General features: G+C 42.5%; 64 protein-coding genes, 1 other RNA gene and 4 pseudogenes (2 of these 69 only partly in view). 18 read left to right on the top strand and 51 right to left on the bottom strand.

What is annotated here, in order from left to right:
• The 5 genes from ACINLD_RS05080 to ACINLD_RS05060 all read right to left on the bottom strand — a co-directional run.
• Positions 1–826 carry the 5' portion of a sulfite exporter TauE/SafE family protein gene (locus tag ACINLD_RS05080; protein WP_026587197.1) on the bottom strand. 62 nt of this gene lie to the left of the window's left edge, so only the first 826 of its 888 coding nucleotides appear in the window; its start codon is at positions 824–826; its stop codon lies off the left edge, out of view.
• 414 nt (positions 827–1,240) lie between these two features.
• A complete protein-coding gene (locus tag ACINLD_RS05075) occupies positions 1,241–1,636 on the bottom strand; it encodes a DUF956 family protein (RefSeq protein ID WP_026587196.1) in 396 nt (131 codons plus the stop codon).
• A 165-nt stretch (positions 1,637–1,801) separates the two neighbouring features.
• A complete protein-coding gene (locus ACINLD_RS05070) occupies positions 1,802–2,713 on the bottom strand; it encodes a PTS system mannose/fructose/sorbose family transporter subunit IID (protein WP_410206937.1) in 912 nt (303 codons plus the stop codon).
• 22 nt (positions 2,714–2,735) lie between these two features.
• On the bottom strand, positions 2,736–3,536 hold the full coding sequence (locus ACINLD_RS05065; RefSeq protein WP_026587194.1) for a PTS mannose/fructose/sorbose transporter subunit IIC: 801 nt from the start codon (positions 3,534–3,536) through the stop codon (positions 2,736–2,738).
• 37 nt (positions 3,537–3,573) lie between these two features.
• The gene (locus ACINLD_RS05060; RefSeq protein ID WP_026587193.1) at positions 3,574–4,560 is read right to left on the bottom strand and encodes a mannose/fructose/sorbose PTS transporter subunit IIA; all 987 of its coding nucleotides are present in this window, start codon (positions 4,558–4,560) and stop codon (positions 3,574–3,576) included.
• Between the two features lie 889 nt (positions 4,561–5,449).
• On the opposite strand from ACINLD_RS05060, the pseudogene ACINLD_RS05055 reads away from it, so the two are divergent.
• A pseudogene (locus ACINLD_RS05055) lies at positions 5,450–5,755 on the top strand (alcohol dehydrogenase catalytic domain-containing protein); the annotation flags it as partial.
• 243 nt (positions 5,756–5,998) lie between these two features.
• Here the strand turns inward: ACINLD_RS05055 and ACINLD_RS05050 are convergent.
• From ACINLD_RS05050 to ACINLD_RS05040, 3 genes are all read right to left on the bottom strand, one after another.
• On the bottom strand, positions 5,999–6,337 hold the full coding sequence (locus ACINLD_RS05050) for a hypothetical protein (RefSeq protein ID WP_410206936.1): 339 nt from the start codon (positions 6,335–6,337) through the stop codon (positions 5,999–6,001).
• A gap of 155 nt (positions 6,338–6,492) precedes the next feature.
• Positions 6,493–6,765: a DUF3986 family protein gene (locus ACINLD_RS05045; RefSeq protein WP_026587190.1), complete on the bottom strand. Its 273-nt coding sequence runs from the start codon at positions 6,763–6,765 to the stop codon at positions 6,493–6,495.
• 15 nt (positions 6,766–6,780) lie between these two features.
• Positions 6,781–7,398 (bottom strand): hypothetical protein, encoded by a 618-nt coding sequence (locus ACINLD_RS05040; protein ID WP_256860397.1) that lies wholly within the window; start codon positions 7,396–7,398, stop codon positions 6,781–6,783.
• 166 nt (positions 7,399–7,564) lie between these two features.
• Between ACINLD_RS05040 and ACINLD_RS05035 the strand changes: the two genes are divergently transcribed.
• A complete protein-coding gene (locus ACINLD_RS05035) occupies positions 7,565–8,197 on the top strand; it encodes an immunity protein (RefSeq protein WP_077736747.1) in 633 nt (210 codons plus the stop codon).
• A gap of 9 nt (positions 8,198–8,206) precedes the next feature.
• Here the strand turns inward: ACINLD_RS05035 and ACINLD_RS05030 are convergent, their stop codons facing one another.
• A complete protein-coding gene (locus ACINLD_RS05030; protein WP_077736748.1) occupies positions 8,207–8,368 on the bottom strand; it encodes a helix-turn-helix domain-containing protein in 162 nt (53 codons plus the stop codon).
• Between the two features lie 461 nt (positions 8,369–8,829).
• Between ACINLD_RS05030 and ACINLD_RS05025 the strand changes: the two genes are divergently transcribed.
• The gene (locus ACINLD_RS05025) at positions 8,830–9,420 is read left to right on the top strand and encodes a hypothetical protein (RefSeq protein WP_277692808.1); all 591 of its coding nucleotides are present in this window, start codon (positions 8,830–8,832) and stop codon (positions 9,418–9,420) included.
• 101 nt (positions 9,421–9,521) lie between these two features.
• Complete coding sequence (locus tag ACINLD_RS05020; RefSeq protein WP_277692807.1) at positions 9,522–9,890, top strand: YolD-like family protein; 369 nt, start codon at positions 9,522–9,524, stop codon at positions 9,888–9,890.
• 371 nt (positions 9,891–10,261) lie between these two features.
• Here ACINLD_RS05020 and ACINLD_RS05015 read toward each other — a convergent pair whose 3' ends face one another.
• Positions 10,262–10,807, bottom strand: a complete 546-nt coding sequence (locus tag ACINLD_RS05015; RefSeq protein WP_277692806.1) for a hypothetical protein — start codon at positions 10,805–10,807, stop codon at positions 10,262–10,264.
• Between the two features lie 391 nt (positions 10,808–11,198).
• On the opposite strand from ACINLD_RS05015, the pseudogene ACINLD_RS05010 reads away from it, so the two are divergent.
• Together ACINLD_RS05010 and ACINLD_RS05005 are read left to right on the top strand one after the other, a co-directional pair.
• Positions 11,199–11,435: pseudogene (locus ACINLD_RS05010) on the top strand (T7SS effector LXG polymorphic toxin); the annotation flags it as partial.
• Between the two features lie 51 nt (positions 11,436–11,486).
• Positions 11,487–11,768, top strand: a complete 282-nt coding sequence (locus ACINLD_RS05005) for a hypothetical protein (protein ID WP_277692805.1) — start codon at positions 11,487–11,489, stop codon at positions 11,766–11,768.
• Between the two features lie 37 nt (positions 11,769–11,805).
• Here the strand turns inward: ACINLD_RS05005 and ACINLD_RS05000 are convergent.
• From ACINLD_RS05000 to ACINLD_RS04930, 15 genes and pseudogenes are all read right to left on the bottom strand, one after another.
• Positions 11,806–12,502: pseudogene (locus ACINLD_RS05000) on the bottom strand (peptidoglycan-binding protein); the annotation flags it as partial.
• A gap of 226 nt (positions 12,503–12,728) precedes the next feature.
• Positions 12,729–14,063, bottom strand: coding sequence for a type I glutamate--ammonia ligase (gene glnA / locus ACINLD_RS04995; RefSeq protein WP_026587139.1), 1,335 nt, complete (start codon positions 14,061–14,063; stop codon positions 12,729–12,731).
• Positions 14,064–14,119: 56 nt separating this feature from the next.
• Positions 14,120–14,527 (bottom strand): MerR family transcriptional regulator, encoded by a 408-nt coding sequence (locus ACINLD_RS04990; RefSeq protein ID WP_026587138.1) that lies wholly within the window; start codon positions 14,525–14,527, stop codon positions 14,120–14,122.
• 101 nt (positions 14,528–14,628) lie between these two features.
• Complete coding sequence (locus ACINLD_RS04985) at positions 14,629–15,894, bottom strand: aminotransferase class I/II-fold pyridoxal phosphate-dependent enzyme (protein WP_026587137.1); 1,266 nt, start codon at positions 15,892–15,894, stop codon at positions 14,629–14,631.
• Between the two features lie 18 nt (positions 15,895–15,912).
• Entirely contained in the window at positions 15,913–17,175 is a 1,263-nt protein-coding gene (gene hflX / locus ACINLD_RS04980; protein ID WP_077736778.1) for a GTPase HflX, read from the bottom strand.
• 103 nt (positions 17,176–17,278) lie between these two features.
• Positions 17,279–18,244 (bottom strand): stage V sporulation protein K, encoded by a 966-nt coding sequence (gene spoVK / locus ACINLD_RS04975; protein ID WP_035428089.1) that lies wholly within the window; start codon positions 18,242–18,244, stop codon positions 17,279–17,281.
• Between the two features lie 800 nt (positions 18,245–19,044).
• Positions 19,045–19,650: a PadR family transcriptional regulator gene (locus ACINLD_RS04970; protein WP_077736779.1), complete on the bottom strand. Its 606-nt coding sequence runs from the start codon at positions 19,648–19,650 to the stop codon at positions 19,045–19,047.
• Between the two features lie 35 nt (positions 19,651–19,685).
• The gene (locus ACINLD_RS04965; protein WP_026587133.1) at positions 19,686–20,372 is read right to left on the bottom strand and encodes a sulfite exporter TauE/SafE family protein; all 687 of its coding nucleotides are present in this window, start codon (positions 20,370–20,372) and stop codon (positions 19,686–19,688) included.
• Positions 20,373–20,429: 57 nt separating this feature from the next.
• Positions 20,430–21,254 carry an urease accessory protein UreD gene (locus ACINLD_RS04960; protein WP_026587132.1) on the bottom strand — a complete coding sequence of 275 codons (825 nt, stop codon included), beginning with the start codon at positions 21,252–21,254 and terminating at the stop codon, positions 20,430–20,432.
• A 1-nt stretch (position 21,255) separates the two neighbouring features.
• Positions 21,256–21,867, bottom strand: coding sequence for an urease accessory protein UreG (gene ureG / locus ACINLD_RS04955; RefSeq protein WP_026587131.1), 612 nt, complete (start codon positions 21,865–21,867; stop codon positions 21,256–21,258).
• 21 nt (positions 21,868–21,888) lie between these two features.
• Positions 21,889–22,572 (bottom strand): urease accessory protein UreF, encoded by a 684-nt coding sequence (locus ACINLD_RS04950; protein ID WP_077736780.1) that lies wholly within the window; start codon positions 22,570–22,572, stop codon positions 21,889–21,891.
• Positions 22,565–23,020, bottom strand: a complete 456-nt coding sequence (gene ureE / locus ACINLD_RS04945; RefSeq protein ID WP_026587129.1) for an urease accessory protein UreE — start codon at positions 23,018–23,020, stop codon at positions 22,565–22,567. Before ureE ends, ACINLD_RS04950 begins: the two co-directional genes overlap by 8 nt.
• 10 nt (positions 23,021–23,030) lie before the next feature.
• Positions 23,031–24,743, bottom strand: coding sequence for an urease subunit alpha (gene ureC / locus ACINLD_RS04940; protein WP_077736781.1), 1,713 nt, complete (start codon positions 24,741–24,743; stop codon positions 23,031–23,033).
• Positions 24,740–25,066 carry an urease subunit beta gene (gene ureB / locus ACINLD_RS04935; RefSeq protein WP_026587127.1) on the bottom strand — a complete coding sequence of 109 codons (327 nt, stop codon included), beginning with the start codon at positions 25,064–25,066 and terminating at the stop codon, positions 24,740–24,742. The genes ureC and ureB overlap by 4 nt, the downstream gene beginning before the upstream one ends.
• A 21-nt stretch (positions 25,067–25,087) precedes the next feature.
• Positions 25,088–25,390 carry an urease subunit gamma gene (locus ACINLD_RS04930; protein ID WP_026587126.1) on the bottom strand — a complete coding sequence of 101 codons (303 nt, stop codon included), beginning with the start codon at positions 25,388–25,390 and terminating at the stop codon, positions 25,088–25,090.
• A gap of 371 nt (positions 25,391–25,761) precedes the next feature.
• Between ACINLD_RS04930 and ACINLD_RS04925 the strand changes: the two genes are divergently transcribed.
• Complete coding sequence (locus ACINLD_RS04925; protein ID WP_051290369.1) at positions 25,762–26,709, top strand: urea transporter; 948 nt, start codon at positions 25,762–25,764, stop codon at positions 26,707–26,709.
• A 572-nt stretch (positions 26,710–27,281) separates the two neighbouring features.
• Here ACINLD_RS04925 and ACINLD_RS04920 read toward each other — a convergent pair.
• The 6 genes from ACINLD_RS04920 to ssrS all read right to left on the bottom strand — a co-directional run bounded on the left by ACINLD_RS04920 (position 27,282) and on the right by ssrS (position 32,228).
• Positions 27,282–27,521: a hypothetical protein gene (locus ACINLD_RS04920; protein ID WP_077736782.1), complete on the bottom strand. Its 240-nt coding sequence runs from the start codon at positions 27,519–27,521 to the stop codon at positions 27,282–27,284.
• 424 nt (positions 27,522–27,945) lie between these two features.
• A complete protein-coding gene (locus tag ACINLD_RS04915; RefSeq protein ID WP_077736783.1) occupies positions 27,946–28,365 on the bottom strand; it encodes an SMI1/KNR4 family protein in 420 nt (139 codons plus the stop codon).
• Positions 28,366–28,379: 14 nt separating this feature from the next.
• Positions 28,380–30,284: a T7SS effector LXG polymorphic toxin gene (locus ACINLD_RS04910; protein WP_077736784.1), complete on the bottom strand. Its 1,905-nt coding sequence runs from the start codon at positions 30,282–30,284 to the stop codon at positions 28,380–28,382.
• Between the two features lie 507 nt (positions 30,285–30,791).
• Positions 30,792–31,226 carry an SMI1/KNR4 family protein gene (locus tag ACINLD_RS04905; protein ID WP_142246154.1) on the bottom strand — a complete coding sequence of 145 codons (435 nt, stop codon included), beginning with the start codon at positions 31,224–31,226 and terminating at the stop codon, positions 30,792–30,794.
• 249 nt (positions 31,227–31,475) lie between these two features.
• Positions 31,476–31,895: an HIT domain-containing protein gene (locus ACINLD_RS04900; protein ID WP_026587113.1), complete on the bottom strand. Its 420-nt coding sequence runs from the start codon at positions 31,893–31,895 to the stop codon at positions 31,476–31,478.
• Positions 31,896–32,044: 149 nt separating this feature from the next.
• Positions 32,045–32,228, bottom strand: a non-coding RNA gene (gene ssrS, locus ACINLD_RS04895) — 6S RNA.
• Positions 32,229–32,378: 150 nt separating this feature from the next.
• Between ssrS and ACINLD_RS04890 the strand changes: the two genes are divergently transcribed.
• On the top strand, positions 32,379–33,140 hold the full coding sequence (locus tag ACINLD_RS04890; protein ID WP_026587112.1) for an N-acetylmuramoyl-L-alanine amidase: 762 nt from the start codon (positions 32,379–32,381) through the stop codon (positions 33,138–33,140).
• Between the two features lie 35 nt (positions 33,141–33,175).
• Here the strand turns inward: ACINLD_RS04890 and ACINLD_RS04885 are convergent, their stop codons facing one another.
• The 10 genes from ACINLD_RS04885 to ACINLD_RS04840 all read right to left on the bottom strand — a co-directional run bounded on the left by ACINLD_RS04885 (position 33,176) and on the right by ACINLD_RS04840 (position 41,545).
• Positions 33,176–34,144, bottom strand: a complete 969-nt coding sequence (locus tag ACINLD_RS04885) for a multidrug resistance efflux transporter family protein (protein ID WP_077736785.1) — start codon at positions 34,142–34,144, stop codon at positions 33,176–33,178.
• A gap of 5 nt (positions 34,145–34,149) precedes the next feature.
• Positions 34,150–34,815: a GntR family transcriptional regulator gene (locus ACINLD_RS04880; RefSeq protein WP_410206935.1), complete on the bottom strand. Its 666-nt coding sequence runs from the start codon at positions 34,813–34,815 to the stop codon at positions 34,150–34,152.
• 75 nt (positions 34,816–34,890) lie between these two features.
• A complete protein-coding gene (locus tag ACINLD_RS04875) occupies positions 34,891–35,508 on the bottom strand; it encodes a hypothetical protein (RefSeq protein ID WP_077736787.1) in 618 nt (205 codons plus the stop codon).
• A 120-nt stretch (positions 35,509–35,628) separates the two neighbouring features.
• Positions 35,629–36,606: a class 1b ribonucleoside-diphosphate reductase subunit beta gene (gene nrdF / locus ACINLD_RS04870; RefSeq protein ID WP_026587108.1), complete on the bottom strand. Its 978-nt coding sequence runs from the start codon at positions 36,604–36,606 to the stop codon at positions 35,629–35,631.
• Positions 36,607–36,626: 20 nt separating this feature from the next.
• A complete protein-coding gene (gene nrdE, locus ACINLD_RS04865; RefSeq protein ID WP_026587107.1) occupies positions 36,627–38,729 on the bottom strand; it encodes a class 1b ribonucleoside-diphosphate reductase subunit alpha in 2,103 nt (700 codons plus the stop codon).
• Positions 38,686–39,081, bottom strand: coding sequence for a class Ib ribonucleoside-diphosphate reductase assembly flavoprotein NrdI (gene nrdI, locus ACINLD_RS04860; protein ID WP_026587106.1), 396 nt, complete (start codon positions 39,079–39,081; stop codon positions 38,686–38,688). The genes nrdE and nrdI overlap by 44 nt, the downstream gene beginning before the upstream one ends.
• 251 nt (positions 39,082–39,332) lie before the next feature.
• On the bottom strand, positions 39,333–39,545 hold the full coding sequence (locus ACINLD_RS04855) for a hypothetical protein (RefSeq protein ID WP_026587105.1): 213 nt from the start codon (positions 39,543–39,545) through the stop codon (positions 39,333–39,335).
• Between the two features lie 285 nt (positions 39,546–39,830).
• Positions 39,831–40,052, bottom strand: a complete 222-nt coding sequence (hfq, locus tag ACINLD_RS04850; protein WP_003182047.1) for an RNA chaperone Hfq — start codon at positions 40,050–40,052, stop codon at positions 39,831–39,833.
• Between the two features lie 41 nt (positions 40,053–40,093).
• The gene (gene miaA, locus ACINLD_RS04845) at positions 40,094–41,038 is read right to left on the bottom strand and encodes a tRNA (adenosine(37)-N6)-dimethylallyltransferase MiaA (RefSeq protein WP_026587104.1); all 945 of its coding nucleotides are present in this window, start codon (positions 41,036–41,038) and stop codon (positions 40,094–40,096) included.
• 105 nt (positions 41,039–41,143) lie between these two features.
• Positions 41,144–41,545, bottom strand: a complete 402-nt coding sequence (locus ACINLD_RS04840) for a YmaF family protein (protein ID WP_026587103.1) — start codon at positions 41,543–41,545, stop codon at positions 41,144–41,146.
• A 102-nt stretch (positions 41,546–41,647) separates the two neighbouring features.
• Between ACINLD_RS04840 and ACINLD_RS04835 the strand changes: the two genes are divergently transcribed.
• From ACINLD_RS04835 to ACINLD_RS04820, 4 genes are all read left to right on the top strand, one after another.
• Positions 41,648–41,869 (top strand): hypothetical protein, encoded by a 222-nt coding sequence (locus ACINLD_RS04835; RefSeq protein WP_026587102.1) that lies wholly within the window; start codon positions 41,648–41,650, stop codon positions 41,867–41,869.
• 269 nt (positions 41,870–42,138) lie between these two features.
• On the top strand, positions 42,139–42,330 hold the full coding sequence (locus tag ACINLD_RS04830; protein ID WP_077736789.1) for a hypothetical protein: 192 nt from the start codon (positions 42,139–42,141) through the stop codon (positions 42,328–42,330).
• 57 nt (positions 42,331–42,387) lie between these two features.
• On the top strand, positions 42,388–42,705 hold the full coding sequence (locus tag ACINLD_RS04825; RefSeq protein ID WP_077736791.1) for a DMT family transporter: 318 nt from the start codon (positions 42,388–42,390) through the stop codon (positions 42,703–42,705).
• A gap of 13 nt (positions 42,706–42,718) precedes the next feature.
• Positions 42,719–43,093 (top strand): DMT family transporter, encoded by a 375-nt coding sequence (locus tag ACINLD_RS04820; RefSeq protein WP_026587099.1) that lies wholly within the window; start codon positions 42,719–42,721, stop codon positions 43,091–43,093.
• Positions 43,094–43,106: 13 nt separating this feature from the next.
• On the opposite strand, the gene ACINLD_RS04815 is transcribed toward ACINLD_RS04820, so the two are convergent.
• Positions 43,107–43,562, bottom strand: coding sequence for an OsmC family protein (locus tag ACINLD_RS04815; protein ID WP_077736793.1), 456 nt, complete (start codon positions 43,560–43,562; stop codon positions 43,107–43,109).
• 158 nt (positions 43,563–43,720) lie between these two features.
• On the opposite strand from ACINLD_RS04815, the gene ACINLD_RS04810 reads away from it, so the two are divergent.
• Positions 43,721–44,029, top strand: a complete 309-nt coding sequence (locus ACINLD_RS04810) for a hypothetical protein (RefSeq protein WP_077736794.1) — start codon at positions 43,721–43,723, stop codon at positions 44,027–44,029.
• A gap of 302 nt (positions 44,030–44,331) precedes the next feature.
• On the opposite strand, the pseudogene ACINLD_RS04805 reads toward ACINLD_RS04810, so the two are convergent.
• Positions 44,332–44,868 (bottom strand): annotated as a pseudogene (locus ACINLD_RS04805) (TetR family transcriptional regulator C-terminal domain-containing protein).
• Between the two features lie 150 nt (positions 44,869–45,018).
• Here ACINLD_RS04805 and ACINLD_RS04800 point away from each other — a divergent pair.
• The 3 genes from ACINLD_RS04800 (at position 45,019) to ACINLD_RS04790 (ending at position 46,868) form a co-directional block, all read left to right on the top strand.
• Complete coding sequence (locus ACINLD_RS04800) at positions 45,019–46,278, top strand: glycosyl hydrolase family 18 protein (RefSeq protein WP_077736796.1); 1,260 nt, start codon at positions 45,019–45,021, stop codon at positions 46,276–46,278.
• A 93-nt stretch (positions 46,279–46,371) separates the two neighbouring features.
• The gene (locus tag ACINLD_RS04795; protein ID WP_077737230.1) at positions 46,372–46,572 is read left to right on the top strand and encodes a hypothetical protein; all 201 of its coding nucleotides are present in this window, start codon (positions 46,372–46,374) and stop codon (positions 46,570–46,572) included.
• Complete coding sequence (locus ACINLD_RS04790) at positions 46,569–46,868, top strand: spore coat protein (protein WP_026587094.1); 300 nt, start codon at positions 46,569–46,571, stop codon at positions 46,866–46,868. Before ACINLD_RS04795 ends, ACINLD_RS04790 begins: the two co-directional genes overlap by 4 nt.
• A gap of 46 nt (positions 46,869–46,914) precedes the next feature.
• Here ACINLD_RS04790 and ACINLD_RS04785 read toward each other — a convergent pair whose 3' ends face one another.
• Entirely contained in the window at positions 46,915–48,495 is a 1,581-nt protein-coding gene (locus ACINLD_RS04785) for an APC family permease (RefSeq protein ID WP_077736798.1), read from the bottom strand.
• Between the two features lie 124 nt (positions 48,496–48,619).
• Complete coding sequence (locus tag ACINLD_RS04780) at positions 48,620–49,810, bottom strand: macrolide family glycosyltransferase (RefSeq protein ID WP_077736801.1); 1,191 nt, start codon at positions 49,808–49,810, stop codon at positions 48,620–48,622.
• A 458-nt stretch (positions 49,811–50,268) separates the two neighbouring features.
• On the opposite strand from ACINLD_RS04780, the gene ACINLD_RS04775 reads away from it, so the two are divergent.
• Both ACINLD_RS04775 and ACINLD_RS04770 read left to right on the top strand, forming a co-directional pair.
• Positions 50,269–51,282, top strand: a complete 1,014-nt coding sequence (locus ACINLD_RS04775) for a serine hydrolase domain-containing protein (RefSeq protein ID WP_236251123.1) — start codon at positions 50,269–50,271, stop codon at positions 51,280–51,282.
• Between the two features lie 37 nt (positions 51,283–51,319).
• Positions 51,320–51,949 carry a TVP38/TMEM64 family protein gene (locus ACINLD_RS04770; RefSeq protein WP_035428079.1) on the top strand — a complete coding sequence of 210 codons (630 nt, stop codon included), beginning with the start codon at positions 51,320–51,322 and terminating at the stop codon, positions 51,947–51,949.
• 52 nt (positions 51,950–52,001) lie between these two features.
• On the opposite strand, the gene ACINLD_RS04765 is transcribed toward ACINLD_RS04770, so the two are convergent.
• From ACINLD_RS04765 to ACINLD_RS04740, 6 genes are all read right to left on the bottom strand, one after another.
• Positions 52,002–52,313 carry a YbjQ family protein gene (locus ACINLD_RS04765; RefSeq protein ID WP_026587089.1) on the bottom strand — a complete coding sequence of 104 codons (312 nt, stop codon included), beginning with the start codon at positions 52,311–52,313 and terminating at the stop codon, positions 52,002–52,004.
• Positions 52,314–52,602: 289 nt separating this feature from the next.
• The gene (locus ACINLD_RS04760) at positions 52,603–52,935 is read right to left on the bottom strand and encodes a hypothetical protein (RefSeq protein WP_179115729.1); all 333 of its coding nucleotides are present in this window, start codon (positions 52,933–52,935) and stop codon (positions 52,603–52,605) included.
• 179 nt (positions 52,936–53,114) lie between these two features.
• A complete protein-coding gene (locus ACINLD_RS04755; protein WP_026587088.1) occupies positions 53,115–53,969 on the bottom strand; it encodes an alpha/beta fold hydrolase in 855 nt (284 codons plus the stop codon).
• A gap of 199 nt (positions 53,970–54,168) precedes the next feature.
• Complete coding sequence (locus ACINLD_RS04750; RefSeq protein WP_026587087.1) at positions 54,169–55,638, bottom strand: potassium/proton antiporter; 1,470 nt, start codon at positions 55,636–55,638, stop codon at positions 54,169–54,171.
• A 121-nt stretch (positions 55,639–55,759) separates the two neighbouring features.
• Positions 55,760–56,458, bottom strand: coding sequence for a YoaK family protein (locus ACINLD_RS04745; protein ID WP_026587086.1), 699 nt, complete (start codon positions 56,456–56,458; stop codon positions 55,760–55,762).
• Positions 56,459–56,818: 360 nt separating this feature from the next.
• Positions 56,819–56,982 carry the 3' portion of a CotD family spore coat protein gene (locus ACINLD_RS04740; protein ID WP_026587084.1) on the bottom strand. The gene runs 97 nt beyond the window's last position, so 164 of the gene's 261 nt are visible here — the last part of the coding sequence; its start codon lies beyond the right edge, outside the window; it ends in the stop codon at positions 56,819–56,821.

The following is a 56,982-nucleotide window of genomic DNA, read 5'->3' as shown; positions in this document are numbered from 1 at the left end:
TAGCTGATATCCAAACTGCAATGATTCCAACATAAACCATCGGATATAATGCTGTTTGATCGAACCACGAATTGATCAGCGTTCTTGCGTTGACGAGGATGATCAACCCGCCGACCAGAACGCCCATTAATCGGGTGTGAACCTTTTGTACCAGCCAGGCGGCAATCGGAGCCGCAATGATTCCGCCAATCATCAACGCGCCGACCCACAGCCAATTCACTTCTTCCCAGCCGAGGGAAATGAAAAATCCTAACGTTGCCGAAACGGCAATGGCAAACTCGCTTGTATCAACAGTTCCCACCACTTTTCGGGCACTGGCTCCTTTTTTGGATAACAGGACCGGGGTGGCAATCGGTCCCCAGCCTCCCCCTCCGGTCGCATCGGCAAAACCGGCAATTAGCCCTAAAGGAACGGCTTTCCCTCTCGAAAGACTGACACCGCTTTTTTGCTCTCCCATTTTAAACATGAACAGAAAGCGAATGAGCACATACACACCAAGGACGAGCAAAAACATTGAAATATAAGGTTTTGCAAGTTCTCCGGGGATGTTACTTAAAAATGCAGCGCCGAGAAATGCCCCGATTGATCCAGGGATGACAAGGCGTTTGAGCGTTTGTTTATCGACGTTTCCAAACTTAATATGCGACACACCTGACGCAGCGGTTGTGACGACTTCCGCCAGGTGGACGGATGCTGAGGCAACCGCCGGTGCGATTCCAAAAGCAAGCAGCAGCGAGGATGAAGTCACCCCGTACGCCATTCCTAAGGCACCGTCTATCAGCTGTGCAAATAATCCAATAAAGACAAACACAATTAACTTTTTCATTTTTCCCCCTCAGTTCGTTGGCTTATTTTATTGTTAAATATCATAATTCATATTATTCCCACCTGTAAAGTGTGAATTTAAAAAATAAAAAATCTTCACTCATTTTAAATGGAAAATCCTCAGATCATCTGTTGGTAAAATGTGATCATCCCGTTGAGAGAAAGTGAGCAAATGGAGATGTTAAGGACGGACGCCGCTTTGAATTACTACAGGAAAAGTGTCAAGGGGAAGCGAAAGAACGGGCAAGGACAAAACTACACGAAATGTAAAGCTTGTTCAAGAAGAAGCAACGGTGCGTGTTCTAGGGTCGATATGTACCATGATCTCCACATACTCCTTAGTATTTGTTTTCATGTTTAATTCCTCTAATTAAATCTAAAACATGAATAACCTTAGTATACTTAAAATGAAAAATCACCTTCTTCTTTTCATTCCATTATTCTTCTTACCTATCGACTTAAAAGCTCGTTTAATAACATCAAAGAAACTTAAGGACCGTACCATGTGATCGGGATTTACATATTCTCGTATGACCCGAAGAACTTTCTTAGGTTCCTTAGAAGAAAAAATGAAGGTCCCATTTTTCTTCGTTTCAATCGCATAACGCGGAATCCATTTCCCCTTAAACATCACAGAGGCTATCACATAGTCTACTTCCTCCCATGGAATTTGAATAAATTTACGAGGATCACGGGAGTTATAAAATTCAAACCCTTGATCACCAATCATAATTTTCCCATAGTCCGTCAATCCCGTAAAAGCGGTGGCATCCATTACTAAATCGACCTTTGTATTAATTGATTGAACCATGATATCCACTCCATTTCATTTATCTGATTTATTCATTTCAACCCAATACAAAAAATGGCTCAGACAATCATTTTCCAGCCACTTTTTGTATGCGAACTATTATCGATTCACAGACGACAGAAGTGTGCTACTACACTATACTTCAATCAATAATCCTCACTTTAATTATAAAAGCCCAATAACGTGACCAACTACCCCAAATACGAATAAGCCAAGAATAATGACAATTGGGCTGACTTTTTTCTTAAGCAACCACATACATAAGAATGTCAGAAGCAATGCAGCCAAACCAGGAATTAATTGATCCAAGTTATCTTGTAAGGTTGTTACTTTCGTAGATGAAAGTGCCAGTCCCGAGTTTACTTGTTCAAAAGCTTGACGAATCCCTTCTCCGCCTCCAGGAAGTTTGTCCCATTCAATATACGCGCTTTTATCTAACTTAACTTCAGAAACGACTGGCAAGAATTTAATCGATACCCACCGTTGCACTAAGGCAGCAAGAACAAACATACCAAGGATTGATGCACCTTTTGTAACATCTTGCAATAATCCGCCTGAAAGATTATCGGTGATTTTAGAACCGGCTTTATATCCAAATTCTTGTGTATACCACATAAATCCCCAACGAATCAGGTTCCAAGCCAAGAAGAAAAGGATTGGCCCAAGGATGCTTCCACCCATTGCTAATGATGCCCCTAAAGCACCTAACATCGGACGTAATGTAAACCAAAATACTGGATCACCAACACCGGCTAAAGGACCCATCATCCCAACTTTAACTCCTTGAATGGCCACATCATCAACTTTTGAACCATTAGCACGTTCTTCTTCAAGTGCTAGTGTAACTCCCAGAATCGGTGAAGCTATATAAGGATGCGTATTAAAAAATTCCAAGTGACGTTTTAACGCTGCTACACGTTCTTCTTTTGATTGATATAATTTTTTGATTGCCGGAATCATTGAGAAGGCCCAGCCGCCATTCTGCATGCGTTCATAGTTCCAAGAACCCTGAATAAATGTAGAACGCCATGCAACGGTTAAGCGATCCCTTTTTGTTAGTTTTATTTTTTCTGCCATTTCTCTTCTCCTCCTTTTAGAATTAATAATCGTTTAAGATATCACCAAGCGGGTCGCCGGAATTGCCTCCGCCGCCATTTGAAGAACCGCCCATTTTAGAAAGATTCAAGTAAATAAGAGCTAACGCTACACCCAATGCACCAAGTGCAATAAGTGTTAATTCAGAAATTGCAGCTATTACGAAACCAATAATGAAGAACGGCCATACTTCTTTTGTTGCCATCATATTAATAACTAGTGCATACCCAACAGCGACCACCATTCCACCACCAATAGCCATTCCGTCTGTTAGCCATGCAGGCATTGACTCCAAGAATGATTGAACGCTTTCTGCCGGGATGAATAAAAGTGCTCCTGCAGGAATCGCAATTCTGATACCTTGTAAACACACCGCAACGATATGCAAAATTTCGATCCTTCTGAAATTTCCTTCTTCAGCTGCGGCATCCATCATATGTACGATAGGAACAGCAATTGTACGAACGATCATTGTTAAGAAAAGACCCGCTACTGCAAGTGGAACCGCTACTGCGATTGCCGATGCGACACCGTCAACACCTTGTCCGCCCAATACTAAAATAATTGCTGATGCAACTGACGCAAATGCAGCATCCGGCGCTACGGCTGCTCCGATATTCGCCCATCCAAGTGCAATCATCTGAAGTGTACCGCCAAGAACAATACCGGCCTCCAAGTTACCTGTTACTAAACCGATTAATGTACATGCCACTAGTGGTTGATGGAATTGAAATTCATCTAATATCCCTTCCATACCAGCTAGAAAAGCAATTAAAATGATGAAAACAATTGCTATAATAGACATCATATGCCCTCCTTTTTATATAAATTTTGTTATATCGCTATGCTAATTCATCCTTCGCTTTGTTTAGAATGTCATCCATGTCTACACGAGAATCACTGGGTACTTTCCGTACATCAAACTGGATGCCTTTTTCTTTCATTTTCTCGAAAGCCTCAACATCTTCTCGTCCCATAGAAAGTACATTGCTAACGGCCACTTTACCGGTTGAATGAGCCATAGATCCAACGTTCACTTCTTTAATATCCACGCCCTCCTCAATAACTCTTAGGACATCTAATGGGTTTTCAAATAATAACAGTGCTTTTGTGTCACCAAAACGGGGATCTTTTGCAACTTCCAGTATTTTGCTGATTGGAACAACATTTGCCTTAACCCCTGGCGGTGCGGCCTGCTCGATCAATTTCTTTCGAAGGTCATCTCTAGACACTGCATCTGAAACTACGATAATACGATTTGGTTTTGTAGCCTTTGTCCATGCAGTCGCCACCTGACCATGCAATAAACGAGAATCCACGCGGACTAAAACGAACTGAATCTTCCCGTCACCAACTACTTTACCAGGAGGAAGCACACCTTTTGCTTGTCCACCTTCAGCAACTTGAGCCACAGTATTGTCTTTAGGTTCTAGCTCTACAGGCTTCATTCTAACCCCTTCTTTTGCTGTTTTGATGATGTGTGCTGCGATTTCTTGAGCAGACGTCATTGAAAAACGGGATGCATAAGCTTCAATCAACATTGGCAAACTCATACCAGCAACGATTGCCCATTTGTCTTTGTGTTCTTCATACAAGCGGTTAGCTTGATTGAATGGTGTACCTCCCCATAGATCGACTAGGAATAATACTTCATCTTGATTATCAAAAGATGCAATTGCTGCTTCCATTTTTGCTCTCAAATCGTCTGGACCTTCGCTTGGCATTAAGGTGACAGCCTTAACGTTTTCTTGTTCTCCCAAAATCATTGTGCCAGATTGTAAGATGCCTTCAGCAAATCCTCCATGGCTTGCCAGGATAATCCCTACCATCTCTCTGCCTCCTAATATTCCATCCTTCTTTTTTTGAATAGACACAACCAACACAACTATTTATACTTCAGTTTCGTCAGTCTTTGTCATTTAAAAGGATTTTTCTCCTCTTAAGACCCTCTCATTCTGTATCACCATTTCTATAAACCGCTTTCATTTTACTGTTTTTAAGCCTCGTTGATTCTTAATCGTCACTTATAAATACATTAAAAAACTACCAGTTTATTTATTTATACTATACTGATCGCTTCATCTCCCTATCGGATTATTTGTTCAATTATTACAATAACACAGGAAAAAGGTTGCAGATCGACTCCTCTATGACATTTTTATGAAAAATCAAGACGATAAAATAAGTCGTTTAATTGTAAATATTGTGATAGATCACAATATTTTTATCATTCTCATCGAATAGCTTGCGAACTCTGCAAGTACAAGTCGCAAAACGAAAAGAGTCTGCACAACTCAGTCATTTTATCGTCAGGATCAAAGTTGACTATGTATACTTATACTTCCCAATCATCCCTAATTGCAAAGAAAAAATAGGGCCGAAATATAAATGTCAATGCCGATTTGAAGCATACAGAGATAGAGTCAGATATGACCTGTGGTTGATGGTCACCTGTCACCAGACTAAGATGCTAAATGGAACTGACAACGTTTAACAGCTTCCAATTTTACGGATACAACTTGGAAAGTTTCACTCTATACTCTGTTGCTTTGAGCAAGACGCTGGTAAAGCTGTCGAGAGAATTCGACTGCTCTGCGTTCATAGTCTGCCATTTATCTAAAAAATTCATATTTATGTTGATTTTCCAAGAAGAATATTGTGCTAAATTACCAGTGTAGGTTTTATGCCCTAACATAAATTGGAAATGGTGTTACTTAGATGAAAGCAGTAGTAGCAACGAAAGACAAAAATGTAGAAATAGTAAAAAAAGAATTGCGTCCTATAAAACATGGTGAAGCTAAAGTGAAGATGGAATACTGTGATATATGTCATACTGACTTACATGTGAAGAATGCTGATTTTGGTGATGTTGCAGGTGTCACTTTAGGTCATGAAGGAAAAGGCATTGTAACCGAGATTGGTGAAGGCGTAATCGGCTTAAAAGAGGGAGACCGCGTCTCTATTGCATGGATGTTTGAAAGTTGTGGCCGCTGCGAGTACTGCTTAACAGGTCGAGAAACACTTCGTTAGTATGCGATTCATCCATTTTGAAAATCAGGATTCTCTTCTTGCAGATTGGTATACAATTATAAAGGGTTTGATTATTTAACCTTGAATTAAACATATTTCCGCAAAGGCTAAATCCAGACATCATTTTCGGCAAAAGGCATCCCAATGAATGTCTCTTTTATTTTGAAACTGAAGGAGAAAATTGACACCGGAAAAAATCAGCCGAGATGGAACGAAAAGAGCAGGTCGACCACCTGCTTAATCTGTCTTAGCTTTCTTCCATCTACTCTTAATAATCACCATGAACAAAATGTGAATCAATACAACGATGATATTATACTTAGGATCAATTTTTAAAAAGACAGTATTAAAAGTCATCACTAGAACCATGAGAATTGTTGCAATCCACCATATAAACTCATATTTTTTATCACCCTGCTCTTGGCTCCTCTTACCTTTAACTAGGTCAAAAACAAAACAAGCAGCCACAAGAACCACTAAAACAGTTGTTGTGACAGCAGACGAAAAAATTTCTTGAATAGTATTCATTATTATTCCAATCAGAGCGGCAGCCAAAAAAAACCAAAAAATTCTCATGAAATATCATACCCTTCTAAAAACATATCCGGAGCTTTACAAAAAAGGCCTTGATTAGTCTCTTTCCTTCTCTTCTGCTCAAGATACATATTGCTATGCTGTGTTTATTCTTTCTCAGCTTACTATAAAGCTCCCTCATAACGAGGGAGCTTAAATTAGAGAGCTTTATTTAACTCATGTTTAATCCAAAGTTCGAAGTATTGAGTCGCCTCATCTTCACTTAAATCTTTACTTGTTATTGAAAATATCTTACAACCGAATGGATCGATTTTTGAAAACCTCATAGTTGGTTCATTTATGTTATGATCCTGAAAGTTAAAATAAACGTCCCAAACATCAACATCTAGTCGCTTTAATCCTACTGCTTCAAGATCTAATCCCTTTTTATTGTAACTAAAATGTAGATGTTGTGTTTCATCATAATTCATTTGGAAACCCTCCCTTTAGAAAATGATATGATGTTTTTTCATGTTAGGCGGCACATGGTAATGAAGTTTATAGGGGCCTCCTGTTTTAACTGGATAGTAATCTAATCTGAAAATTGGTTTTCCGGTAGATTTTAAACGAACCTGAATAATTCTGCCACCACCACCGGGGCCATCGATCTTGTATTTGCTCGGCGCTTTTAAAGCTTTTTGGACATGCGGCCTCGCAATCGCCCAACCTTTTTTCATTCCAGATCTGCCAACTTTGCTCATTAAGACCCTTAAAGCAGCAGCAACTACTGGTATCCACATCTGCTTTATTTCAGCGTCCTTAACTTCTTGTTTGGCTAGCACCTGTTCTAACAGCTGAAATATTGGGTCTTCTATTAAAAAATCAAATTCTTTTTCAAACTCTTCATTATTAAAACTTTGAATATCTTTTTTATTGAGGGATGAAATTGAAGATGTTCCATCAATGTTTTTTGGAAAAATATCATATGTATTGAGAGTTGAGTTGAAATCAATGCTTTCATCCTCTTTTCCCTCTTCAATTGCTTGAGATAATGGACTCAGAACATTCATAACCAACACAAAGACCAAAAGTGAGACAATAGTTTTAATAAACTTTTTCGCCACATTTGACCTCCTAGTTAATTATTTACATTCCAAATATATCAATATAAGGTATGGGAATCAACAGTTAATTCAGTCAATTTCACTTTAATCAGTCAAATATTGCGTTGATGGTGTTTCCCTTCTGCTCAAGATAAACATTCCTGAGAAAGAAAATTGTGGCATACTGGTGAATAATAAGGTTTTATTTTATATTTTATATGGAGTATTGACAGTCTTCTTCTATTTTATGGACGGGTGGAAAGTTTTTGCTGTGATACTCTCCGTATTAGGAATATTACTTTTGGTAACCGAGCCGTATAGAATACGAAATAAACAATTAGCCAAAAAGATTAGAAATAATGTTGAAATGCTTAAAGAATTCGATTCAGACTTTAAAACTGATGGTTCTTTTACTAATTACAATAAAAAAATTTCTTTCAACGAGTCCAAGAAGATTTTTAAAATTTACAAACGAAATGAACACAATGAAATAGTGTCCACAGCTTCTAGAGGTAAGCAGACTTCTGGTGCAGCAATCGGTGGGGTTTTTGCAGGAGGTGTAGGAGCAATAATTGGCGGACTTTCTTCTGGCTCAAAGCAGGTTACGATAATTAAGTTAATTACCATGAAAATAACGGTGGATGATTTTAAAAACCCTGTTCACTATATTGATTTCCTACCTATCCATGATTCTCCTGGTTATAATCCTGTTGGCTATAAGAAAGACAGTGACATAATTAAAACTGCTCTTAAGAAAGCTGATTATTGGCAAGGAGTTATGGACTTAGCCATAAGAAAAGCAAATCAAGTCGCTCATTAATTGGACTACTTATTTATTTGCATCTGCAGTTTCATCTTCAACAAACTCTACTACTTCTTCAATATTGCACTCTAAGTATTCGCAGATTTTCAGAATGACTGCCAATGACCTTTTAGACATTTTAACTAAGGTTGATGATGATATCCCTAAGCCCTTTTTTAAATCAAACATTTCTATGTATCGGAGAATCTGAAAACAAATCAGTGGACAGTTATGAAAGTTATTTCAACTCAATCATGAGGTAATTTTTTTATAAAATTTGGTGGTCAAAAAGTGGTCAAACCTATCAATTAAGGTCTTACCATTCATTTTGACCACCATCTTATTTTACTAATACTCTTTTAAATCAATGATTTACCCATTAATACTGAGACATATACTGCTCGCGCTCCCAAGGGTGGACTTGTGTGCGGATTATAACCTATATTACCTTTATATATCATATTGGGTCATGAACGTTGATATATAAGGGTTTCATTTTTTTATGTAGGATAAAATATCAAGAAATATTTTTTGATTGTGGGTGTTTTGTGGGTGCATTTGTGGGTGTTCACTTAACTGTTAACACATTGGATAATCCCCTCTTTTGTTTTAAAATGAAAATGTTCGTTTTACACAAGAGGGGGATCATTATGAAAAAGATATTACTGGTTTTATTTTTGGTGTTGGCAGGATGCAGCAGTGCACCAGAAAATAAAGCGGACAACCAGACAGCTACAGCTGAAGAAAAGACAGAAGTTGCTGAAACAAAGAGCACATTCAATTTTACCCTAGATGAATTTATTGATGAATATAATAAATACATTGATAATGGTATCTATGACGGTAAGGAAAAAATCCCTTCCCACCTTCAAAAAGATGAGGACTTTTTCAAGATTGATGGTGGGAGCTATGTTCACATTTTAGCCAAAGAAGCTGATAATGATGAAAAGCATAAAGGTTATATCTTATCAAGCATACATAATAAAGATAAAGAGCTTGCAGGTATTGACCTTCGCGTATACACCACTGTTGATAAAGACAAAGTTATGAATTGGTCAAGTACGGGAACTCTCGCAGTGTATAGATTACTGGATACTTTAAATTTTGAAGAAGAGACTTTAGAGGCTGCTCTCAAGGAGGCTAATCCAAATTACACAACCTCCAATAAAATTTGTAAACTTACACTTAAAATCCAGCTTAATAAAAATTCTATTTTGATTGAAATTCGCCCACCAAAATAAAAAGCCTTCTTTTTAAAGAGGGCTTTACTTTGGATGGGTTATTTTTCTTGTTGAGAACAGAACAAACGTTCCCTTATAATCATCTCAAGGAGATGAACACCATGAAAGATGACAACTTGAAAGATCGGGGATCAATCAAATGGACGGCCATGATGCTGCCCGAGCATGTCAGCCTGCTTCGCGAGTTAGAAAGCAACCAGGACAAAGTAAAAAGGCCGGTTCTTGACATGTCTCAGATCGAGGATATGGAAATGGCCATAAGTGAAGCAATGGAGTTTAATCATCCAGTTCAGTTTTCTGTATTTAAGCCGCTGCCAATGCTTAACGGACCCGAAACCGGGGAGATCGTTCAAATAGAGGGCCATATCCATTACATAAATCAACTTCGCAAGCTGTTCCATGTTGTGGATTCAAAAGGAGACACCAATCTCATTAAATTTGAGGATGTCGTCGGTGTAGAAATTAAATAGTCTTTTAAAAAGGAAGGTTAGACTGCCAGATTTTCCTTGGCAGCCTTTTGGGTTGTTTCAATCTCTTTTAATCACTCTCTTTTACTTCTTTTTTCAAAAGAAAAACAAAAATTATACTGGTAAATATATAGTACAATCCAATAATAGATGTACAGTTTGAAAGAACATCCCATAAATATTTAGTTTTAATCAGATACATCCAGATAAAATAAATTAACATAAAAGTTAACGGAAAAAAAATAAAATATCCAAGGAAGTACAACTTTAATTTGTTGGTCATACAAAATACTCCTTAATTCAGACGTTTATTCACAGATGCAGTAATTGATAATCAGTTTTTTAATTAACAATTAGGAATTACTTTTTTATTATTATTTGGCCCAAGGCCCCCGTCCTTCTAAACATTTAGCAGAATACCAAGTAAGAAACGCTACCAGACCAATAACATTCCCTCCTATTCCGATTTTTAACAAAAGTTTAGCGGCCTCTTTATAAGCTTTTTGTTCTAAATAAGTCCATAAACCTCCAGTTAAAGCAACTTCTATTAACGCAACACCAAAGTGATCCTTTAATGCATCTATCATACAGTCTCCCCAAGTACCCTTGGCAGCTAGTACTTGAAATTCACTAGTTTCCTTAGGTTCACAAGTGCCTTCTTTTATTTCTTTTTCAAGTATCTGTAATTCTTCAATTTCACCAAACCTTTCTGTCAATTTATCAAAATTAAATCCCACTAATTTGTTGTTTGAATCATAGATACTAGCTTCTTCCATTAGAAATTCTAAATCTTCAGCCAACGATTCTATCTCTTGGTCATTTGAATTTGATTTTGCGCTCGAAACCGGTGATCCAACTACTGAAAAAATTAAAAGAAAAGCTAAGAAAGAAATCAATATCTTTTTGTACACATTTTTCATTTTGCAATCTCCTTTAAAGTGAATTTTTTGCTAAGACAAGATTTTTTAATCAATTTCCAGCATTTGATTTTGGAGTTAATGTTACAATACCAGATCCCCTCCTGACTGCTAGCTAAAGAATGCGGGAAAAGGAAAGCTCCCCCCAATACCCGCTTAACTTTTACATAAATTAGCATATATTATATTTATTGTAAGTTCAATGATAACTATGAAATTTAAGCTTTTTTTTACTAACTTGTATATTATATGAATACCTTCACACTATAACATTATTTAAAAATTCAGTGAATGAGATAAAAGGAGTATTCCTGTATTTTTTCCTTAAGACTCATTCAAAGGAAAGTGGTAAACTCTATACTGATTGTAACCATTAGTATTAGAGGAGAATGCCATGAAGACCTTAGATGTTCAGGCGTTGCACAATGCAATTGACCAAACGCTCGAACAATTAAAAAGGCAATCAGAAGAAATCGCCAACGTCAAAAAAAGCATGGATGGAATCACGTCTCTTGACGATGCTTTAAAAGGAAAAGGCGGTGACGCGATTCGTTCTTTTTATGAGGAATGTCATACCCCATTCTTGAAGTTCTATGAATCCTTTATTCTTAAAAAAGATAGTTCAATGGAGAATGGATATAATTGTGACAGGTTTTCCTGTTGTAAAGTCAGGTGAGAAGGTTTGAGCAAAGAATTCACATTAGAAAAATTCAAATATTTTTTGGAATGTTATTTTAATCCTAGTATGGATTTCTCTGATATTAGAGATTTAGCAGAGGATTACAGAAAGGATGAAAGTGATAATAATATAAAGATGTTCCTTTATGAACTTCATGAGATAAAAAATAATGAGCAATGGAATGCAGCCAATAATTTTATAAGAGAACATGGAATGAGAAATCTAAATCAAAAGCAAATAAAGCAAATGGTTGATACGCTAATTAAAGTTCTAAACAGAGATTAATAAGGATCTATCCCCCCTTTTAGGGGGGATTTTTTACTTACTTCAATAGTGCTTCAAGTTTTGCCTTTGTCTTCGGCCCGTAAATGCCATCAGCAGACAGCCCGTGCATCAGCTGGAACCGTTTGACCGCGTTTGCCGTTTTCGGGCCGTAATAGCCGTCAATGCCGTTATTCTTGGCACCCTTGTCAGGGTAATAATAAAGAGCAGACAGCGCCTCCTGAATCTGCCGGACAGCTGTTCCTTTCATCATCGGGCTTTTCACTTTATAGATGCCGGACGGCAGCTTGTAAGATGATTTTTTTCCGCTTGAAGATGACTTTTTCTTTTCAATGGCAGACAGTGCTTTTTCTGTTGCTGGTCCGTAAATGCAATCTACTGATTCCCGCCTTCTTTTGAAGGGATTTTACAGCTTGCACAGTTTCATTACCGTAAGAACCATCAGCCCCATACTTCGGCAGCGAAAAACCTGCAGCAATCAAACGCTTTTGTAAGGCCTTGACTTTGGAGCCTGATGATCCTTTTTTCAAGATCGTTCCAGTGGATTTGCTCGGCTTGCTTGTGGGTGCAGTCGTTTTAGATACAGTTTTATTTCCGAGCAGGCTGTCGACTATTTTGCGAAATGCCGCCAGCTGACTTGCATCACTGCCCCAAGGTGCTGGGCAATTTTTGTTTGATGCATCGTAATGGCGAACGATTTTGTCAATTGAAAGACCATATCGTTTGCACAGATCGGTTAATGATCTGCATGAGGGAAAGAACACGTCAAAATGACGATAAGCTCGTTCTTCAAAACAGAATCAAAGATTACGAGGATTATGTCTCAGCGATTATGGAGTTAGATTAATAACTTCATATTTTTTTGGTCATATTTTGGCCAAAGACCAAAAAGAAGACCCCTTACATTCTTTTGACCAAAATTCAAAAACCCCCTGACACCAACGGTGCCAAGGGGTTTCAAAATTAATACTGAGACATATACTGCTCGCGCTCCCAAGGATGAACTTGTGTGCGGAACATATCCCATTCGATTTCTTTTGCTTCGACGAAGTGTTCGAAAAGGTGGTCGCCGAGGGCTTTGACCATGACTTCGTTTGATTTGAATTCTTCCAAGGCGTCTGAAAGAGTTGCCGGAAGGTCGACGATTCCGTTTTCGAGGCGCTCTTCTTTCGTCATCACATAGATGTTGCGGTCGATCGGAGCCGGCGCGTCCAGTTTGTTTTTGATGCCGTCAAGGCCTGCTGCTAGCAGTACGCTGAGTGCAAGGTACGGGTTTGCAGAAGGATCAACGCTTCTTACTTCTACACGCGTGCTGATGCCGCGGGAAGCCGGGATGCGGATAAGCGGGCTTCTGTTTTGCGCGCTCCATGCGACATAGCAAGGTGCTTCATAGCCTGGAACAAGACGTTTGTAAGAGTTGACCGTCGGGTTCGTCACGGCAGTAAAGCTTGTAGCGTGTTTCACGATGCCTGCGATAAATTGTTTCGCTGTTTCACTCAATTGAAGATCGGCGTCTTGGTCAAAGAACGCGTTGGCGCCGTTTTTGAAGAGTGATAGATTGCAGTGCATCCCTGATCCGTTCACACCGAATAATGGTTTTGGCATAAATGTTGCGTGCAGGCCGTGTTTACGCGCGATTGTTTTGACAACGAGTTTAAACGTTTGAATGTCGTCACAAGCGCGGATCGCTCCGGCGTATTTAAAATCGATTTCGTGCTGTCCAGGTGCAACTTCGTGGTGAGACGCTTCGATTTCAAAGCCCATTTCTTCAAGTTCAAGAACGATGTCGCGGCGGCAGTTTTCGCCAAGATCGGTCGGCGCAAGGTCAAAGTATCCGCCTTTGTCGTTCAGCTCAAGCGTCGGCTCGCCTTTTTCGTCAAGCTTGAACAGGAAGAATTCCGGTTCAGGTCCAAGATTGAAATCAGAGAAGCCCATGTCTTCCATTTCTTTCAAGATGCGTTTCAAGTTGTTGCGCGGGTCACCTTCGAACGGTGTGCCGTCCGGATTGTAGATGTCGCAGATGAAACGGGCTACTTTACCTTTTTCGGCTGTCCATGGGAAAATGACAAATGTATCTAAGTCAGGGTATAGGTACATATCTGATTCTTCAATGCGGACGAAGCCTTCGATTGAAGAGCCGTCAAACATGACTTTATTATCAAGTGCTTTTTCCAGCTGGCTCACAGGAATTTCAACGTTTTTAATCGTTCCAAGAATGTCTGTAAACTGAAGGCGGATGTATTTGACATTCTCCTCGTTTACTAGTTTAACAATGTCGTCTCTTGTATACTTTGCCATTCGTAAAACTCCTCCTCTAAAAGGTAAATGTATATAGCAATGCAGTTGCTAACCAATTAATGAAAAAACCTGGACATGTCTCCCTGGCGGAATGTTGTCCCTCTTTGGAAACGGCCTGCTTGAATGAGCTCGTTTTTCAGCAGCTTTCTCAGCTCTTCATCTGACAGGTTGTGTTTCTCGGCCTTTTTCGGTTTGTCTTGTTTCTCTTCTTTTTGTTCTTGTTCTGACTTCGCGAAAATTTGTTTAATTCCCGCCATGTTTACACCTTGTTCAATCAAGTCTTTAATCTCAAGCAGCTTATCGACATCATGGAACGAAAACAGCCGTCTGTTCCCCTCGCTTCTCGCAGGAAATACCAGTCCATTTTCCTCATAATAGCGAATTTGCCTTGCTGACAATTCGGTCAGCTGCATGACGATTCCTATTGGAAATAAGGGCATTGAGCGGCGAATTTTATCACTCATCTCAATTTCCTCCTTTTCTTATATAAATTTATTATATGTTATGTTATAAAATGTGTCAACATGATGTGAGGATTCTTTACATCATTTTTTAATTTCTTTTTCTAAATTAATTGCCGTTCCATCAATGCATCGGCCGCGCTGATGATCGCATTTTTCACATGGGCATAGGTTAATCCGCCTTGTACATAAGCTACATAAGGCGGTCTTATAGGGCCATCAGCTGATAATTCAATGCTCGCCCCTTGGACGAATGTACCGGCAGCCATAATGACGTCGTCTTCATAGCCCGGCATATAGCTTGGGTAAGGCGTCACATGGGAATTGACCGGAGAAGCGTACTGGATCGCCTGGCAAAAAGCGATCATCTGCTCGGAGCCGGAGAACTCGACAGACTGAATCAAATCGGTGCGTCTGCTGTCCCATGAAGGGTTCGGACGAAAGCCCAGCTTCTCTAGAAACCGCGCCGTGAAAACAGCCCCTTTTAATGCCTGTGCTACGACATGCGGCGCCAGGAAGAAACCTTGATACATCTCCTGAAGGGAATAAAGGGATGCGCCTGCTTCCCTGCCGATGCCCGGTGATGTCATCCGGTAGGAGCAAGCTTTCACCCATTCTTCTTTTCCGACGATATAGCCTCCAGTTTTCGCCAGTCCGCCGCCAGGATTTTTAATGAGTGATCCAGCCATCAGGTCGGCGCCGACATGGCAGGGCTCGCGTTCTTCAACAAACTCTCCGTAGCAGTTGTCTACGAAAACGATGATGTTTTCATTGATTTCCTTAACAAACCGAATCATGTTTTCAATCTCATCTATTGTAAAAGAAGGACGGTTGGCATACCCTTTGGAACGCTGGATGCCGACCACCTTTGTCCGCGGAGTGATGGAAGACGCAACCCGTTCGAAATCAACTGTTCCTTCTTCAGTCAAGGCGACATCGCTGTAGTGAATGTTAAAATCCTTTAAAGAACCTGCGTTTTCTTCACCTCTGACACCGATGATTTCTTCAAGTGTATCGTACGGTTTCCCTGTGATATAGAGAAGTTCGTCACCCGGCCGGAGAACGCCGAATAATGAGATTGAAATCGCGTGTGTTCCCGAGATGATCTGCGGCCTGACTAGACCGGCTTCACCGCCGAAGACATCTGCGTAAATCGCCTCAAGCGTATCCCGGCCGATATCATCATAGCCATACCCTGTCGAAGGTGTGAAATGAGTGTCTGAAACTTTATGCTTGCGGTAGCTTTCAAGCACCTTCCATTCATTTCGTTCACTGACTTCATCAATTTTTCTATGAATGTCTCGGATGTCGTGTTCTGTTTCAAATGCCGTTTTTTTTAATAAATCTCCATGCTTTAATGTCTCAAACATTCTTACAAGTATCCTTTCCTACATAAACTTCTTCAGTTCTCCCAATATGTTCTGTTCGGGCATGATGTACCCTTTCACCTCATATGCTTCCCGATCTTCATTAAACACACTGCTTTTCGTCATGGCTTCGGATTTGACTCTTGATAAAAGCCTTCCATCTGAAGCGGGAATTTCCACCTCGAATGGTACAAGCAGCTCGTGTTTGATATATTCTTCGACTGCCTGCTTAAATAAAAGCAGGTCTCCGTCTATTTTGGCGCTTGTCATGATATGCTCCCTTCCTGCTGATGGGATGAAATCGGCCCTCTTTTGATCCCGTTTGTTGTAGACTGTCAACACGGGAATATCATCGGCCTCCAGCTCTTCGAGAAGGCGCTTGACAGTGGCTTCGTGCCCCGCATAATCTTCATGTGAGGAATCGATCATGTGCAGGATCAAATCAGCCTCCTTCACTTCCTCCAAAGTCGATCTGAATGCCGCAATTAAAGTCGTCGGCAGATCCTGGATAAATCCGACCGTATCGGATAACAGCACACTGTAGCCGCTCGGCAGCGTCATTTTGCGGGTCATCGGATCAAGCGTGGCAAACAGAAGATTTTCTTCATAGCTGTCCGCGTCTGTCAGGCGGTTGAACCATGTGGATTTTCCCGCATTCGTATAGCCGACAAGGGCAATTTGCAAGACGCCGTTTTTCTTTCTTCTTTCTCTGTATCTGTTTCGATGGCGAATAACGGCCGAAAGCTGTACATTGATTTCATGTATCCGGTTTCTAATGTGGCGCCGGTCGCTTTCAAGCTTTGTTTCCCCGGGGCCTCTCGTTCCGATTCCGCCTCCTTGTCTCGACAGGTTAATCCCTTGTCCGCTTAAGCGCGGGAGTGCATATTGCAGCTGGGCCAGCTCGACTTGCAGCTTCCCTTCCCGCGTCCGCGCCCGTTTCGCGAAAATGTCGAGGATCAATTGCGTCCGGTCAATGATTTTCACGTCAAGATAAGTAACAAGCGCTTTCAGCTGACTCGGCGATAGCTCGTCGTTGAAAATCAGCACATCAGGCGTTAACTCTTCGCAAAGCACCGCCAGTTCATCTACTTTTCCTTTTCCGATATATGTAGCGCTGTCCGCACGGTTCCGCTTCTGTGTCACAGTGGAAACAACCGTTCCGTCAGCGGTTTTCGTCAAAGCGGCGAGCTCTTCCATCGAATATGAAAAACGCTCGTCGGTTACATGCGGCAGCTGGCATCCAACCAATATCACTTTTTCTTTTATGACTTCCTGTTTATTCAAATGATCATGTTCCTTTCTAAACAATAGTCAGGCAAGCAGTACTATCATAACAAACGGAGGGAGCACTTGCCAGAAATCCTTGAAAATAAAAAAAGACGCCCCATCATACGTGTGGCGCGTCTTCTTTCACATCAAGATCCTGGCTTTTGATGGTCATCAAATCATTCTTCAAGTAGCAGTCTCCCATCAAGAGTCTCATCGCCTGCGAACGAATCGATTTTTCGATTAAGTTGCGGACGTAGCGGCCGTTGCTGAACTTGGCCGGGCTGACCGTGCTTTTGACGGCCATCAAATGGTCTTTCAGCTTCCATTCGGCTTCAGGGCTGAACTGGTATTCCCTTTCCGCCATCATCCGTTTCGCAATATCCATCAGCTGGCTAACGGAGTAGTCGGGAAAATCGATGCTGATCGGAAATCTGGACTGCAGGCCGGGATTTAACGAAAGAAAATGATCCATTTCCCGTGAATAGCCGGCGAGGATTAAAATAAATTCATTGCGCTTATCCTCCATATGTTTGACTAATGTATCGATTGCCTCCTTGCCGAAGTCTTTTTCTCCGCCTCTGGCAAGGGAATAGGCTTCATCGATGAACAGGATTCCGCCCATCGCTTTTTTGATTAAATCCCTCGTTTTTTGCGCCGTATGGCCGATGTACTCACCGACGAGATCGGCGCGCTCCGCCTCGATCAGATGGCCTTTTGAGAGAACATTCATTTCGTAAAAAAGCCTGCCGATCAGCCTGGCGACGGTCGTTTTTCCGGTTCCCGGATTTCCTTTGAACATCATGTGAAGCGCCTGTTTTCCGGCCTTAAGGCCTTGTTCTTCGCGCTTTTTATTGACGAAAATCCAGGCGTAGATTTCTTTGATATTGCGCTTCATTTCCTCCATTCCGACCAGCGTGTTCATTTCCCTTTCAATTTCCTTCAGAATGCTGTGCTTGGCTTCATTTTTTTGCAGTGCCGCCTGATATTCGGCTTCAGCCTCTGAATTGGCCAAAACCTGCTTTTGACCGTTCAGTATGATATTGATTTGTCCGTTGTTTTTATAAGTAACAGCCCTTTCCAACACACTCACCTCACCATTCTCTCTTTATATCCTATTCATGGCGCGCTTAAGCCGTGACAGACGCCCAAATGACTGCACAATCCGATGCTTTTTGACAAGAACGGGTCAGGTCTTGTTGAAACCTGCGCTTTCCCGAGAAATACTTTATTTCTTATTGTATTCAGGTAAGCTGTGCGGACAAACCAATTTTTTATTTCTGTTTGCCTTTTCGGTAATTGCTTAACGGGGGTGACATGGTAAATCAGAAGAAAATGATGATTGATGAGGTCCTTAGGGGAATGGAACAGTCAGTCTGAAGATGTGCTGCGGCCGCTGCTCAGCTCTCCCCTGTTTCACAGCGGGATCTTCACAAAATCTGTGCTTTTTGATTTGAATAAAAAGAAATTCACTTTTGTTTTCTCAAATAATCATTGGTTTGTTTCATTAGCACGAACAGCTTTTTAAATTTGCTTTCATCGTGTATTGTTTTCCAACAGGCTGACCTTTGTCTGAATCTGCGTCTTATTCTTGATTTTCAATTCGTGCACGATCTCTTTCATAGGCATGCTTGCTAATCTCATTTTTACAGCCTTCTGTTTTCTACGGATAACCCACTCTTGATCCCATAGAAAAAACACCCCCAAGCCTATCCGATTTCAAACTTGAAGGTGTTTTTTATTTGTCTTATCTTATGGGGCAGTTCCCTCGTTTGTTTAACAATAATGACATGTTTCGTTTTTGAACGCATAGTGCTAATATGCGGTTTTCTCCCTGTGTTATATTTGTGGCTCCTTATCTTATGTACGTGACATTCGTTTTTCTGTCTAGATAAGTATAGACGCTCCCTTTATTCCTTCTACACTGACATAACACAGAAAGGGAAAATTGAATTTCTTATCTTTTATTAGATTTAAAACCTTTTGACACCATGTTTTTTCCTCTTTGGCCAGTCTGAATTTGCGATCAATCAAGATATAACGGCCAAAGTTTTTTGACATGCTTTCTGCTTCCTTGCTTTTTTCCAGCTCCGCCATTTTTTTTAATTGGGTATCCATTGTTTTTTCTAAATTTCCGATTCGATCCTGAATCAATTTTAGAGAATCTTCCTCTTCCAACAACCAAATCGAATATACTTTAATCAGAAATTCGTCCCTATTTATGGGATCTGAAGGAGATACGGCGATCCAACCTTCCAACGCTTCTTTCCCTTTTTCTGTAATTGAATATATTTTTTTATCAGGTTTCCCTATTTGTTCTACATGCTCATATTCAAGAAGTTCCTCTTGCTCCATTTTATTTAGCATAGGATATATTTGACTATGTTTTGCTGGCCACACTGCCTCCAGGTACTGAACTAACTCATATCCGGAACAAGGTTTTCTGCCGAGAACACTCAGAATGGCATATCCTAAAGTAGTTATATCATTCACCTCAATCTTTAAATGGCGGTTACTTTATACTATTTTTAAATCCAAAGGTTAAATAAACCCTCATTAATACCCAAGTTATACATGTAGTATACACCAAAAACAGCACTTATTACACCTGTCGTCATCCCTAGTGTTCCACTGATTGCTCCCCGCTTCTTACTCAGCACAAAAGGAATTCCAATGATTGTTGTAAAAAAAAGCATACCAATAACTGTTCCTGCACCGAATATAAGAATATATAGGGCTGCTTCCTCCACATTCTTTACAGTACTCATCGTTAATAAGACCATAGCTCCACTTCCTGCAAGACCATGAACTAAACCGATGAATGTCGATCTTAAGTATGTGACCTTTTTATGGCGGTGCTTATGGTCACCGCCGCTTTGATGGGAGTGGAGATGTTGATGCGTATGTACATGGTTATTCTTGAAAGAAAGAATCGTTTTAACCCCTAAATAAACAAGCATAATTCCTACTAAAAATTCTAAGGACATCGACCACTCTTCTGATATTTGACCCTTCATTACAATAACAATGATTCCAACTATAAATAATGTTGCCGTATGACCTATCCCCCAAAATATGCCTGCTAAAGAAGCTTGCCATAACTTTTTACTTTGACTTGCAATTGTCGATACCGCAATAACATGGTCAGGTTCAATTGCATGCTTGATTCCAAAAATTAAAGCCAACATTAAAACTGAAAATAATGTACCTTCCATAAAAATGCAGCTCCTTTTTATCTTGAATTCTTGAATGTGTTGCTGTTTTTTTAACCGTTAATATTTTCTTAAAAAACTCGGGGTTTTGTTAAACCATTCTTGGTTGAGGATATAATGAATTTCGGAAAATAGACTTTCGATGACCTGTGTTTGATTTGCTAATACCCGTACGGAAAACCCGGGGATAGGCAATAAAGATAAGCCTATTTTGTATGCTTTTGTCTGAGTATCAACGGCCTGATATAACCGATCAAGAAGGTCGTGATCTACCTTTTCGTTGATCACAATCATGGAACCTAAATGAGAATAGCCTTCCATTAAACCGAGACGATCGATATTTTGTTTAGCCGGGCATAGTTTGATATGGTCATAGACTGCCAGCTCATTTTCCAAATAGATTTCATTAATGAATTGAAGCATATCATAGGTGAATTTTTCTCCGCTGGGAGACCATCCAGGAGTCACAATATCTGAATAAAGGAGTGTACATCCTTTTTCAATATACACCACATTTTTTTGTTTATACCGTGCATCTTGATAGCCGATAAGCGGATCGGGAATGTACTCCAGATAACTGCCTTCCCTCAGGTTAAATTCGGTTTCCTGATATGCATGTGTATGAGGTGTCTTATATATTTTAGTTGCCGATTGGGTTGTTAATGTTAATCTTGCTTGTTTCTCCAGTGAAATCTTCATTTGATAGCGATCACCGTCTAGATAACCGCCGCCAGGATTTAAAATGTAATAACAGGCTTGTCCTGATTCATCATGATAAATAGGACGCATGACTTTATACGCCCCCTGAAAATACACATTTTTCGCAATGGTCTTTCCATTTTTTTCTTCAGCGCCCAAACGCAAAACGCCTGTCCAGTCCCCCATCTTACTCCAGTCCTTTTAACAGTGCATTTTTCTTAATCCAGTCAATGACTTGATCAAGACCTTCATTCGTTTTTAAATTTGTAAAAGCGAATGGCTTGTCTCCGCGGAAAACCTTCGTATCAGATGCCATAACATCCAGGTTTGCACCAACGAAAGGCGCCAAATCTGTTTTATTGATGATAAATAAATCGGATTTAATCATTCCTTGCCCGCCTTTACGCGGTATTTTCTCCCCTTGGGCAACATCAATAATATAGATTGAAAAGTCAACAAGTTCAGGGCTGAAGGTAGCTGCCAGATTATCCCCGCCGCTTTCAACGAAAATGAGTTCAACGTCTGGATTCTTCTTGACCAGCTCATCAATGGCCGCAAAGTTCATTGAAGCGTCTTCGCGAATTGCCGTATGAGGGCAGCCGCCTGTTTCCACACCTATAATGCGATCTGCGGGAAGCACCCCGTTGTTCATTAAAAACTTGGCATCTTCTTTTGTATAAATGTCGTTTGTCACAACTGCCATACTCATTTCAGCTTGTAAATGTCGGGTTAATTTTTCGACTAACATTGTTTTCCCTGCTCCTACAGGTCCTCCTACACCGATCTTAACTGGATTCATAACGAACACTTCCTTTTTTTATTAAGACATGAAAATACGAATATTTACACGTTCGTGCATCATCTGAGATAATTCTAAACCGGGGGAAACAATCCCAAATTCCTCTTCATTTAAATTTTCAATTTTTTCTGTTGCTTCGATTAAGACAGTCTGAAATTCTTGAATTGTCTTTTGACCTGCCACTTGCCCCAGAGGGACAGCCCGTACCGCATTTTGCACAAGATTTGAAACTGCAGAATACAAATAGTACAAAGTAGTCGTTGATGAAGGGACACCAAGATGATGACCTACAATCGTAAATACAATGGAAGGATGTCCAAACGATTGCTTTTGATCTATACGCTCCCGATATGTTAAAAGAATTGGTATATCATATAGGGATTCAATAAGATTTAACATCCGTTCACCCATCCTTTGGGTTCCTTCTCTTGTTTCACGCGGCAAATTTTGAACAGTCAACATACGATCTAATTTCCATACTGTTTGTAAATCTTCCTTCTCTAACGCTTCATATACAAGGCGAGAAGCAATCCCATCTGAATAGATGAGCTGCTCGTTTACATACGTATGAAGCCATTGTACGAACGTTGCCTGATCATGGACTTTATCTTCTTGGATATAGGTCTCAAGACCATACGAATGACTGAAAGCCCCTATAGGAAAATTTGAATCGCATAGTTGGAGTAAAGATAGAATATTATTCATGGCTATGGCCGATATGGCGAAAGGCCTGTTTTACTTTTCGGTCTTCACGTTTATAAGGAATCTGCAGGTCTTGAAGTAATTCTTCTACAAGATAATCATATTGAACAAGCATTTCGTCCTCTTCAAACTGGGCCGGCAGGTGGCGGTTTCCTAATTGATGAGCGATTGTTCCCATTTCATTCAAGGTGCGCGGTTTGATGACTAATAAATCATCGGATAGTACATCGATAACGATCATATTTTTATCATTCATATACAAAACATCACCAGCGACAAGGTCACGCGGTTCTTTTAAACGTATTCCAATTTCATTGCCATGATCTGTTTTCACCCGTTGGATTCGTTTTACTAAATTAGCACTTTCGAGGTACACTTTTTCAATATGGCGTTTTTCAATTTCCTCCTTTTCCATGTTTTCAATATTTGTTACGATTTGTTCAATTATCATGACTCTCACCTCAGAATAGGAAATATCGTTGACCCATTGGCACCTCATCAACAGGGTCACATGTAATGAATTGGCCATTTACTTTTACTTCATATGTTTGTGGATCGACCGTTATTTCAGGAGTTTCGCAATTCAGCTTCATATCTTTTTTCGTTAAATTGCGAATGCCCCGAACCGGAAGAATGATTTTTTGCAATCCAAGCTTCTCATGCACTTTGTCATCGAAAGCTGCCTGAGAAATAAACGTAATGGAAGTGCTGGACAGCGCGCTGCCAAATTGCCCATACATCGGACGGTAAATAACCGGCTGCGGTGTCGGGATAGAGGCGTTAGCATCTCCCATTAAGCTCTCGGCAACAAAGCCGCTTTTCATCACCATTTCAGGCTTCACACCGAAAAATGCTGGCTTCCAAACAACGAGATCGGCCATTTTCCCTATCTCGATTGAACCGACATATTCGGAAATACCATGAGTAATGGCAGGATTAATGGTATATTTGGCAATATAACGTTTCACGCGGTTGTTATCCGAAAGCTCGCTGTCGCCCGCGATTGTTCCTCTTTGTTTTTTCATCTTATCGGCTACTTGCCAAGTACGTAAAATGACTTCTCCAATCCGTCCCATCGCTTGGGCATCCGAACTAGTCATACTGAATACACCCATATCCTGGAGAATATCCTCAGCCGCAATCGTTTCACGTCTGATACGTGAGTCAGCAAACGCCAAATCTTCTGGAATAGATGGATTCAAGTGGTGACAGACCATTAACATATCTAAATGCTCGTCTACTGTATTGACTGTATAAGGGAGTGTCGGGTTCGTAGATGACGGCAGAACATTGTTAAAGCTGGCCGATTTAATTAAATCAGGGGCATGTCCTCCCCCTGCACCCTCTGTATGATACATGTGAATGACGCGATTTTTAATAGCTGCCATTGTATTTTCCATAAATCCGCCTTCATTTAATGTATCCGCATGAAGGGCAACCTGTACATCATATTTGTCAGCCACACTTAGGGCATGGTCGATAGCTGAAGCTGTAGCGCCCCAGTCCTCATGAACTTTCAGTCCGATGGCACCAGCGCGTATTTGCTCTCCAAGCGGTTCTTCTGAAGCAGCTTGTCCTTTTCCTGTAAACCCGACATTAACCGGCATGCCTTCTGCTGCTTCAAGCATGCGGTGCATATGCCACTCACCCGGTGTAACTGTAGTAGCCTTTGATCCTGCAGCAGGTCCTGTTCCTCCTCCAATTAAGGTGGTAAGACCTGAAGCTAATGCTGTTCTGATTTGCTCCGGATTTATAAAATGAACGTGAGCATCAATTCCACCTGGAGTGACGATCATACCTTCAGCAGCAATAATTTCTGTACCGGCGCCAATCACAATATCCACATTGTCCATGATTAGCGGATTACCCGCTTTTCCGATTCCAGCAATTTTGCCATCACGAATTCCAATGTCTGCTTTATAAATACCAGTGTAATCTAAGATAACAGCATTCGTCATGACAACATCTGCTATTCCCTCCCCACGTGTAGCTAGAGGGTGTTGTCCCATTCCATCACGAATAACTTTACCGCCGCCGAATACAACTTCATCGCCATATGTTGTATAGTCTTTCTCAATTTGAATGAGCAAATCTGTATCTGCCAGACGAATAGAATCCCCTGTCGTCGGACCGTACATTTCAGCGTATTGCTTTCTTGGCATCTTGAAACTCATGATTGGTTCCCCTCTTTTTCTAATGGTCCGTCCACTTTATTATTAAATCCATATACCCGACGTTCGCCGGCGTAAGGCACTAATTCCACTTCTTTTTCATCACCGGGCTCAAAACGCACAGCTGCTCCTGCCGGAATGTTGAGTCGCTTCCCAAACGCTTCTTCTCGTTTGAATTGAAGCGCTTCATTCACTTCATAAAAATGAAAATGTGAACCTACTTGAACTGGGCGGTCACCTGTATTCGTTACAGTCAATTTAGACGCCGTTCTTCCGACATTACAAATGATATCTTTTTCTTTCAAAAATAGTTGTCCCGGTTGCATTTGAACAGCCCCCTATCCATTTTATTTAATCGGACTATGTACTGTTACAAGCTTTGTGCCGTCTGGAAATGTAGCTTCTACCTGGATATCTTCAATCATTTCCGGAATACCTTCCATTACATCTTCCCTCGACAAAATGGTTGTTCCATATTCCATCAGCTCCGCAACTGTTTTTCCATCCCGTGCTCCCTCCAACACTTCATACGTTATAAGCGCTACTGCTTCCGGGTGGTTCAATTTCAATCCTCGTTCTTTACGTCGCTTCGCAAGATCTGCAGCAACAACAATCATAAGTTTGTCTACCTCACGCGGTAATAGTTGCATCATGAAACCTCCCTTTTTCGGCAAAAAAAGTCTGTTAAATCAAAATGAACAAACGGGGATTATTCTCTCCTTTTTTCTTATAGGGGGAGCCAATTCATGAACATTCCGACCTGACAGCGCCTAAAAATCAAGTGTTTCCTGCCTGTTGTGCAAAGAGACAACTGCCAAAAAACCATGCTGGAAACCATTGGATTTACCTTCACAAATACAGGATAAGATTGGCCACCTGTTATTCAAACTGAAAATATACTTGATTCCCCGCTTCCATTTGAAATGAGTATATCATTTATTACATATATGTCAATTTATATATTTAAAAATTTACATATGATATACTGTAGATATTTAAGTTGAAAAGAAGGAGATGATACATGATGCAAAAAAACAAGCATCATTTATTAAGCGAGGGGGTGTTTTTCCCTTTAATAACAGCTTCTCTCAAAGGCATCTCTCAAGTCATCCTGATTGAGAATGTAATGACCGGCTTTCTAATTCTGATAGCCATCACTGTTTCTTCTTATTATTTAGGCATAATTGCTCTGTTGTCCGCTATTATCGGCACCTTAGCAGGGAAATTGGGGGCGGCAGATGAAAAGAATATAAATCAGGGTTTGTTAGGATATAATTCTGTGTTAACTGGAATGGCATTGGCATCATTCTTAACTGGCCCTTACATGTGGCTTATCGCTTTAATTGGGGCAGCCGCAGCAGCCATCTTCACAGCCGCCATGATGCATTTTACGAAAAGAACCGAAGTTCCAATTCTTACATTCCCCTTTGTTATCCTGACATGGTTTATATTATTAGCTTCATACAAATTAAAAGGGATTAGATTAAGTTCTGCCCTGGTACCTCAGGATTTAACACACTGGGAACTAAAGACAGCAGGTGAAGTCAATTTAATAGACGGGGTCTTTCATGGAATTGGACAAGTATTTTTTCTTAGTAACACAGTATCTGGGATTTTAGTATTCCTCGCCGTATGTTGGGCAGGAAGAAAACTAGGACTATATACAGTTATCGGAAATGCAGTTGCTATCATCATTGCATTCCTTTTAGGAGGGGAGCATTCTCTCATCACATTGGGTCTTTACGGGTATAACGCAATTTTAACTATTCTGGCCGTATCTTCTGTTTTTAAAAGTGAACATAACCGGTTTGCATTTTTATCAGGGATCATTTCAGCTTGTCTGACAGTGCCTATCACAGCAGGCCTCAGCACGTATCTTTTGCCATATGGACTCCCTGCCCTAACAATGCCGTTTGTTCTTTGCTCCTGGCTGTTTCTGGGTGCAAGAAAGGTTCTGCCAAACTTGTAGCATTGCCAATTGATAATGTAAGATCAATCAATTTTTTCTGCAATTAACTTAGCGACGAAAATGAATCATTTGTATATAGACAGAATCAAAGAATCGCGACAAGAAGTTACGCAAAAAGTTCTGGAAGAAATCAAGATGTTTCACTATAGTAAGAGTTTAGGGATAAATTATTGTTCATGAATATGTATCTTTCATACAAAAAGTTGACAATCTCCCTTTATCACTATAGGGAAGCAGAGAAATGCCTGAACCCAGTGGGCACTTCACAAAAGTCTGGGCTTTTTTAATTGTTGCATAAAAAGAAATTCATATTTTATTTTCGTGATTCTGTTACAGCACTGATTGGAGTAATGATAAATCCATATTAACGCATTGAATATTCTGAGGATCGCTGAAATGTAGATGTATGAGTTACCTCGTAACCTGCTGCAGTTTAGTTTGGCAATGGTGGAAATAAACCATCGAGAGGAGCTTAAATGAAAGAAAATAAAGTGAGAAATTGGCTGATCTACGTTTCGTATGATTGAGTAAAGCAAGGACCTTCTATTATGAATATTGGGAATTGACTGTAATCACACAAGTGAATCATGTAGCATTTCTTTTCCTTGTAGAAGTTTGTCCACGATGACTCCATACTCTTTTATGTCTGCATACATACCTTTTTCACTGAAGAACTCAAAGGTTTCTCGAACTGCGTCAAGGTCAAATGATAAGTACAACCCGTAAATCATTTTCTGCTTTGTAAGGAATTCTTGGTCCTCAAACTTTTTAAGTCCACTCCTTACCCTCGAAGTACCGATCTTCTGCTTCAATCCATTTCTCTTGCTTCGCTTTAACGTGCGAAATATTAAAGAGGGCTTTTGGCAAAAAGCTGTTCTTTTCATATTTATAAAGTTCAGCAGCCATTTGAAAATGATTTTCTGCTTTGTGAAGTTCTTCAAGTTGATTACAACATACTCCTATATTCAAAATATGATGATTTCAAACAAGTACAAAACCTCTTTTTAGCTTTTTGAAATATGCGCCTTTTGATTTCTATCCCTGAGATCCTTCTTCTTTTAAGCTGTATTTAATACAGAGAACTAAACAGGCTGAAGCGATGTAAAATGGAAATTAGGAGAGGAATAATTTAAAAAGGGAGTTCACAATCAATTGTTTCCCTTCTAAAACAAAAACCCCACCCTTTTTAAAGGTGGAGTTTTAAATCTTGATTTCTCCGTTCCAGGTTACTTTTCCTTACCAGTTATCTATTGCTTCTTGAAAACTGTCTTGTAAATACTCATCAAAACTAGAATATCTTTCAATCTCCTTTTTGCTTATATCGTCCCACCTTATTACACAGTGATTTTCTTCAGTATTGAGGCAATAAACAAATTCGTCCACATTTTCAACAACTAAGTATTTATCAGGCAAACCAAAATTTCTAAATCTCTCAGTAGCATCAACTACTGAAGAATACCCATTTCCCTCTACTCCTAAAACTTCAACTCCACATATTCCACCTGAGCCATATGCTTTAACAAACTCTTTATATTGCCTTGGAAATTTGCACCCTAGTTTTTCTTCAGCCCTGGAAATATCTTCTTCGGATACTGCTCCGAAAAAATCACCTTTTTCTATATATTCATTTATCATCTTTGCAATTTTAACATTCATTTTCAATTCTCACCTCAATCTAAATTTTCCGATCTCCAACTCCAATATTTTCTTCTAAAGTTATTGAATTGTTTGTCTAAAATTTTATCATTTCTAAAACTGTCTCCATTTTTTATCAATCCATGTAAAATCTTTTTGTACTCATCGTGTGTAGTGGCTATGATTTCAACCATATCGCCCGCTTCTTTTTGAATAATGTGGTGAAGCTCGATTTGAGATTCTATTCCATTCTTATCAACTGCGTATGGAGCTCTTCCTTTTGCAACAAGTTCTTTATTTGAAAGTCCCTTTGCTTTCGGGTTTTTAGGTGTGTAGTTCCAGTCAATGTCTACTTTCTGGTATACACGTCTTGAAATGTCTCTTTCTTTTCCGCCTACTTTAACAGTACCTTCAATTTCAACTGCCTTATAATTATCTCCTAGCCAATCAAGTTTAATTTCCTTACCAACTAGCTTTGTTGATTTTTTTCTGCTTCCACTTATGCCATCCGAAACTTTCTTTGCAAACTGAATAAACTTTTCTTTTATCTTCTCACCATTGAGTACATTATATGGAACTTTCCCTATGCCCGCAAATTCAACTTGCGGCTCAAAAGGGTTGTGTATTTGAATCCCTTTTATTTTTGAAGCGACCCTTTGCATCGATTGTTTGAAAGACGCTACGCTTTTTTCTAAAGCTTCCTTTGAAACCTTCATCGTTTTGCTTGTGGCTTTCTTTGTAACTGCCTTTACTTTAGCTCCAGCTTTTCCGATTTTTCCGGCTTTCGAGACTTTGCTTAATTTGTCTGCACCTTTTGAGCCTACTAGCGATGTTCCCACCGTTGTAAGGGCATAGCCGAACCAATGGCTTCTGCTGTAGGCATCACCATTGATCACATCCCGCTCGAAGGATTCTTCAATATCCTTTTTTATGATGTTAAAGGTATCTACGGGGTGAATGATCACATGGCCGATGCCCTCCAGTGTTTCCTTCGGGTGGGTTGCAGCGTCCCACAACCCAATGCCCGCATCGACTAGATTATCTTTTACTCCCCCAAGAAATCCAATTGGATCAAAGAACTCATCACGCTTCATCTTCTGCAGTGCCTGAACATATTGTTTCTGCTCTGAGTCTAGATTGTCATACCCAATCTCTTTGGCCATTTCAAGATATTCATCAGGATCAGATACTTTGGCAAGCTTTTCTTTTAACTCTTCAATCCTGCGTTTTTCAGCTTCTTCTTTTTTAATTGTAAGGTATTCCTCTGTTTTCTTATGTATTTCATCTTTATACTTGAATACTTTTGTGTCGTAATATGCTTTTGCATTGAAGTTGATCGGTTGTGCGTTTTTTCCTTTTCCTGTAGCGTCTAGTAAAGCTTTGATTCTTTTATCGATGTAGTCTTGATTCAATTCCGATTTCTCATATTCGTTTTTTAATTTCCAATCGGTTTCATGAATTTTGTCAACTGTGTTGTCTTTAATTACTTTTGAATTAGAGATATGTTCTTTAAAGTCGAATGTTGAAAAGACTCCTAACGGAACGATGTCTTTTATGTCTTCTAAGATAGCTTTAATCGCTTGCTTTTGTTCGGCAACCATTTCATTTGATTTTCTATAAGCAATCTCTAATTCGTTTTCCAGAAAGGAAGTGTCAACGAATGTGTTGCCCGCCAGATCTGCTTCTTCTAACGCTCCGGCAATGCTGTCCAGAAAAGCGATTTGCATGTCAAACATACCAAGCCATTCATCAACATTTCTGGCATGTTCTTTATAAAAGGACTTGATATTGTCAGCGCCTCTTCCCTGAAACTCATCGCCTAAGTCAGCCATCCCCATAAAAGCCCTTTGCAGATTGACAAACTGTTCTCTGGCTTTCTTGTATTCATGTGATCGTGCTTCCATGGCGGATTTTAGTGATTTTGCTTCATATACTTTCATGAATCCAAACCCTTCCTAAGTCATGGTCAATAGAAAGTTTACCACTAAACGGAAAAGAATTGGTGAATAAATCCTGTCTGTCCATGAAAATGAATCGAATAGATCATGACAATAAACCTAATCAAAAAAGACAGCCAGATTGATATTCCCCCTTCTAAGTAGACAGTGGAAAAAGCCAACTATTAGAACGTTAACTTGGACTTAAGGATTATACCTAACAATATGAAGGGTATGTTCTTCCCCTCCGACTACACAGATAAGCAATCAGGATTAAATATATTAGCCCACTTAATGCGTTTATTAAATGGGTGCCAAAAGAGTAAAATGGGGAACTAAAGAACGCCAAGCGTATAGGGATTGGTACAATAAAAAATATGGAAAAAACTTGGGCAAAATTTGATGTTCATCATCAACTACCTAGGGAGTATGGCGGAGGTAATCAGACAAGTAATTTAATTCCAATCGATGTGAATTTTCATAGGAAGAAGTAAATCCATCGTGGGCTTCTTATTCTGAAACCAGTTTATAATACTCCTGGATATTCGGACTCACTTCCCAATATTTCGTCCCGTTAGAAGACACTAACATATCAAACCATATCTCAAAATTAGAATCTAAGTTAACCGCATCTTCTATAGCATCAATTGAATCTAGATATAACATATAACCTAATCCGTTTCTTGATTTGTTTGTGTCTATGACATATCTTCCGTCAAAATGATATCCAATTAGGACGTATCCCTCGGGGAAATCTTGAACTTCGTTATATTCAATGATTCCTTCTATGTTAAGTATTTCAACACCATCAAACATTTTCATCCCATTGTGTTGCAACAAAAACTCTTTATAATCATTAGGGAAAGTAACACCTAACTTCTTTTCTAAGTCGCTAATTGCTTGAGGACTTGCTGGATCTTCAAAATAAAAAGCAGCATCTTCCATGACATACCCCCCATGATGGAACATAGGGAATGTACCATATTTAGAAACTGCTTTCTTGATACCATTTAGAGTCATGTGTACTAACTTTCCTTCTTCCATAAAAGCTCCTCCTTTGTAAGGATCTCACTAAAGTTCACTACACAGAAACATACAACAGCGAAATTTTAAATGGACACCATCTTTTTATTAAGACATTGGTAACTACCAACTGATCATTAAGGTTTCATTTGATTTTTCAACTCTCCCCATTCACCTGGACATGACGATTTTTTGCCAGACCGAAAATAAGCTGCTTCTTTTCGCTGCATGGCAATTCGTTTCTAATCGAAAAACAGGCTTTTCATGTAAATGTCTGGGGATCACATGAAAATGAACGTGCTTTATATCTTGCTGAGCGTGCTCTCCATTATCAGAAAGGATCGTGTAATCTTCACAAATTCCTGACTGAATTAAAATTTGAGGAATTTTGATTAAGGCGTTCATGAATGCGCTTGCCAGGATGGGATCGTCCAATTCATCCAGCCTTTCAATATGTTGATTGGGAATGATCAGTGTATGACCATTTGTGATAGGATTAAGATCGAGAAATGATGTGATATGTTCATTTTTATACACTTCATAGCAATGAACGTTCTGTTTCGCGATATCGCAAAATATACATGTGCACATGTTCCGCTTCACACCTACAAGTTTGATTTAGTTATCATTATACACTTTAAATGGAATGTTCGAATATTAAAAATAATGATAGTTTACATAAAATTATTATCGTCAACTATTTGGGTGCAAAATAAAAAAGCCATTTTAAATAAAATGACTTAGGTGCTGCAATTGCCGTATGCAAGTAAGAAAGTTTTAAACCACACTCCTCAAAGTGGGTGTCTGCAGAAACTTTCCTGCCGTCCTTTCTCAGAAGGCTTGACATTCCAGGTTCGATATAAAACTCCCTATTACAGCTTAAAGGTTAAAACTTAATTATCATTACGTACAATGCAGCGTATTTAGATTATAGTATAGATAAAACAAAAAAGCAACCATTGATTGCCGAAGGTCAATAATAAGCCGAATATTGACAAAATTCTGTTAGTTGGTGATGATCGCACAACCCTTTCTTACAAGGTGATCATAGATTATGTAGTGAGGTGATGTTTAGTGGTTAAAATTTTCATCGATCCGGGCCATGGCGGTACAGACCCAGGTGCAACCGGCAACGGCTTGCAGGAAAAGAATATCACATTGCAAATCGCCTTGGCTCTCAGAAACCTGTTGCTTGATGAATATCAAAATGTTTCTGTGCAGCTGAGTAGGACAAGCGACCAGACTGTCAGTCTGACGCAAAGGACGAACGCCGCAAACAGCTGGGGTGCTGATTTTTACCTGTCAATCCACATTAACGCCGGAGGCGGTACAGGCTATGAAGACTATATTTATCCTGGTGTCGGCGCTCCTACCACCACCTACCAGAATATTATGCATGAAGAGATTTTAAAAGCGGTCGATTTTAATGACCGCGGTAAGAAAACGGCCGATTTCCATGTTTTGCGCGAGTCGAATATGCCGGCGCTGCTCACGGAAAATGGTTTTGTGGATAATGCAAACGACGCCAATAAACTGAAATCACCAACTTTTATCCAATCCATCGTCAGAGGCCATGCCAATGGACTGGCGAGGGCATTCAGTCTGTCGAAAAAAACGACAGCTCTCTATAAAGTTCAAATCGGCGCCTTCGAGAAGAAGGCAAACGCCGATGATCTTGCGGCGAGGGCGAAAGCCAAAGGATTTGACGCCATCGTCATTTACAGAGACAGCCTTTATAAGGTGCAAATCGGGGCATTTTCCTCTAAAGCGAATGCTGAAGCACTGGCCCAGGAGGCAAAAAACGCCGGATTTGATGCTTTTGTTTATCAAGAATAGAAAAAAGCCTGCGGTCTTCACAGATCGCAGGTTTTTCATGCTTTGACAGCTTCGCTTTCGACCGCCGTTTTTTTGTTCGATACATAGCTGTTTAACATCATCCCTACGACGACCAGGACCATGCCGGCCCAGGATACGGCTCCGGGCAGCGGGCTTGAAAGGATGACAATTTCTCCTGCTGCCGCAAACAAAACTTCAAATGATTGCGTCGCTTCGACAGCGGCCAGTTTCTGCATATTCCCTTTGACAATATCAGTTGCGGCAAAGAACAAAATCGTCGCGCATATTCCGGAAAACACAGCGACCAAAGCGGATTGGACAAGCTGACCGGCGCTTGGCGGACCTGCTTGCCAAAAGCCGAATAGAGAAAGGAACAGCCAAAACGGAAGACTTGCCAGCGTCATTCCGAGTACGCGCTGATATGCGTCAAGACGACCGCCGCAAAGCTCCATCATTTTCCTGTTTCCGAGCGGATAGGCAAAAGAAGCTAAGATGACCGGAGCAACACATAAGACCATCTCCTTTAATGAAAGCTGTGCCGCATGTTCCGCCTGCATCAGCACAACCCCCGCCAAAATCAAAAGCGACATCATCAACCCCTTATAAGGGATTTGTCCCCTGATTTGCACAAGCCCTGCTTTTGTTTGGACAGTCTCATAAAAAAACGGCGCCAATAGCGAGCCTGAGATGATGGTGACCTGCCATGTTCCCGCAATCAGCCAGCCCGGTCCGAAAACGGCGGCAAAACACAGCGGCGCATAAAAAAAGCCGAACCCGACGATGCTCCATTTCATCCAGCCGAGCGGCGCTTTTTTGATTTCCTGAAAGACCTGTGCCGCATTTCCTCTCATACAAACGATGGCAAAGAGGAGCGGCGCCATGAATAGAAACCGGAGAGAAGCGCTCCAGATCCAGCTTCCCCCGCCGAGCTCCATCGCTCTGTTGAGGACAAATGTGAAAGCGAAAAAGAAAGCGGCGCAAATGCCAAGTATAATCGGCCTCAAACCCATCACTCCTTTTCTTGATGTCCGGCCAATCGATTTCCAAGACTCAGCCAGTTCTCCTCGGCAAGCCTCGCCGCCGTTTCAGCATTTCTCTTTTGAGCGGCTTCGATGATCTTTCGATGCTGTTCAACTGATTTCATGCTGCTGACTGAAGAAAACTGGGACATTTCCAGCCGGAAAATCTTGGCGGTGATTCTGTCCAGTGCACGGATAATTTCCGGATTTTTGGCCGTGTTTAAAAATACGCGGTGAAATGCTTCATCTGCTTCAATGGCGGCGATGATGTCCTCTTTTTCAATCGCATGCTGGAGACGATTGTTATGCTCCTCCAGCTCTTTTATATCCTCCTCTGTTAAGGAAGGGATTGAAAGCCGGACGGCCAAAGCGTGCAATGCAGCCGTTACGGGAAAGGCATGCTCTGCCTCTTCACGGTTCAGCGGGGCTACACGTGTTGCCGATCCTGGTACCGCTTCGACAAGTCCTTCATCCTCCAGTCGTTTGAATGCCTCTCTGACAGGGGTGCGGCTGATGCCGAATTGCTCAGCAAGCTCCTGATCATGAAGGCGCTCTCCAGGCTTCAACTGTAAATGGACGATTTCGCGTTTAAGCGCTTGGTAGACTTCTTCACGGAATGAAATCCGCTTAATCGGTTTAATGTTATTGTTCATCATAAAACCAATATATCGCATTTTGGTTTTATGTTCAATATAAAAAGAGGTTCGGCTGTAAAGCCGAACCTCTTATGCTTATACTAAAATATCAACAACAAACTGCGACCATGATTCCAGCCTGTCATAGACGCTTTTCTCTTTCAGATCTGACGCTTTCATCCAGCGGCCGGCAATCTGATCCTGTTCTTTCACTTCAACATGTGCGCCCTTTTTTAGCTCAAGCGCGGAGAGGATACCGATATGGACTTTGCCAACGCTGTTTTCATCATCGTTAATCAGTCCGAGCGTCACCATTTTTTCTTTATCTGCTTCCTGGATCAAAAGCTCTTCGTCAAGCTCCCGATCTGTATTCAGCTTCAAAATATCAGAAAAGCCAAGGCCGCTAGTAAAGTTCATATGTCCGCCGAAGCCGAGCGACAGCTTATTGTGAAGCCGCGCTTCCCCGCCGCCTTCAAGCCGTTCATAAACGAAGATTTCATCATCCCTTTTCATGACAACATAAGGGATCGGCTGTTTAAAGGCAGGGTTTTCCTCGGCGTCCCCCCTTCTCATCTCACTGAAATGACGTTCGATGTGCGCCATGATCTGTTCGATCGTTTTCCGATCACTATTTACACCTTGAAAGGTCAGCGTTTCCTTTGCAAATACTTCTTCCCGCGGCGCCACGAGAATCATTTCATCCATTTTCCCCATCGATCAAGTTCCTCCTCAAGATAAAAGAGCAGATCGATTCTGCTCTTGTTTTGCCATGCTATTTGTTTTTCAGCCGTTAGGCCGGCGGTGCGGACAGATGTTTCTTCCGCACCGTCCGTCTTAGTTTTCGTCAAAATAAAAGTCGTCGTCTTTCAGCGGTTCAACGGTTGCTTTTTTGTAGCCGTTCCCTTTCATGGAGAAGAAGTCGTGCGATTTCGTTTTCGTATTCAAGCCGTTCAAGACGATCGGGTTGATCTCTTCTTCTTCGAAATAGGCCTCAAAGCCAAGGTTCATCAGCGCCTTGTTTGCATTGTAGCGAATGAACTTTTTGACATCGTGTGACAGGCCGACCTGATCATACAAGTCTTCTGTATATTCAAGCTCGTTTTCATAAAGCTCTTTCAATAGATCGATCGCAAAGGCATATAGCTCCTCTTTCTTCTCCGGTGTCTGCTGATTGTAAATCTCCTGGGCGAGCAGACCGACATAAACGCCGTGAATCGCTTCATCCCGGAGGATCAGGTTGATGATTTCACCGCTCTGCATGAGCTTGCCTTGTCCGTAAAAATAAAGGGGATAGTAGAAGCCGCTGTAAAACAGGAAGCTTTCCAGATAGACCGACGCGACCATCGCCTTAAACAGCGATATTTTGTCGCCCCCGCGGATTTCTTCATAGATCCCGACAATCGTCCGCGCTTTCTTTTGCAGGTATTTATTTTGTTTCACCCATTCAAAGACTTCGTTGATCGTCTCTGTCGGGGCAAGGGTCATGAAAATGTTGGAATAGGACTTGGCGTGAACCGCGTTCTCCATCATCGCCATGAAGTTGAGCACCGCTTTGCGCTGGTGGCCTTCAACATGCTCTGCGACAAGAGGCATTCCGGTGTTGCCCTGCTCCGTATCGAGAAGGGTCAGCCCTGCGAGCACTTTCATGTATGTGTCCTGTTCGTTTTTGCCCAAGTACTTCCATGTGAGAAGATCGCCGTTTAAGGCGATTTCTTCCGGAAGCCAAAACTGCTTTACATTTTGGTTGTAAAACATCTGGGTAAAATCATCTTCATGCTTTGACCAGTTTGCTGCATCATATATTTTCGTCACTTTCGCATACTCTCCTTTAATCAAACGACACAAGAAAGGCAGCCTTCTTGCCCTGTATCCTTCGTTCTTGCATAGTAAAGTGTTTTGATTCCTTTATGATGGGCATAGAGGTCGATCCGGTTCAGATCGCGTGTCGTCATTGTATCTTTCAGGAACAATGTAAAGCTTATGCCTTGGTCAACGTGCTGCTGGATCGTTGCGATCATATCCACGACTCTAAACATGTCCATATCATACGCCTCTTTATAGAAGAACCAGTTGCTTGGCGCAAGGCCCGGCATCGGATAGTATGTTTTGGAATTGCCGTATGTTCTTTCTTCAATCCGCTCCATAATCGGCATCACGGATGCTGTGCTTGACTGCACATATGAAATAGATCCCGTCGGTGCGATGCACAATCTGTAGCTGTGGTACAGCCCGTGCTCTTTGACGTATTCTTTCAGCTGTTTCCAATCTTCTTTCGTCGGAATGTGCATGCCTTCAAATAGCTTGGCAATCTTCTCAAATTTAGGCGAAAAGTCTTGTGTGATGTACTTTTCAAAGTACTCTCCTGTCGCGTATGAAGAGCCTTCATACTGATAGAACGTCTCCCCTTTTTGCTCGGCGATCTCTGCGGACCGTTGTATGGAGTAGAAGTTCATCATCATAAAGAACGTATTAGCGAAGTCTCGCGCTTCTTCGCTTTCATAGGCGATACCGTTTTGCGCCAAATATCCGTGCAGGTTCATCGCTCCGAGGCCGATCGATTTCATCGCTTTGTTTGCCTTTCTGACAGCCGGCGCGTTTGTGATGTTTGTTGTTTCCGATACGTGCGTCAGCGAGTCGGTCGCAAGCTTCACCGTCTGCTCAAGCGATTTGTTTTTCATGACATTCAGGATGTTCAAAGAACCCAGGTTGCAGGAGATATCCAGACCGATTTCATCTTCCTCGCCGTAATCCGTATAGGATGATACTTGGGATGCCTGAAGGACCTCTGAGCAAAGGTTGGAAAATTTAACCTTGGACACATGGTTATTGGCATGCGCCTTATTGACGTTGTCCTGGAACATGATGTACGGATAACCGGATTCAGACCTTAACATCGCCAGCTTCTCAAGCATTTTGCGCGGGTTGATTTTTTCCTTTTTGACCCTCGGGTCTTCAACGAGGCGGTCGTACATTTCATTCATGTCCATTTCGTCCATATGCTCGCCGTATGCTTTATAAATGGTGTGCGGATAGAATACATATGCCGCTTTATCTTCCCTGGCAAGCTCGACGAATTTATCGGGAATCACCACCCCGATGGACAGTGTTTTCACCCTGACATCCTCATCGGCTGAGATTTTCTTTGTATCAAGAAAATCGTTGATATCGCGGTGGAAAATGTTTAAGTACGCCGCTCCGGAGCCTTGTCTCTGACCCATTTGGTCAGCGTAGCGGAACGCGTTGTCGAGAAGCTTCATTACGCCGACGACGCCTTTTGTCGCATTTTCAACGTCTTTGATCGCTTCGCCTTTCGCACGGAGCTTCGAAAGGTTTAGCGACACGCCTCCCCCCAGCTTTGAAAGCTGCATGGAAATATCAACGGCTCTGGAGATGTCGTTTAAGGAATCATTGACTTCCAAGAGGAAGCAGCTGACCAGCTCGCCGCGGCGTTTCCGTCCGGCATTGAGGAATGTCGGCGTGCTCGGCTGGTATTCCTGGTTGATCATCATTCTGACAAATTCCTTCGCCTTCTCCTTATCACCGTTTGCAAAAAATAAAGCAACGATGGAGATCCGGTCTTCGTAGCGCTCAAGAATTTTTTTCTTGTCATTCGTTTTCAGCGCATAGTCGTTGTAAAACTTAAAAGCGCTCATAAAGGACGGGAATCTGAATTTTTTTGCGTAAGCCTCTTTGAATACTTCTTTGATTTCTTCAAATGTGTACTGGCTTAAGAACTCTTCTTCATAGTAGTCGTTCTCTATTAAGTAATCGATTTTTTCTTTCAGATCATGGAAAAATACCGTATTTTGGTTGATGTAGTCGACAAAATAACTATGTACAGCTTCTTTATCTTTATCAAACTGGAATTTCCCGTCTTTTTGAATCATGATCTCATTGTTTAACTGGATCCATTTTGGCACTTGATTTTGTGACAACTCTTTCTACCTCCCGAGTAAACAGTTCAACGTCTTTGGCCGTCCCGCTGAGCTCGAATTTGCAGAGAATCGGAACTTGATACTGTTTCGATATTTTTTCTGCGCTTCTTGCAAAATTATCTCCCCAAACTCTGTTTCCGCTTGCCGCCACACCCAATAAAAGGTGGGCGTTCTTCTCAAGAAACATCTCGGTTGTTTTCGGAACTTCCCCAAACCCTGTCGTGTACGTGATTAAAATAAACGGTTCGTCTAGATATTCCGCTGCAGCGACCTTCCGCTTATGATGAAAAGGCGTTTTTTCCACAAAGCGCTGAACGTTTCCCGTTTTTGAATCAAATACGATCTGAATCATCATTATCACGACCTATTAAAATTGTTTCAGAGTCTCTCAACTCGTCCTTACACAATATATAGTATACCATCATTCGAAAAAACACAATATATTGATACGCGAGTTGAAAAAGTTCACAATTCGCTTCAGCTCTGGGAGGCCTAAAGGCCAAAGAAATATGAGTAGAATGAGAGCCGTCGCTCACCCTACTCATGAAACCGAAATCTATCATAACACGAAAAAAATTGAGTTAGAAGACTAGACTTTTTCACTTATTTTTTGTAAGCGTCGCAACACTTGTTCTCACATACCTCTTTAATATCGGCTTCAATGCCGAGTTCCTTAAGGACGGATTGAACGGCGGTGAGGATCGAAGCTTCCCTGATAAGCTCTTTGCCATTTACGAGAATGCTTGTGCCGTATTCATAGCATGAATCATCTTCACATGTTTCTTCCCAGTGATTGATGACTATTTTAGGTTTCATTGTCAACTCATTCCTTTGCATTTGAAACTGATTTGGTTAAACAATACTTAGTTTAGCGATTGGACGCCGCTTTGTAAATTTGAAAGCACCGAGATTTTATTTTTGTTATGACCGAAACATCAAAAAGACCATGCCGGGCATGGTCTAAAGCGTGTCGACAAATCCCCCCGCATCGCTGTCAGACCTGCAAAGGTGTCGAGTCACGCTGAAAGATGACAAAGTCCTGAAGGAGTAAACCGTGTCAGGACTTTGTCAACAATCTCGGTCTAGTGTGGCCGAATCTCGCTATTCGAGTTCAAGCTGAACGTTTTTTTGCGGGGCGAATGTGGAAATGGCGTGTTTGTATATAAGCTGCTGCTTTCCTTCCGATTCAATCAATACGGTGAAGTTGTCAAATCCTTTTACTTGACCGCGCAGCTGAAATCCGTTGAGCAAAAAGACCGTGACAAATGTATTTTCTTTCCGAATCTGATTCAAAAACTGATCTTGAATATTTATCGATTTCATATTTCTGGTCCTCCTTGTTTCTCTATATCATATTGTTTCGATTAAAGTTCGAGCTTTCCTGCTATGCAACTGAAAATTTCCTGTTTTTTCTGCTCGATTTTGACAGGTGGCGTCATATCAAACCAGGAAACGTCCATTTTGTTCCTGAACCATGTCAGCTGCCGTTTGGCATAGCGCCTCGAGTTGCGTTTCAGCGTCTCGACCGCCTCCTCCAGCGATACCCTGCCTTCAAGATAGGCGTAAAGCTCTTTGTATCCGATCGCCTGAACAGACTGACAATCTCTCACGTTTTCACGGTAAAGCTGCTTTACCTCTTCCAAAAGCCCTTCATCCATCATCTGGTCGACACGCTTGTTGATTCTGTCATACAGCACCTCTCGATCCATCGTCAAACCGATGAGAGCGGTGTTGTACATCAGCTCTTTTTGCTGTCGCTCCATATGTTCAGACATGGTTTTTCCCGTCGTATGTAAAATTTCGAGCGCTCTGATGACCCTGCGCATGTTGTTCGGATGAATGGCCCTGGCCGCTTCGGAATCGCGTTCTTCGAGAAGGCTGTGGACATATCCGGCTCCCTTCTCCATATAGAGCGCCTCCATCTCCGTCCGAAACCCGGGGTCGCCCGCCTCTTCGGTAAATGAGTAGTCATACAGGACGGACTGGATATAAAGCCCGGTTCCTCCGACGATCATCGGCAGCTTCCCGCGCCTTTCGATTTCCGCCATTTTCTTTCTTACAATCTCTTGATATTCGGCGACGGAAAAGGATTCCGTCGGCTCTTTTATATCAAGAAGATGGTGCGGGATCCCGTTCATTTCCCAAGGTTTAATCTTCGCTGTGCCGATATCCATTCGTTTATAGATCTGCATCGAATCGCCGCTGATAATCTCGGCGTTTAGACTTTCAGCCAGCATGATGCTTAATTGTGTTTTTCCGACAGCGGTCGGTCCGATCAGAACGACGACCGGCGGCTTCTTTTTATTCAATCATGATCACTCTCTTTAAACAAGCTCCATCCATTATACCATTTTGCGTTCGAAAACACCCATTTCATTTTACCCGTTTTCTCGAAGTGGTAAACATTTCCTTATTCACCAGCCGAGCGGCTCATTTCCAACGATTTCTCTGGTGGCCCCTTTAAATGAATGTCTGTGCCTTCTCCTGACGCTGTCGCTTACGTAAACAACACCTCCGAATCGAATCGGCGGAGCGGCTGAGTAAGCCAAATAAGTGGTGTCTTCGATTTCATGGTAGTGCGTCCCGTCCGCCCGCGGAATCGCAGGTCCGGTAATGCCGTAGTATCTGTGGTAATGCTCGTTTTCAAATGATGTAATTCCTGAATAAAAATGAACGTGCCCATCTGTATTACTCCCGTTTGCAGGCTGTGAAAACCCTTCAATTAAATGGTAGTGGCCATTGGCTCTGGAAGTTCGCGCCATGTACGCATGGGCATGAGCTGGGGACTTTGCCCAATCTGACTGATACAGCGGCATCTATAGCTCACTCCTTTTTTGGCCGACTGCCCAGGCAAAAACGGCTGGGCAGAATACATTGATGTTAGTCAGGTTTCATTTTATTATAGGAGGGGTTTTTTTATGAATCATTTCGGCCACAATCCGGCGTTTTATGACGGAGATCAGCGAATCATCGGCAGACCTTTTTTTGGCAGACCTTTTTTCGGCGGGCCTTTCGGTCGCCCGTTTTTCGGACCGGGACCGTTTTTTGGAGGATTCTTGGGCGGCCTGACAGCTGGAGCGCTTCTCAGTCCGCTGGCGTACCCTTATCCACCGTATCCTTACTATCCTTATTACTATTGACAAATAAAGGCTCTTTTTCGGGGCCTTTATACATAAATTTTTTCTTGACTTAAAACTTTAGGATCAATTATGATGGATTTTACCAACCGGTTCGTAAGCGGGGTTTTTTTTATGTCTAAAAAGATGAAATCTTTGAAGCGGCCGCTATAACACCTGATGCTTCATTCGGTCGAGAGAAGAAGCGAACTCCTGGCCATTTCCTCGGAGGTACCAGGCACTGTGCCAGGGAGCTTACGTAAAACCGTTTCTTTACGCTTGACGATATAAAAATGAACAATACGATTCAGCTGTGTACAAGCGTTCTTGCTGCAACAGCTTATAATGAAGGGCTTCTTTCAACCATGGCGGGCGTTTTATGCGGAGTTCAAACCAAGAGCTCTTTAGAGGAGCTGTCCAATCCGGCTCTGGCTCACATGATCAGGCTGGTTTGCGATTGGCACCCGGTTTTCGGAAATGGCTGATGAAGGGAAAGCCCTCCTTTTGAATCATGCAATGAAAAGGATAAAGGGGGATTTTATATGATGTCAGGCTACATTTTCCTTCTGATTGCAATCCTGTCGGAAGCAGCCGCAGCAGCCATGCTGAAAGTATCCGACGGTTTTGCGCGCTGGCAGCCCGGGATTCTCGTTGTAATAGGCTACGGCCTCGCTTTTTACATGATGTCTTTGACATTGAAATTCATTCCGCTCAGCCTCTCATATGCGACATGGAGCGGAGCGGGCACTATCTTAACAGCCGTCATCGGTGTCATGTGGTTCCAGGAAAGGTTGAATCGCCGGGCGATCGCCGGCATCATCTGCCTTGTATCAGGCGTTGTTCTGATCAATCTGTCATAAGGAGGAGATTTCCGTGAAAGGCATTTTATTTTTGGCGGCAGCCATACTTTCAGAAGTATTCGGAAGCACGATGCTGAAGTTATCGGAAGGTTTCAGCGCCCCCGGACCCACAGCCGGAGTCGTGATCGGCTTTGCGGCTTCTTTTACGTTCCTGAGCTTTTCTTTAAAAACGCTGTCCCTGTCCGCCGCCTATGCGACATGGGCAGGAACAGGGACAGCCTTGACTGCGGCCATCGGATATTTTATGTTCAATGAACCGTTCAGCATCAAAACGATGTTCGGCCTGATCCTCATTATCGGCGGCGTCGTTTTGCTCAATTCAAAGCATGCGGAAACAGCTGACAGCGAGCGGCAGATCACAATCGAACCATCTTCAGGCCAAACATGACCGCTCGGCCTGGTTAAGGTGTCTTTCCAACGATAATCTCAGGCTCAAGTTCGATCGCAACATTTCCTTGGACGGCCCGGGAAATCATACATGAGGTCTCCGCTTTTTCAGCAAGTTTTCGGGCAAGCGTCACCTCTTTTTCGGAAGCGCCTTTTTGCAGGCGGATCAGCGGCCTGTGAATGATTTTTTCATATGTAAACACACCGTTTGTGACATCGACTACGGCTTCAGACTCCATTGTCAGCTCCTCTTTTTCGAGGCCGCTCCTTTCCATCATTGCCGCAAGTGTAATGATATAGCATGTTGCAGCTGCACCGAGCAGCATCTCATCCGGATTTGTTCCGGCACCGGGACCGTCCATTTCATTCGGTATGGAAATGTCGGTTTTTAGATTTCCGCTTTCAATCCTTCCGACATCGTTTCTTTTTCCCGGCCAGTCGGCCTGTAAATAAAAATGATGTTTTGCCATTTAACAGCAGCCTCCTTCTTTCATCTTATATTTAGTCTACCGTTGTTTGATCGTCTTTGTCCTTTTATTTGCTTGTATGTGTCGTGACAATGGCCTAACACACAGGACACGAGCGGAGCATACGATACAGCGAATATTACCGAGAAAGGACGAAATCAATGGAAAACAAAGAAAATGTGATGGGAACCGTCCAACAGCCGCAACCGAACGTTCACTTTCCGCAGTACCCGCAGTCTGAGGCCCTCGCACACCAGATCAAATGCCCGTTATTTCCTCATCTAAAACCGGTCACATTATGCACGGTCGCTCCCTTTGTTCATTACGGGCTGCAAGAAGCGCAAGCGACTTCATATCACCATGCCATGGAAGAAGTGGCGGCGATGGCCTATTTAATGGGCATGGGGATGGATCCTCATACAGCTTACTGTACAGTCGAATCGTGGGAAATCAATGAAAAGTTTTATTGAAACAAATTCAAGACTGAACGGTCAAAAAAAGCGCTAAATGACCGTTCAGCCCGGCTTTTACAGTCTTCTGTTAAGCGTGCTTCCACAAGCTGGCATATCAGTCGGCAATCAATACGGCATTGTCACCCCAAAGTTCAATCCATTGCTTCATATCCTTTTTCAGCACTAAGCTAAACATTCGTTCATGAAATCAGGAGTGCTGCGAGTCATTGATCTCACCTCATCATTTTTCGACTGATCAATCTAAATTGGTTAGAACGGAGCAAAGTGATCGTCTCTATTTACCAAAAAATGGCTAATGATCACTCCAGCACGGACAGGCTGACATCGATCATATCCTGCAAAATGGCGAAATCCGATGTCAATTTGGCTTGAAAAGTCAGCGACAGCCGCGTTTGCGTTAAAAAACGGGCAGTTGACCGGAGATCCCGCTCATTCTTCAGCTCCCCCTCTGCCACAACCTTGACGAGCGCTTTGTAAAAAGCGATTCAAGCTCCCTTGTCTGCTTATGAAAATAATCGGCAATATCCGGATCATGAGGGATATGTTCAATCGCACTGTTGATGATGCAGCACGCTTTTGAACGGTCACGATCTTTCAAAGCATCTAAGCTGTCCTGAAAGAGCTGCCGGATCGCTTGCTTAACCAGGGCTTTCAAGGCGGGCGATGACTTTGGCGTTTTTGTCTTCAAGTGCCGAAAGCAGTGTCCAACTTTGCCGAGCAATTCCTGTAGCTTTGAGCAGATCCTGAAGGGATGCTCCTTCATAGCCGTATTGCCCGAATACCTTCATCGCTTTATGGAGGACAAGGGCTGCATCAAATTCTTTGTACCTCCCCAATCACTCATCATCTCCTTTAATAGAAGGAATAAATTTTTTTAGCCTAGTCGTGCAATTTTGGAAATCGGCTCATGATCCTTCCGGGCAAGTCATAGACATAAGCATTAGGATCACACTGTCAAAGCCAGAAGAGCAAAGGAAGTGTAACAGTTGTTTATTTATACGGTTCAGCCTGGAGATTCTTTATTTGTCATCGGGACCAACTTCGGTATTGCGGTCGATCAAATCCGATTAGCAAACGGGCTGGCGGAGACAAATCTCGTTCCCGGACAGGCTCTCCTGATTCCGCTGTTTACATACACCGTTCAGCCCGGAGACAGCTTTTACTCGATCGCCCGCCAGGCATTTGTATCCTCGGAAAGCCTGCAAAGAGCAAACCGGTCGGTTACACCCGGAAATATGAGACCCGGCATGAAATTAACGATTCCCGACATACCGAAAAAGCCGATTACAGGTTTAGGCTATTACACATTAAGAAATCCACAATTAGACCGGGAGCTGATCAACAATTTTGCACCCTATACAACATATTTGGCGTTTTTTGAATACCATTTTTCAAGCGATGGATCATTAAGCGACCTCAACGATCCGCCGGCTGTTCAAACCGCATGGAGGCGCCGCGTTCCTCCTCTCATGACCGTCACCAATTTAACGGAAACGGGATTTAGCCCGTCATTGGCTCATCAAGTATTAAATCAGCCCGAGGCCAGAAACAATCTCATTGAAAATATTTTCGCGACGATTTCGAGAAAAGGCTATGCCGGCGTCAATATTGACTTTGAACAAATTATGGAAGAAGACCGAGATTTATTTTCGGGTTTTCTGCGCCGATTAAAAAATCGCCTGCAGCCGGCCGGCTATGTCCTGACGGTCGCTGTTCCGCCAAAAACAAACGAGAATATCGCCTGGTTAAAAGGCTATGATTACGGAGGTATCGGTTCGGCCAGCGATCTCATGTTTATCATGGCATATGACTGGCACCACGGGGCGAGCGAGCCGGGACCTGTAGCCCCGATTGACGAAGTGCGGCAAACGATCCAGTTTGCCCTCACCAAGGTTCCGAAACAAAAAATCATTCTCGGTTTTCCGCTTTACGGTTATAATTGGACGCTTCCTTACCAGCCCGGAACCGTTTCCCCGGGAATCGCCAATCAAGATGCCGTTCAGCTTGCCATGAAACATCAGGCTCCGATCCAATACGACAAACGATATGAATCCCCATTTTTTGAATATACCGATGAACAAGGTAAAAAGCATATCGTCTGGTTTGAAGACTCCCGAAGCATCGGTAAAAAAATGCAGCTGATGCGCGAATTCGATCTTGACGGCGGAGGTGTATGGCAGTTAACCCTCAGCTTTCCGCAAGGCCCGTGGCTGCTGACAAAATTCTTTCGCGTCAGAAGGGTGTAACCCTCGATTAATTGTTAAAAATTGGATCGGATAAACTTTCAAGAAAACATGATAATAATTGACGATAACTAAACCTGAAAGGGATGTTGAATGTTGAATAATGGGATTCATGAAACATTGGAGCTCCATGAGCTTCTGATGTTTAAAAATCTTTGTCTGACGAAATCTTCGACCATGACAAGACTGGTGAAGGATCAGGAGCTTCGGGATATCCTTGAACGGGATGCATCACAAACAAAGCATCAGATTGAACATTTGCAGGGACTCTTGTCGATGAGAGGTGAATCTCTATGAATGAATTCATCCAAAATATGACGGGAATGGGCGCTATGACTGAGCAGGTCATCGCCACCGATTTTTTGATTACAGCGAAAACAGGTGTTAAAAACATTGCAACAGCCATTACGGAAACCTCTTCCCCTGACGTTCGGGAAACACTGAAGCAATATTTAAACGATGCCATTGAAACACATGAGCAAATCACCAATTACATGATTTCCAAAGGCTATTACAATCCAAGCAATTTACCTAAACAGATTCAAATTGACACACAAGCCGCAGAAGTGGCCAAAGACCTTCCTCAAATGTAGAGATATGAAAAGAACCTGCCGCCTGAGGGCAGGTTCTTTTATGATTTTAAACCGTTTGTTCTTTTTTCTCGTCATAGTCAATCACGGCTTTTGGCAGAGCCGTATATTTCGCCCAGTAAAAGATTCCGAGCGAACCGATTGCGATTACAATCAAATCAAGCGGTGTGTCCAATAAGCCCAGCCCGTTTCCGAAAGACCCGAAGTATGAAAAAATCAAAAGCATCACATAGTATCCGACGATCCACCATGCGGACCTTAGCTGCTGTGCGAATGGAACATCGTCCTTCGGAACGTACTTTTGACAGGCCCAGTAAATCGCAAACATGACCAGCTGGGAGCCGAGCAGCCATGAGACGGTATTCCAGCCTGACCAGTAGACGATGAATGAGGCGAAGATGAATGAGATCGGCGCTATCACTGCCATTCCCTTGATGCGGAGCGGTTTTTTCAAATGTTTTGCATTGAGATCTAAGGCCGCTGCGGATACCGGGGCAATCGCGTACGAAAGAATCAGGGCAACCGAACAGACATTGACAAGCGCATCCCAAGATGGAAATGGAAGCGTCCAGAATACAGCCAGTCCGAATGACAGCCATAAAGACGGACGGGGAATGCCAGTCGGCTTATCGACCTTTGAAAACACACGAAACAATGTGCCGTTCCGCGCCCATGCATACACAAGGCGGGAAGTCGTATTCATAAAAATATTTCCGTTTCCGCCCGGGGATAAAATCGCGTCAAGTACAACCAATGTTGCAAGCCATCCCATGCCGAGCAAAACGGCGATATCTTTAAACGGAAGAGAAAATTCGCGGCCGATCGCTTTCCAGCCGTCAGCAAGCATGTTTGTCGGAATCGCGCCGATGAACAGCACTTGCAGAATCGTATAAATACATGCTGAAACAATGATGCATATGATCAGGGCAATCGGAATATTCCGCTGCGGATTCCTGACTTCCCCGGCAACCGAAACGATCGGGTGAAGTCCAAGATAGGCAAACATGACCCCGCCTGTCGAAATCGATGCCTGCACACCGCCAAAACCAAACGGTGAAAATTCCGCTGTCGTAAAGTTGACTCCTTTAAAATGAAACATGAGAGCGACAATAATGGTCAGCGGCACAAAGTATTTAAAAACGGAAATGATCAAATTGGACTTGGCGAATGCCTTCACACTCCAAAAATTCAACAGAAAGAATAAGCATAATAAAGCAAACTGCAAAAGCCAGCCGATGATAGTCGGTGATTCTGATCCTTCTATTGTCAAGCCGGGAAACCAATACGCCACATATTGCCGGACCGCCGTCACTTCGATTGAAATCAGACTCGTGTAGGCGACGATCGTAATAAATGAGATGATATAGCCGACAAGATGGCCGTGCGTATACACCGGATAGCGGATGATTCCTCCCGTTCGCGGCAAAGCGGCGCCGAGCTCGGCATACACAAGCCCGATTAAAAGGATGATGATCCCTCCGATTACCCAGGAAAAGCTTCCCGCGGGACCGGCTTTTGAAGCGACATTGCTGACGGCAAATAACCACGCTGACCCAAATATCGCGCCCATCCCGATCAAAATCAGATCCAACAGAGAAATCGTCTTTTTGAAATTGCCCTGTTTAGCCATTACACTACCTCCTAGTCTAAAAAGTCCCGTGAATAGAAGGTAGTATGTTCAAAACATGCCATCCTTATGAGTCTGTAACGGCGAAAGAGCCCGGGAAACATTTGCGGTCCCCCGAGCGTCACAATTATTTTACAGCGGCCGGCGCCAGAAACGCCTCAATTTCATCGGCGGCTTTTTCCGCGCCTCCTGCTTCTTTGATGTTTTTTTGCATATCTTGAACCCGTTTCATCAGCTCCGCATCTCCATCAACTTCTGAAACGGCTTCCTGTAATATAGCAACAGTTGTTTCTTCAGGCTTCAGGTGTATTCCAAGACCAAGCTCATTAACGCGCTCTGCTGTCATTTCCTGTTCAGCCATTTGCGGAATGACGATCAAAGGAACACCTGCATTCAGTCCTTCCATCGTGCTGTTCATGCCTCCGTGGGTGATGAACAGACTGGCTTTTTTAAGGATTTCAAGCTGTGGAACACGCTGATGAATTGAAAAATTTTCCGGCATGTTCGCAAAGCTTTCTGGATCAATCGTGGTGCCCACCGCCATGATGACGCGCCATTTTGAACCGCCGAAAGCATCAATGCACATTTGATAGAACTCCGGCCAGGCGTTGAATGCCGTTCCTAAAGAAATCAGCATGACGGGACGGTCATCGCCATGCAAAAGCGCCGTGCTTTCTTTTTCCTGAAACTTGCGTTTGCTCAGAGAAGGTCCGACAAAACAGAACCGTTCATCAAAAGTATCCCCATAGGGCTGGAAAGCGCGCGGCATAAAGACGATGTTCAGATCGGCCGGCTTGAATACCTCCTCAAAAAATGACGGAAGATTCGAATTTTTCAAAGCCTCTTTTTGCTCATCCGTCAGCTCAGCCTGATACTTTTCCCTGGAAAGATAGCTGAATTGAAAATGGTCGTTTTGCGCATATGTCGAGCAAAGCCGAACCGCTTTTATACCAAGCTTTTCCGCTAATATTTTCCCCGTCATCGCCATAAAGTCAAAAATGATGAGGTCAGGCTTGTCATGCTCATAAATCGCTTCAAGCTGAGGAAGCACCTCTTCAACCTCTTTCTTGAACATCAGCGGACCTTCGGACATATCCTTGGTTTTCATCATTTCCCTTATTTGGCGGGGATCCATATTTAAGGTTGAACGGTAGCGGAGCGGTTTGGCACCTGTTTCTTCAATCGCTTCCACAAATTCATCTGTCACCGGATATGTGACTCTGTAGCCGCGTTTGACGAGATTTGCCGTTAAAGCAAGCGTAGGGTTGATATGCCCGTGAGCCGGTATATTAAAGATGGCGATATGTCTTTGTTCCATTTTCTAAAAACCTCCCATTATTTTTTTAAAAGAACATTGCCGTATAGCATAGCCGTCTTATGTTCAGACATCATCTTTCATATATGGTAAAGAATATATTATAGATCATAAAGGAAAAACCCTTCAAAATTAAAGTAAAATTGAAAAATACTAATATAGTCCTTTTCTTCACAGCCGAATCGAGACCTTTAGCCCCATCTTGAAGATCAACCTCGACCTTTTTCTCATTTTATGATCCCGAGTCTATCTGCCAATCGTTTTCTATATCAAAAAAACACCGGAAAAACAGCTGATTTTTCCGATGTCAAAAATTTGCCTTATTTTAAATTTAGTTTAAATTATATTGTGAATGATGGAAAACAAAAGAAAATTTTTATAATGTTATTTTGTCACGTCGCGTGCAACATATAAGTCCGGCACGTTCATTCCACAATATGATGAGAGGACTGGTTTAATTGGTGTATACAACTGAACATCTTGATGATTATCTAATGGAACAGGCAGCAAAAAATCATTTCCACGGCAGCATTCTGCTGGCGGATCGACATGGAGTGATTTTATCGAAAGGATACGGGTTTTCCGACTGCAAGGATAAAATAAAAAACGAATCGGATTCGCGGTATCAAATCGCTTCTTTGACAAAGCAGTTTACAGCGATAGCGGTCATGCAGCTCCATGAAAAAGGACTGCTCTCTACAGCCGATCCCGTTCAACACTATGTAAACGGCTATCCAAATGGGGACAAGATCACCATCAAGCATTTATTAAGCCATACGTCAGGAATTCCGGATTTTTTAGAGGACGAATTGCTTGATGTGGAATTGGAGCTGGCACCGCTTGACGAATACATATCCCGTTTTATTGATAAGCCGCTCGAATTCAAACCGGGACAAAGATTCAACTATAGCAATTCCGGGTACATACTGCTCGCCAAAATCATTGAAGAGGTCATGGGTGATACTTACGCAAACGTCATTCAACAGTTGATATTTGAACCTTTAGGCATGAAAAACTCCGGCTTTTTCACTTCACCGGCAGATATTTCCCCAACGATCGGATATTTAAACATCAATCGGGAAATGATCAAGGCGCCGACTGTTTACGGCTATGGAGAAAGCGGACTCTACTCAACCGTTGAGGACCTGTATTTATGGGACAGGGCGCTTTACACCGAAAAGCTGGTCTCAAAAACCGCACTGAAAGAAGCGCTTTACAGCTGTGTTAAAAAGCCTGCATTTCCAACAGAGGGCCCTTCTCCGGCTCTTGTTCAAAACAATTCGATCGGATACGGATGGTTTATTAATAAAGAAAACAAGTATAAAATATGGCATGATGGCGAGATTCACGGCTTTTTCAGCTCAATCAACCGATACATGGATCAAAAGAAGGTCCTCATCATGCTCAGCAACTGCAATCTATCAAAAACAGACGAAATCCTGGCTGAATTAGAACAGGCTTTGTTAACGATGTAAACGAAAGGCGGCGGACAAGATCAAAAAGCTATTCACTATGATCGCGGTCATGATCATCATTGCAATCGGTTTGACACACAAAGATGCCTGGCTTGAATTGATCAAAGCGGGCGGCGTTTATTCCGTTTTGTTCAGCACCCTGCTTGTGGCAGCCTGCGTCTTTTTCCCGGTCGTTCCATTTGCACTTATCGCCGGGCTGAACGGCGCTTTATTTGGAATCGGAAACGGCGTCTTGATTACACTGTCCGGTTCAATGCTTGGCACGATGCTCTTGTTTTTTCTAGCTCGCTACGGCTTCAGGGATTGGGCGGTTTCAAAGATAGCGAAATATCCGAGAATCAATGAGTATGAAGCCTATTTCAACCGCAACGCTTTCACCGCCGTGCTGTTGGGCAGGCTCCTACCCGTTGTGCCTTCCGTTGTCATGAACATTGTCTGCGGTCTCAGCAAAATCAAATGGACGGTCTTTTTCGCGGCTTCAACGCTCGGAAAAATTCCGAATGTTCTCGTTATCTCCATTGCCGGCGCCAATTTCACCGAGCATAAGCTGATCGCGTTCGGCATCTATGGCGTATACATGCTGATCATCGTCATGGTGATCTATAAAAAATATCCTCACCTTATCAGCAAACAGAAGAAAACAAAGCAGCAGGAGAAAACGCCTTAGCATGTTGAAGGCGGCCGCAGATCCACAAGCGGCCGCACGCTGCAAAAAGCTGTTAATCGATGACGGCGGCAGTGCCGTAGCCGATTAATTCAGAAGTGCCCTGACCAGCCGACAGTTCAAATCTCAAGCCGACGATCGCGTTTGCCCCCTTCTCTTCAGCTTGTTCAATTAAACGCTCGATGACGGCTTTTTTCGAGTCTTCGAGCATTTGCGTATAATTTTTTAATTCTCCGCCAATCACCGACTTCAATCCGGAAAGAATGTCTTTTCCGATATTCCTCGACTGAACGATGCTTGCGGTGACGATCCCCTTGACTTCGCGAATGTTTTGATTCGCGACTGTATCTGTTGTGGCGATGAGCATGATCCTTTCCTCCTGTTCGTCAGCCTGCCAGCTGCCTTATTTCTTTTTTCGCGCATTCATCTATAAATCTTATCGGCCGGATCGCTTACATGTTAAGTCTTATTTAATATTTTCCCAAAAGCGGGCACCGACGAATCAAACCACATTCTCTTTTATTGTATGCCGGAAGCCTTCTGCGCTATTCTTCAAGAGGTTGCTGGTGACGCGTGCAGCTGCACGACACGACTGAACCGTATAGGTAAAATCATAATGGCTTGTTGTGCTGCAGTCACCGTCATGCGATGTAAACCTAACATACACTTTCCCCCGGCAGAACCGCAGCCGCGCCAATCGAATCCGTTTTCCCCGGTCCACGATCCTTCACCTGTATCACGACTGTTGTTTCCGTTTCCGGGGTCACATCGTGCGCTTCCAAAGCGAAGTTTTTTCCGCTTGGAGAGGTTAATGAAGCTGATACGTAATGTGGGCCTGCCGTTTTATATTGCCCAAACCGGTCTGAACTTCCATCTATATTCACTTCAAGTACGGAACTTTTATCATCGGCAAAACCGGTGATCGTCAAAGTGAATGGTGTTGTTAGAAGCAGTCCCGACAACACGGCTGTGACCGGCAAACATTTCACGAACTTGAATGTCCTCCTCGTCACACCTTGTCCAAATTCCTAAAGAACCGGCGGATTCTCTCAACCATAATATAACGCCGAGGGTTGACATTGTAAATCATATCTAGGTGTTCTTTAGAAATGTTAATATAATCTACATCTTTTTCTAACACTTTTGTAAAAATAGACTCCCATGCTTTTTAACGCTGCAAAAAGGTGATGACCTTGCGCGATACGGTCTCGGCTCCTTTTCCAAGCCAAATTAAATGCCCCCATGCATCGACCTCATACAGCTCTGATGAAGGGATATGCTCCTGCGCGTGATACGCATGCTGATTCGAGACGAGCCGATCATACTGACAATGCATGATTAACACCGGACAAGACACCGTTTTTAAGTGGTGAACGGATAAGTCGTTCATGTTTTTTAAATCGATTAGAAACCCGTGTCCTGAGCGCTGTCTGTTGTTCATTTTTCTCATTTCTTCGATATCTCCCTCTTGTATTTTCAGCATTGCCTCATCGGCAGTAAGCGTTGTGAAGGAAGACATCATTTTCTTAAAGACCATCTGCGGAAATCGGTTATTCAGCGCTGAAATAAGTTTCCATACAGTCTTTTCAACAGGCGGGCGAAACATAAGATTTCCAATTTTATATTCAAGATCATCCGGTGTCAGCCACTGCTTTGTGACCGCACTTTGCAAAATCAAAGATTCCACCCTGTCTGGATATGCTGCTGCAAAGTAAATGGCGCTCGGGCCGCCGGCTGACATTGCCAGCACATGAACCTTTTCAATCTTTAGTTCATCAAGCAGTTTCATATAGTAATAACAGGCACGCTCCAAAGTCTCCCCGATTTCTTTGGATGTCCCGCCATATCCGGCGCGGGAAGGCGTAATAATTGAAAATCCATTTTCATAGAGGCTTTGATAGCCAAACTCTTCCTGACAATTCGAATGTCCGCCGTGCATGACAAGAATCGGTGCGCCTTTACCTAGAAGCGAATACTCAATTGTCATTCCGTCAATTTCAAAGATGTCGATTGTTCTATCCATGTCTTGTCATCCTCTCAGGAAGCTTTTTATGTTATACGGTTTTCGTTTTGAATTGGTTTCATCGGGATGCCCCTAAAAGGAGGACGCATACAAGCCTTTCCTCTGTGTATCCGAATCTCAGAAAAAAAGACCAATTAAGCATAACTTAATTGGCCGCTGCTGGTATAAGTGATGTTCTGAGCAATCGACGGCTCAGAGATTATTCAAATTCCCTGTTCAAGTATTTTTTCAGTTCTTTTTTCCTTTTCTTTGAGACGAGAATATAAAGAATATCTCCTGATTGAATTTTCGTTTCTCCGTGCGGCGTGACTAAATCGCCGTCCCGGATAATCGCATTGATGAGGGCGCCTTTCGGAAAACTGATCTCTTTCAATGCCTGCCCCCTGATGACGTTGTCATCATCAACTTCAAATTCAATCATTTCCGCATTTGCCTTCCCGATGGATACAAGCTCTAAAGAATGGGGAGCTTCCACTTTCTTCGGACCGTTCAACCCTAACTTTTCCGCGACAAAAGCGATGGTTGAACCTTGGATTAAAGCGGATGTCAACACGACAAAAAAGACGACATTAAAGAATAGCTGGCTGTTTTCCAGCCCCATCGTCATCGGAAACGTAGCCAGTACGATCGGAACAGCCCCTTTCAACCCCGCCCAAGATAAAAAGATCTTTTCATTAAAATGAAATCCCATTTTGACGGCCGATAAAAATACAGCAACAGGACGGGCAACGAAGATTAAAATGAGAGAGAGCAGAAACCCTTTAAAAATAATGTCAAAGGATAAAAATTGCGAAGGGAACACCAAGAGCCCAAGAATGATAAACATCAGAATCTGCATCATCCACGCAAATCCTTCATTAAACCTGAAGATCGAGTGACGGTATGTTAAATCCTGATTCCCGATGACAAGGGCCGCAATATAAACGGCAAGCAATCCGCTCGCTCCGATTAAATCGGTCAGACTATAGGTCAGAAGTGCAAACGCAAGGGTAAAGATCGGATAAAGGCCGCTTGAATCTAAATTGATGGTATTGATCGCAAAGCTGGCAATGCGACCTAAAAGATACCCCAGCAAAAGTCCGATTCCCATCTGCCAAAAAAACGAACCGATCAGCAATAAATAGCTTGAGCCGTTGGACGTCATCAATTCTATCAAGGATAAGGTTAAAAACATCGCCATCGGGTCGTTCGTACCCGATTCCGCCTCAAGTGTGGCACTAAGCCTGTCGTGGATGTTCTGCCCTTTTAAGACGGCGAAAATGGCAGCCGCATCTGTTGAACCGACAATGGCCCCGAACAAAAACCCTTCCATCCAGGATACATCAAATATGAGTTTGGCGGCGACGGCAATCACGATCGTTGTGAGCAGCACGCCGATGGTTGCGAGCGATAATGAAGGAGCAGCCACCGACTTAACGGATGACCATTTTGTCTGCAGCCCGCCTTCAAAAAGAATGACCACCAGAGCGATGATCCCGATCAATTGAGCAAGCCCGGGATTATCAAAATAAATGATGCCAAGCCCGTCGCTTCCCATAATCATTCCGACAATAAGGAACAGTACAAGAGCGGGCACCCCCAACCGCGTGGAAAACTTTGTCGTCAATACTCCGATGATGAGCAACAATGCCGCAAGTAAAACAAATTGTTCAATATTCATATGTTCCAACCATATATCCTCCTCCCAGGAATGACAATATGCTTTGCAATGTAAATCTGGTCCCCCTCGATCAGCAAAACCCTCACCCGTGTTTTACCCGCACAACGTCACGGCAAACGGATGACGTTAGTTAGTCCGTGCGTCTGGTCTCAGCTTTTTCATTTGTCTTGTGAAACCGTGCGGCGGCAAAAATGATGATCCCGATGATCATCACAATGGGAAGCCAGATCACAGCGAACGGGTATACCGGTTCGGCCACTGCGGCGATCACGGCGCCGAGGCAATATAACACGATCGTTAAGGCGCGGAGAAGCGCATCTGTGTGAAGAATTGTTTTGGTGTTGATGCTGAGGATCCGTTTGGTGACATCTTCGAAAAAATTGGCGAGCGTGCCGGTCAAAACGGTCGTGGAAATACCTGCGATCGCGAGCTTTCTTGCTGCGGTTGTCTGAAGGCCCATCGCCATACTGAGCAGAATGATCATAAGGTGTGCTGAACATTCAAACAAAGACAGGAAGGCAAACAATAGTAAAATGAATGCTTCAACAGCAAGCGTGACGGTGACGCCGGGAGGCCAGAATGATTTTTCCTGTTTTCCGACGATGAATGATGCGATGACCACTCCGATGACAAACCCCAGCAGTGCGGTCAGTGAATACAGAACGGTCTTGCGGAGGGAGCTGCCGATGGCCAATCCTAAAAGGACAATGTTTCCGGTCATATTGGCGGTAAACACGTGACCGATGCTTAAATACCCTATCACATCCACAATGCCAGCTGTCAGACATAAAAGCAAAAGCATGATGTTTCGATATTGAGCAGCTTTCAATGTGATTCAAATCCTTTCTTGCTACATAAATCCGGAGGAATTGCAGCACATTTCCATCCGGTATCATGTTAAAACAAATGGGGACAGCAGGATCTCCTCTTCTCATATGTATGATGTCCTTTGCCAGAAAAAATCCGCTTCAATCAAACGATGTCCCCTCCTTTTTCAATTGTATCATAAACACAGCAAATGTTTATGATACACACCTCCAAAAACCCCTTGGAAACGGGATTTTCGATTTATTTTTCTCCGTCGGACAATGAAGAACCCCGAAGTTTTCGCCCTGTCAAAAATAAAACAGACCATAAAGGTCCGAGCGGACTTTTATGGTCTGTTTTTGGTCAGAGATCATTCTCCTTACTAATAGCACTTTCCGTAGTCAGAATGTTTATCATATCCTCTGCATGGCTTTCCGCAGTAATAATGGTCATGCGAAACCTTCTTATCATAAGAATAAGTGTGCGGATAGTAATGAACATGCTCATATTTGTGATGATCTACTTTTCTTGTATGCTGCGGATGAA

Source organism: Bacillus sp. z60-11, from assembly GCF_046464135.1.
Lineage (GTDB): Bacteria > Bacillota > Bacilli > Bacillales > Bacillaceae > Bacillus > Bacillus sonorensis_A.
The sequence above is the reverse complement of the archived record's forward strand: the minus strand, read 5'-3'. Positions and strand labels throughout refer to the sequence as shown.

Excerpts from the sequence above, each read along its gene's own strand:
- ACINLD_RS04880 (WP_410206935.1), bottom strand. The coding sequence starts at position 34,815 with ATGATGAACAATAACATTAAACCGATTAAGCGGATTTCATTCCGTGAA.
- ACINLD_RS05030 (WP_077736748.1), bottom strand. The coding sequence starts at position 8,368 with ATGTTTGATTTAAAAAAGGGCTTAGGGATATCATCATCAACCTTAGTT.
- ACINLD_RS04835 (WP_026587102.1), top strand. The coding sequence starts at position 41,648 with ATGAATCATTTCGGCCACAATCCGGCGTTTTATGACGGAGATCAGCGA.
- ACINLD_RS05065 (WP_026587194.1), bottom strand. The coding sequence starts at position 3,536 with ATGTCTATTATAGCAATTGTTTTCATCATTTTAATTGCTTTTCTAGCT.
- ACINLD_RS04930 (WP_026587126.1), bottom strand. The coding sequence starts at position 25,390 with ATGCAACTATTACCGCGTGAGGTAGACAAACTTATGATTGTTGTTGCT.
- ACINLD_RS04785 (WP_077736798.1), bottom strand. The coding sequence starts at position 48,495 with ATGGCTAAACAGGGCAATTTCAAAAAGACGATTTCTCTGTTGGATCTG.
- ACINLD_RS05075 (WP_026587196.1), bottom strand. The coding sequence starts at position 1,636 with ATGGTTCAATCAATTAATACAAAGGTCGATTTAGTAATGGATGCCACC.
- ACINLD_RS05050 (WP_410206936.1), bottom strand. The coding sequence starts at position 6,337 with ATGAGAATTTTTTGGTTTTTTTTGGCTGCCGCTCTGATTGGAATAATA.
- ACINLD_RS04990 (WP_026587138.1), bottom strand. The coding sequence starts at position 14,527 with ATGAGTGATAAAATTCGCCGCTCAATGCCCTTATTTCCAATAGGAATC.
- ACINLD_RS04840 (WP_026587103.1), bottom strand. The coding sequence starts at position 41,545 with ATGCCGCTGTATCAGTCAGATTGGGCAAAGTCCCCAGCTCATGCCCAT.
- ACINLD_RS04875 (WP_077736787.1), bottom strand. The coding sequence starts at position 35,508 with ATGGGGAAAATGGATGAAATGATTCTCGTGGCGCCGCGGGAAGAAGTA.
- hfq (WP_003182047.1), bottom strand. The coding sequence starts at position 40,052 with ATGAAATCGATAAATATTCAAGATCAGTTTTTGAATCAGATTCGGAAA.
- ACINLD_RS04780 (WP_077736801.1), bottom strand. The coding sequence starts at position 49,810 with ATGGAACAAAGACATATCGCCATCTTTAATATACCGGCTCACGGGCAT.
- ACINLD_RS04925 (WP_051290369.1), top strand. The coding sequence starts at position 25,762 with ATGATGCAAAAAAACAAGCATCATTTATTAAGCGAGGGGGTGTTTTTC.
- ACINLD_RS04765 (WP_026587089.1), bottom strand. The coding sequence starts at position 52,313 with ATGCTCATCGCCACAACAGATACAGTCGCGAATCAAAACATTCGCGAA.
- ACINLD_RS04910 (WP_077736784.1), bottom strand. The coding sequence starts at position 30,284 with ATGAAAGTATATGAAGCAAAATCACTAAAATCCGCCATGGAAGCACGA.
- ureE (WP_026587129.1), bottom strand. The coding sequence starts at position 23,020 with ATGATAATTGAACAAATCGTAACAAATATTGAAAACATGGAAAAGGAG.
- ACINLD_RS04900 (WP_026587113.1), bottom strand. The coding sequence starts at position 31,895 with ATGTGCACATGTATATTTTGCGATATCGCGAAACAGAACGTTCATTGC.
- ACINLD_RS05045 (WP_026587190.1), bottom strand. The coding sequence starts at position 6,765 with ATGAATTATGATGAAACACAACATCTACATTTTAGTTACAATAAAAAG.
- ACINLD_RS04950 (WP_077736780.1), bottom strand. The coding sequence starts at position 22,572 with ATGAATAATATTCTATCTTTACTCCAACTATGCGATTCAAATTTTCCT.
- ACINLD_RS05060 (WP_026587193.1), bottom strand. The coding sequence starts at position 4,560 with ATGGTAGGGATTATCCTGGCAAGCCATGGAGGATTTGCTGAAGGCATC.
- ACINLD_RS04815 (WP_077736793.1), bottom strand. The coding sequence starts at position 43,562 with ATGGCAAAACATCATTTTTATTTACAGGCCGACTGGCCGGGAAAAAGA.
- ACINLD_RS04790 (WP_026587094.1), top strand. The coding sequence starts at position 46,569 with ATGAATGAATTCATCCAAAATATGACGGGAATGGGCGCTATGACTGAG.
- glnA (WP_026587139.1), bottom strand. The coding sequence starts at position 14,063 with ATGGCAAAGTATACAAGAGACGACATTGTTAAACTAGTAAACGAGGAG.
- nrdI (WP_026587106.1), bottom strand. The coding sequence starts at position 39,081 with ATGATTCAGATCGTATTTGATTCAAAAACGGGAAACGTTCAGCGCTTT.
- ureB (WP_026587127.1), bottom strand. The coding sequence starts at position 25,066 with ATGCAACCGGGACAACTATTTTTGAAAGAAAAAGATATCATTTGTAAT.
- ureC (WP_077736781.1), bottom strand. The coding sequence starts at position 24,743 with ATGAGTTTCAAGATGCCAAGAAAGCAATACGCTGAAATGTACGGTCCG.
- ACINLD_RS04830 (WP_077736789.1), top strand. The coding sequence starts at position 42,139 with ATGAACAATACGATTCAGCTGTGTACAAGCGTTCTTGCTGCAACAGCT.
- ACINLD_RS04825 (WP_077736791.1), top strand. The coding sequence starts at position 42,388 with ATGATGTCAGGCTACATTTTCCTTCTGATTGCAATCCTGTCGGAAGCA.
- ACINLD_RS05070 (WP_410206937.1), bottom strand. The coding sequence starts at position 2,713 with ATGGCAGAAAAAATAAAACTAACAAAAAGGGATCGCTTAACCGTTGCA.
- ACINLD_RS04810 (WP_077736794.1), top strand. The coding sequence starts at position 43,721 with ATGGAAAACAAAGAAAATGTGATGGGAACCGTCCAACAGCCGCAACCG.
- ACINLD_RS04960 (WP_026587132.1), bottom strand. The coding sequence starts at position 21,254 with ATGGGGGACTGGACAGGCGTTTTGCGTTTGGGCGCTGAAGAAAAAAAT.
- ACINLD_RS04915 (WP_077736783.1), bottom strand. The coding sequence starts at position 28,365 with ATGAATGTTAAAATTGCAAAGATGATAAATGAATATATAGAAAAAGGT.
- ACINLD_RS04855 (WP_026587105.1), bottom strand. The coding sequence starts at position 39,545 with ATGAAACCTAAAATAGTCATCAATCACTGGGAAGAAACATGTGAAGAT.
- ACINLD_RS05020 (WP_277692807.1), top strand. The coding sequence starts at position 9,522 with ATGAAAGATGACAACTTGAAAGATCGGGGATCAATCAAATGGACGGCC.
- ACINLD_RS05025 (WP_277692808.1), top strand. The coding sequence starts at position 8,830 with ATGAAAAAGATATTACTGGTTTTATTTTTGGTGTTGGCAGGATGCAGC.
- ACINLD_RS04770 (WP_035428079.1), top strand. The coding sequence starts at position 51,320 with ATGATCGCGGTCATGATCATCATTGCAATCGGTTTGACACACAAAGAT.
- ACINLD_RS04965 (WP_026587133.1), bottom strand. The coding sequence starts at position 20,372 with ATGGAAGGTACATTATTTTCAGTTTTAATGTTGGCTTTAATTTTTGGA.
- ACINLD_RS04985 (WP_026587137.1), bottom strand. The coding sequence starts at position 15,894 with ATGTTTGAGACATTAAAGCATGGAGATTTATTAAAAAAAACGGCATTT.
- ureG (WP_026587131.1), bottom strand. The coding sequence starts at position 21,867 with ATGAATCCAGTTAAGATCGGTGTAGGAGGACCTGTAGGAGCAGGGAAA.
- ACINLD_RS05015 (WP_277692806.1), bottom strand. The coding sequence starts at position 10,807 with ATGAAAAATGTGTACAAAAAGATATTGATTTCTTTCTTAGCTTTTCTT.
- ACINLD_RS04905 (WP_142246154.1), bottom strand. The coding sequence starts at position 31,226 with ATGGAAGATGCTGCTTTTTATTTTGAAGATCCAGCAAGTCCTCAAGCA.
- ACINLD_RS04755 (WP_026587088.1), bottom strand. The coding sequence starts at position 53,969 with ATGGATAGAACAATCGACATCTTTGAAATTGACGGAATGACAATTGAG.